Origin of the sequence: Pseudomonas gebzensis (assembly GCF_034427815.1) — a bacterium.
GTDB lineage: Bacteria > Pseudomonadota > Gammaproteobacteria > Pseudomonadales > Pseudomonadaceae > Aquipseudomonas.
The window spans coordinates 453,914-510,452 of record NZ_JAXQNS010000001.1; the positions used below are offsets into that span (position 1 = coordinate 453,914).

Consider the following 56,539-nt stretch of genomic DNA (forward strand, 5'->3'; position numbering starts at 1 on the left):
CATGGCCGATGCCGGCGAAATCATGCTGGGCGGCAAGGGTGGCGAGGAGATGATCTAAGCTGGCGGCGTAGCGCGATCAATGTCGCAGCGGCGTCAGCCACGCCGGACGGCAGCGCCGCCCCAACGCAGTCAATGCAGGAGCGGCTATTGCCACGCTGGACGGCAAGGCCGCCCCAACGCAAGCCCCACGGTAGCACTCACACCGCCCAACGAGGCCACAGCCGCTGCCATGGGGCCTGCGCTACGCGACAACGCGGTACCCTGCGGCGCGCAGCGCCCACGGAGATTGCCCTGGTCGACGCATTGCCGGTTGATCCGCCCCATACCGGTTGCGTCGCCTGAATACGGATTCGAGAGCCCCCACTGCATGTCCAGCAAAGAACAACACCCCAGCGATCTGATCCGCGCCCACGACCTGCAGGGCGTCGACGTCTGGACGCTGCCCAGTTTCGACCCCGCCCCACCGCCCGCGCCCGCGCAGGCGCCTGAAGCTGTCCCCGACACGGTCGAGGACGAGATCGCCGAAGTGCCGATCGAAGAGGTCCAGCCGATCACCCTCGAAGAGCTCGAAGCGATCCGCCAGGAGGCCTACAACGAGGGCTTTGCCACCGGCGAGCGCGAGGGCTTTCACAGCACCCAGCTCAAGGTGCGCCAGGAAGCCGACGCCGCGCTGGCCGCCAAGCTGAGCAGCCTTGAACAGGTGATGCAGCAGTTGCTCGAACCGATCGCCGAGCAGGACACGCAGATCGAGCGCAGCCTGGTGCACCTGGTCAGCCACATGGCCCGCCAGGTGATCGGGCGTGAACTGCGCGGCGATTCCAGCCAGATCACCCAGGTGCTGCGCGAGGCGCTCAAGTTGCTACCAATGGGCGCCGAGAACATCCGCATTCACCTCAATCCGCAGGATTTCGAGGTGGCGAAAACCTTGCGCGAGCGCCATGAAGAGCGCTGGAAACTGGTCGAGGACGAAGCGTTGCTGCCTGGCGGCTGCCGCATCGAAACCGCCCACAGCCGCATCGACGCGAGCATGGAAACGCGCCTGGAAAAGGCCGTGGCGCAACTGTTCGATCAACTCCATGAACAGGCGCTGCACCCGGCTCCGGCCGATATCACGCTCGACCTGCCCGGCACCAGCGAGGTCGACGATGCGCCGTGAACCCCGCCACGTCACCCGGCATGTCGGCGGTTTCGTCGACGTGCTGCAAGTGACGCCGCCCTGCGCGTGCGTCGCGCCGACCTCCATCCCACAGGTGCACAAACGCGTTGATCGCAGCCTTTTCGGTCAGCCTCTGCGCGGTCACGCCGAGGCGCTGCCACTGCCGGCATCCTCGTACCGCCCTCTGACCCACGCAGGTACAAGCGATGCGCATTGACCGCACCAGTTTCGGCAAGCGTCTGCACGGTTACGTCGAGGCGATTCAGCTGCCCGCGCAGCCGGTCGCGGAGGGACGCCTGCTGCGCATGGTCGGGCTGACGCTGGAGGCCGAGGGCCTGCGCGCGGCCGTGGGCAGCCGCTGCAAAGTGATCAACGATGACAGCTACCACGCAGTGGAAGTGGAAGCCGAGGTCATGGGCTTTTCCGGCAGTAAGGTGTTTCTCATGCCGGTCGGCAGCGTGGCGGGGATCGCGCCGGGCGCCCGCGTGGTGCCGCTCGATGACAGCGGCCGTCTGCCCATGGGCATGAGCATGCTCGGCCGGGTGCTCGATGGCGCCGGGCGTGCGCTGGACGGCAAGGGCGGGATGAAGGCCGAAGACTGGGTGCCGATGGAAGGTCCGACCATCAATCCCCTGAACCGCGAACCGATCAGCCAGCCGCTGGACGTGGGCATCCGCAGTATCAATGGCCTGTTGACGGTGGGCCGTGGTCAGCGCCTGGGCCTGTTCGCCGGTACCGGCGTCGGTAAGTCGGTGCTGCTGGGCATGATGACGCGCTTCACCGAGGCGGAAATCATCGTGGTCGGGCTGATCGGCGAGCGCGGCCGTGAGGTGAAGGAATTCATCGAGCACATCCTCGGCGAAGAGGGCATCAAGCGCTCGGTGGTGGTGGCATCGCCTGCGGACGATGCGCCGCTGATGCGCTTGCGTGCAGCCATGTACTGCACGCGCATCGCCGAGTACTTTCGCGACAAGGGCAAGAACGTGCTGCTGCTGATGGACTCGCTGACCCGTTTCGCCCAGGCCCAGCGCGAGATTGCCTTGGCCATCGGCGAGCCGCCAGCGACCCGCGGCTATCCGCCTTCGGTGTTCGCCAAGCTGCCCAAGCTGGTGGAGCGGGCCGGCAATGGCGAGAAGGGCGGCGGCTCGATCACGGCGTTCTACACCGTGCTGTCCGAAGGCGACGACCAGCAGGACCCGATCGCCGACTCCGCGCGCGGCGTGCTCGACGGCCACTTCGTGCTGTCGCGGCGCCTGGCCGAGGAAGGGCATTACCCTGCGATCGACATTGAGGCCTCGATCAGCCGGGTGATGCCACAAGTGGTCGACATCGAACACCTGCGCCAGGCGCAGAAATTCAAGCAGCTGTGGTCGCGCCTGTCGCAGAGCCGCGACCTGATCAGCGTCGGCGCTTACGTGCCGGGCGGTGACCCGGAGACCGACATGGCCATCGCCCTGCAAGGCAAGCTGGTGGCCTACCTGCGTCAGGGCCTTGACGAAAACGTCAGCCTGGCCCAGGGCCGCGCGGAGCTGGCGGCAGTGTTCGCCAGCCCGGTGAATGGGGGGTAAGCCGTTGAGCCTGCATGCCTGGATGAAAATGTCAGCCTGCTTGGGGCCGGCAAGACCGTGTGTGCCAGACCGGCCGAGGGTGGGTGAGCGATGAAGCCGCAGGCCTGCAAGGGTGTTTCAGCCGGGTCGAAGGTTGCGCGGCACTCGCCGGTCCAGCCAAAGGCAGCCAGGCCATGAGCATGCCAAGCCGCGCCGCGCGCCTGGCGCCGGTGGTGGAGATGGCCGAAGAGACCGAGCGCAAGGCGGCGCAGCGCCTGGGCCAGTTCCAGCAGCAGGTGAACGTCGCTCAGGCCAAGCTCAGTGAGCTGGAGCAGTTTCGTGCCGATTACCAGCAACAGTGGATCAACCGCGGAGGGCAGGGCGTCGATGGCGCCTGGCTGGTCAACTACCAGCGCTTTCTTGGCCAACTGGAAACCGCCATGGGCCAGCAGCGCCAGAGCCTGACCTGGCACCAGAACAACCTCAGCAACGCCCGGGGTGCCTGGCAGCAGGCCTACGCGCGGGTCGAGGGGCTGCGCAAACTGGTGCAGCGCTATATGGACGAAGCGCGACGGGCCGAAGACAAGCGCGAGCAGAAGCTGCTCGATGAACTGTCCCAGCGTTTGCCGCGACATGAGTTTCCGTAGGGCAGCAGATGGCAAGCCGGGCAGCGCCCCCGTCAGTCGCCAGGGCGGCGCAGCCGACCCAAGGCTGCCACCGCTATCCGCTGAGGGTGCGCTGCGCCTGAAGGGGGCCGGCTGCGCCGGCCATCGCGGCAATAGCCGCTTGTACTTTCGCACGGTCGGAGGTGACCGGCCGCGCGAGCATCCCGCCAAGGGGCCCAGCTGAACCCCATGCTTTTCCGACAAACGCCTCGCATTCAGCACACCCTGACAAGGTTGGGCGCTACACTTCGACCACCTTGCGGAACCTGCCCCGGTGGCAAGCGTCTGATCGTCGACCGATGACCGCCCAGGTTGGGCAAGCCGGGCAGTGAGCAGAGGGCGGGAATGCAAGGCAAAGGGGTTGGCAGGGCAGGGCTCGCCAGCCAGGTAATCGAGCTTGATCAAGGAGTGAGCAAGTGATGGACATGCATATCGATCACGAGGTGTTGAGTGACTTGCGTGAGGTCATGGAAGACGGCTACCCACAGTTGTTGCAGACCTTTCTGGACGACTCCGAGCGGCGCTTGAGCCAGTTGCACGACGCCAGGGACGCCAGCGAGTTGGGCCTGGCCGCGCACAGTTTCAAAGGCAGCAGCAGCGACATGGGCGCGGTGGGGCTGGCCGAGCTGTGTCGTCAGCTGGAAGAGCGAGTGCGCCAGCAACCGCTGTACGGCATCGAGGACCTGATCAACCGGATCGATCTGGAATACCGTGAAATCCAGCACTTCTACCGCGGCGAGCAAGACCGTCTCTCCACCGGCTGAGAAACTGGCGCGACTCTTGCTATAGCTTTTGCCATAGCAGCCAGATGCTGTTCAGCCCTTTGGCGCGGAGACCGATCGATGCCTGTCGCACCCAATCCCTTGTTGCAAGCCCCGCGCGCGGCGCAGTCTGTCAGCGCCAGCGCTGCCGTCGCGGAAAAACCGCAGCAGCCGGGGGCTGGCCGGTTCGACAACGTATTGGCAGGGCAGGCGCGCAACAAGCCGGCCCACGCCGACAAGCATTCGGCGCCCGCAGCTGACCCCGGCAATGCGCCAGGCCCAGGCGCCTCAGGCATTGCCGCTGGCGGCAAAACATTGCCAGACACCGCGCAGGGCGCGGCTGACGATGACATCGGCACCGTGCGCGATGCCAACCTGGTGGCCGGGCAGGTCACCGATGCCGCGCCTGGCGCGCAACTGCTCCAGGCCCAGGCGCAAGTGGTCGCGCCCCTGCTGCAAGCTGCCGTTACCGACCCGCAAAGCCAAGCAGAAACGTTCGACCCCGCTGCCGATGCGCTGGCGGGCATGCCGACCTTGCGTCTGGCCCTGGAGCAGAACGCCAAGGCTCAGGGCGTCACCTCGGCGCACGCCCAAGCGACTGACGCCGACACTGCCGATGGCCCGACGACCGTCAATCCCTTGGCGACCCAGCTTGCAGCGCTGGAAGGGGAAGCCGAGGGTGGCAAGCCTGGCGAGAAATCGTTCGGCGGGCTGATCGACGACGGTCTCAAGGACCTGAAATCGGCCAGCAGCGACACCCGCGTCGACGATTTCGCCAACCGGCTGGCTGAACTGACCCAGGCGGCCACGCCCAAGACCGCCAACGCTGTGCCGGTAACACCCCTGCAGCAACCGCTGCCGATGAACCAGGGCGCCTGGACCGAGGGTCTGGTCAATCGGGTGATGTACCTGTCGAGCCAGAACTTGAAATCCGCCGATATCCAGCTCGAACCCGCAGAGCTTGGGCGGCTCAATGTGCGCGTCAACGTGGCTGCCGATCAGGCCACGCAGATCACCTTCATCAGCGGCCATATCGGCGTGCGTGATGCCCTCGACAGCCAGATGCACCGCCTGCGCGAGCTGTTCACCCAGCAGGGCCTGCAGCAGCCGGAGGTCAACGTGGCGGACTTTTCACGCCAGCAGCAGCAACAGCAGCAGAGTCCACAGGACTCGTCAGCCAACGGCGGCAGCCTGTCGGGCGTCGCTGCACGGCGCGCCGAAGCAGCTTCGGCCGAGCCGATCGCTGACGCTGGCCGTGTCCAGCACCAGCAGGTGGTGATCGGCGACAGCGCAGTGGACTACTACGCCTGAGGTTAACGGTGGGTATCAAGGGTCGGACAGTGGTGCTGCAAGTGGGCCGGCTTCGCCGCCCATCGCGAGCAAGCTCGCTCCTACCCTGAGATTCACACGGTCCTGTAGGGGCTATTGCCGCGATGGGCGGCAGCGCCGCCCTCATACAAGCGCCGACCGCTAACTGAACACACACCCTTGCAGCCGCTAGAGCGGCTTCGCCGCCCTGGCTCAAGCGGCTCCTACCGTCTGACGCAACGCCGCCGCAGCCAGTGGCGCTATGCCAACGCTGTACCGACTTGACCGCAGCGCCCGACGAGACGTTGCACAGTGAAGCAACCCCCTGTGCCACAGCGCAGGGCGCTGTTACGAGCGAGCCTCCCTACGAGAATTGGCATGCCCTTTGCTCCACCCCGTTAATCCACCCTGCAACCCCTGACGGACGACGGATTATTGGCATGGCCAAGAGCGAAGCAGAAAAAGACCCCGCGAAAAAAGGCAAACTCAAGCTGATCATCCTGGCCGTGGTCGGGCTGCTCCTGGCCATCGGCCTGTCTGTGGGCGCCACCTGGTTCATCATGCACAAGAACGAGCCGGCAGCCCCCAGTGCGGAGGCCGCCGCCGGCGCCGGCAAACCCAAGGCCATCTATGAAACCCTGACCCCAGCCTTCGTGGTCAACTTCAACCAGAACGGTCGCCAGCGTTACATGCAGGTCAGCATCAGCCTGCAGGCGCGCAACCAGGCCGACCTCGACGCGCTCAAGGTGCACATGCCGGTGATCCGCAACAACCTGGTGATGATGTTCTCCGGTCAGGGTTTCGACACCCTGGCCGGCAGCCCGGTCGGCCAGGAAATGCTGCGCCAGAAAGCCACTGCGGTGGTTCAGGAAGTGGCGCAGAAAGAAGTCGGCAAGCCGGTCATCGACCAGCTGCTGTTCACCAACTTCGTATTGCAGTAGGAGCGCCCGATGGCTGTGCAGGACCTGCTGTCCCAGGATGAGATCGATGCCCTGTTGCACGGGGTGGACGATGGTCTGGTGCAGACCGAAAACGCCGCCGAGCCTGGCAGCGTCAAGAGCTACGACCTCACCAGCCAGGACCGGATCGTGCGTGGGCGCATGCCCACGCTGGAAATGATCAACGAGCGTTTTGCGCGCTACACCCGCATCAGCATGTTCAACCTGTTGCGCCGCTCGGCCGATGTCGCCGTCGGTGGCGTGCAGGTGATGAAGTTCGGTGAATACGTGCATTCGCTGTACGTGCCCACCAGCCTCAACCTGGTCAAGATCAAGCCGCTGCGCGGCACTGCGCTGTTCATCCTCGACGCCAAGCTGGTGTTCAAGCTGGTGGACAACTTCTTTGGCGGCGATGGCCGTCACGCCAAGATCGAAGGCCGCGAATTCACCCCCACCGAGCTGCGCGTGGTTCGCATTGTGCTGGACCAGGCCTTCACCGACCTCAAGGAAGCCTGGCAGGCGATCATGCCGGTGAACTTCGAGTACATGAACTCGGAGGTCAACCCGGCCATGGCCAACATCGTCGGGCCGAGCGAGGCTGTGGTGGTGTCGACCTTCCATATCGAACTGGACGGCGGCGGTGGCGACCTGCACGTGACCATGCCCTATTCGATGATCGAGCCGGTGCGCGAGATGCTCGACGCCGGTTTCCAGTCCGACCTGGACGACCAGGACGAACGCTGGGTCAAAGCCCTGCGCGAAGACGTGCTGGATGTGGCCGTTCCGCTCACGGCCACCGTCGCCCGCCGCCAGCTCAAACTGCGCGACATCCTGCACATGCAGCCCGGTGACGTGATCCCGGTCGAGCTGCCCGAGCATCTGGTGCTGCGCGCCAATGGCGTGCCGTCGTTCAAAGCGCGGCTGGGCTCGCACAAGGGCAACCTGGCGCTGCAGATCATCGACCCGATCGGCCGCCGCTGACCGCGCGCCGCTCGCACTCTCCCGAACTTCACGTCTGTCGAGGACACCATGGCAAACGAAAACGAAATCACCTCCGCCGAGGACCAGGCCCTGGCCGATGAATGGGCGGCGGCACTGGAAGAAACCGGCGACGCCGGCCAGGCCGACATCGACGCACTGCTCAATGGCGATTCCGGCCCCGGCCGCATGCCGATGGAAGAGTTCGCCAGCTCGCCGCGGCCGAACGAGAACGTCAGCCTGGAAGGCCCCAACCTGGATGTGATCCTCGACATTCCAGTGAACATCTCCATGGAGGTGGGCAGCACCGAGATCAACATTCGTAACCTGCTGCAGCTCAACCAGGGTTCGGTCATCGAGCTCGACCGCCTGGCCGGCGAGCCGCTCGATGTGCTGGTCAACGGCACGCTGATCGCCCACGGCGAAGTGGTGGTGGTCAACGAGAAGTTCGGCATCCGCCTGACCGACGTGATCAGCCCCAGCGAACGCATCAAGAAGCTGCGCTGAATGGGGCGCATGAGCCGGGCTGCCGGGAGCGTCGCACTTCAGGTTGGCGAGCAGACAGCGGTCTGTGCTGCCCCGGCCGCCGTCGAGGGTCCGCTGCTGAGGGGCGAACCACGGCCGCTCGGGCGTATGGCTGCGCTCATCGTGCAGGCGGCCCGGCGGCGTGCCCGCCACCGAGCGCTGGCCGCTGACCCGCTGAGCACCACCTCCACTGGCCTGGCGCCGGCTCGCCGCCAGCACGGGCTGCTGTCCAGACGCGTGTCATCCCTGCTCACTGGCGCTGCCATCGCCTACGCCAGCAGCGCCGCCATGGCTGCCGAGCCGGCCACCACTGCTGCGGTCGGCGCTACGCCCGCCGGCCTGGGCGGTCAGGTGGTGCAGCTGATCCTCGGCTTGCTGCTGGTGGTGGGGCTGATCTTCTTTCTCGCCTGGCTGCTGCGCCGGGTGCAAGGTGTCGCGCCAGGGCAGGGGCACTTGATCGAAGTGCTGAGCAGCCGCGCCATCGGCCCACGTGATCGCCTGCTGCTGGTGCAGGTGGGCAAGGAGCAGATCCTGCTCGGCCATAGCCCCGGCAACATCGAAGCGCTGCACGTGCTCGCCGAACCGGTCGAAGTGCCGGTCGGCAAGCGCACCACGCCCACGCCGGAATTCGCCCAGCGCTTGCTTGAGCTGATGGGCAAGGATCAGAAGGACACGCCGCGATGACTGGCGCTGCGCGCATGCTGTTGACCCTGGCGCTGCTGCTGGCCGCGCCCCTGGCCCTGGCCGCCGACCCGTTGTCGATTCCAGCCATTACCTTGACCAACACCGGTGATGGCCAACAGGAATATTCGGTCAGCTTGCAGATTTTGCTGATCATGACCGCGCTGAGCTTCATTCCGGCGTTCGTCATTCTGATGACCAGCTTCACCCGCATCATCATTGTCTTCTCGATCCTGCGCCAGGCACTCGGCCTGCAGCAGACACCGTCGAACCAGATCCTCACCGGCATGGCGATGTTTCTGACGCTGTTCATCATGGCGCCGGTGTTCGACCGGGTGAACGAGTCGGCCATCCAGCCGTACCTCAACGAGCAGCTCAACGCCCAGCAGGCGATCGACAAGGCCCAGGGCCCGATCAAGGACTTCATGCTGGCGCAGACCCGACAGAACGATCTGGACCTGTTCATGCGCCTGTCCAAGCGCACCGACATCGCCAGCCCCGACCAGGCGCCGCTGACCATTCTGGTACCGGCGTTCGTCACCTCGGAGCTGAAGACCGCGTTCCAGATCGGCTTCATGATCTTCATTCCGTTTCTGGTCATCGACCTGGTGGTGGCCAGCGTGCTGATGGCCATGGGCATGATGATGCTCTCGCCGCTGATCATTTCGTTGCCGTTCAAGATCATGCTGTTCGTGCTGGTCGATGGCTGGTCGCTGATCATGGGGACGTTGGCAGGCAGCTTTGGGGGCGTTTAGCGGTGGTAGGCAGGGCCTCTGTGCGCGGTCTGGCAGCGTCGAATCGAGCGCACGGGCCGGTCCCTGCCTCATCGCGCGCAACTCGCTGTTCGCACACCGTCATTCCACACTGCGCCTGGCGCCCGGGGAGATTTCGCAATGACACCTGAAGTGGCCGTCGACCTGTTCCGCGAAGCGTTGTGGCTGACCACCGTGATGGTGGCGGTGCTGGTGGTGCCCAGCCTGTTGGTGGGCCTGATCGTGGCGATGTTCCAGGCCGCCACGCAGATCAACGAACAGACCCTGAGCTTTCTGCCGCGCCTGCTGGTGATGCTGGTCACCCTGATCGTCGCCGGGCCCTGGCTGGTGCAGAAGTTCATGGAGTACATCAATACGCTGTACACCAGCATTCCGCAGCTGATCGGCTGACATGGCCGTGTTCGAACTGACCGACGCGCAGATCTCGACCTGGGTCGCCAGCTTCGTGTTGCCGCTGTTTCGCGTCACTGCACTGCTGATGACCATGCCGATCATCGGCACGCGCATGCTGCCCACCCGCGTGCGCCTGTACGTGGCAGTGGCGATTACCTTCGTCATCGTGCCGGGGCTGCCGCCGCTGCCCGAGGTCAATCCGTTGAGCCTGCAAGGCCTGATGCTGTGTGCCGAGCAGGTCATCGTCGGCGCGCTGTTCGGCCTGGCCTTGCAGATGCTGTTCCAGGCGTTCGTGATTGCCGGGCAGATCGTCGCCGTGCAGATGGGCATGGCCTTTTCCTCGATGGTCGACCCGGCCAACGGTGTCAACGTCACCGTGGTCAGCCAGTTCATGACCATGCTGGTGAGCATCCTGTTCCTGTTGATGAACGGCCACTTGGTGGTGTTCGAAGTGCTCACCGAGAGCTTCATCACCTTGCCCGTAGGCAGTGCGTTGTCGGTGGATCAGTTCTGGCAGCTCGCCGGGCGCATGAGCTGGGTGCTGGGCGCAGGGCTGCTGCTGATCCTGCCGGCCATCGCCGCGCTGCTGGTGGTCAACATCGCTTTTGGCGTGATGACCCGCGCCGCGCCGCAGTTGAACATTTTCTCCATCGGTTTCCCGCTGACACTGGTGATGGGCATGGTGATCTTCTGGGTCAGCCTGGCCGACATACTCTCGCACTATCAAGGCTTGGCCAGCGAGACCCTGCAATGGCTGCGTGAACTGGCGAGGGCGCGCTGATGGCCGAAAGCGAGAGTGGTCAGGACAAGACAGAAGAACCCACCGAGAAGAAGAAACGCGACGCCCGCGAGAAGGGCGAGACCGCCCGCTCCAAGGAGCTCAACACCGTCGCGGTGACGCTGGGCGGCGCCATTGCGCTGCTGATGTTCGGCGGCTATCTGGCGCAGACGCTCATGGAGCTGATGCGCATGAACTTCAGCTTGCCCCGCGAGGCGCTGGTCGATGAGCGGGCCATGGGCATCTACCTGCTGACCTCCGGCAAAATGGCCATCTGGGCCACCCAGCCGGTGCTGGTGCTGCTGTTCGTGGTGTCGTTCGCCGCGCCCATCGCACTCGGCGGTTTTCTGTTTTCCGGCAGCCTGCTGCAGCCCAAGTTCAGCCGTATGAACCCGCTCTCGGGGGTCAAGCGCATGTTCTCGCTCAACGCCCTCACCGAGCTGATCAAGGCCATCGCCAAGTTCATCGTGATCCTGTGCGTGGCGCTGATGGTGCTGTCCAGCGACCGTCAGGCGCTGCTGGCCATCGCCAACGAACCCTTGGAGCAGGCCATCATCCACAGCTTGCAGGTGGTGGGCTGGAGCGCGGTGTGGATGGCGGCGGGGTTGCTGCTGATCGCGGCGGTGGATGTGCCGTTCCAGCTGTTCCAGGCGCACAAGAAGCTGAAGATGACCAAGCAGGAAGTGCGCGACGAGTACAAGGACAGCGAGGGCAAGCCAGAGGTCAAACAGCGCATCCGCCAGTTGCAGCGCGAAATGTCCCAGCGACGGATGATGGCGGCGGTGCCGGATGCCGACGTGATCATCACCAACCCCACGCACTACGCCGTGGCCCTGAAGTACGACCCGGAGAAGGGCGGCGGCGCGCCGTTGCTGCTGGCCAAGGGCAGTGACTTCATCGCGCTGAAGATTCGCGAGATTGGCAACGAGCACAAGGTGCAGGTGCTTGAATCCCCGGCGTTGGCGCGGGCGATCTACTACTCCACCGAGATTGAGCAGGAGATTCCGGCGGGGTTGTATCTGGCGGTGGCGCAGGTACTGGCGTATGTGTTCCAGATTCGGCAGTACCGGAGTGGGCGGGGTAAGGCGCCGGATCCGTTGAAGGGGGATTTGCCGATTCCAGAGGACTTGCGGCGGGATTCGTAGGCTCAGTACAAACTCGTTGAGGGTTGCATATAAGTTCTGTGTAGATGTAGCGGTGTGAATTTTTGCGAGCTCACCAGCGAATTACGTTTCAAAGGTTATCATCTGATCAGCCATTCGATCATGGTGTGCTGGCGATCGTAAAGCTGCTCAAGTAATTTGAAAAGCCAGTTTTGAGTGCAGGGTCGATTGAATTCGGTGTGTATCTATAATACCTATAGTATTCAGCGGTCGCAGAATGTCATTGCCGAGATCCTGATTCACTAGTCCTGCGCTTGGTTTTAGAGAAAATCGAATCAACGTGAATTCCTAACAAAAAAAGAAACGATATCAGAGCTAATATTAAGGAGACGACGGGTAGCCTATAAAGATCGGTGGAGTATGCAATCAACAAACCTGACACAGTCAGCCCCCCAAAAGAAAATGCGTAAAAAATACTCATTACCGAAGCGACTCGGTGTTTGGGGCAGGCGACCAGTAAGCTATTCATTGAGACCATAAAGCCGATCTCAAAAAAAACCATATAGACGAAATAGAAAAATAGTGATGTGGCTGGATCCTTCGTAGCAAACGGTGCGCTTAGAAATGAGCAAGTAAAAAATATCGATAAAAAAATTAAGATGTTTTTATTTATTTTTAGTGCCGGCATGGAGTTTGCAATCAATAGTCCTACCAAAATTCCACCGCAACCAATTAATTCTCCTGTTATGCCTTTTTCCAATCCGAAGTCAAGCCATGCTAGAGGAATCCAAGTGCGTGCGATTTGATTATATGACTGGAAAATAATCACGACCCAAGAAAGGTAGATAAAGTACAAGCGGATCCTTGGATTATTCCTGATTTCTAGTAAACCCGCCCAGCTAGACTTGAAGTCGTTGGCTGCAGGCTTTGCATCGACACATGCATAAACTATCCCTGAGCAAAGTAGGGCGGAAACCAAAAAAGTGAGGCCGTCGATGAGTGCAATGTGCAAAATGGATATTTTAGAAACTAGAAAAAATCCTGCAAGTGCCCCTAGCGCTTGCCCTAAAAAGCTGCCGCCCATTACCAAATTGTTGGACTTTTCGAGTTTTGAAGGAATGGCGAAATTTTTAACGCTGACGCTTCTAAATGTTTTAGTTATAATTTCCAGAAAGCCGCGTATAGCTAAAATGCAATAACCCATAAAAAGCCATTCAAGCTGAATAAAAAATCCTAATAAAATAGTAGAGATAGCAGATGCGACCTCAGCCAATATTAGTCCTTTCCGTGGTTCATGGTTGTTACAAGTCCTTACCGCTAGCGGAAGCAGGAAAATCGCAGGCAAAAACTGAGCGATGTAAACGCCTGAGGCTTTGAGTGCAGATGCGTCTTGGTCGAATAAACTTAAAGCCAAAGCTGAAACGAGCAGCGTCGTACCAGCAGAACTGATCAGTGTAGATAAAGATAGCAAAACCATCGAAATATTCATGGCGGAAATTCCTATGCTCTCTCCTTGCGAAGGGGAGAGCAAAAAATGGCTAATCGATATATGACATCAGTTTTCCCTGCCTACGTACATCGCATGTTACACAATGAAAGGCCCCTCCAAATCTCATAACATTTCTAAAAGGTACTGCGACTATCTCGAATCCCCACTCGGTTAACATATCGATAAGCGGGGTCTCCTGTTCTTCAACGATAACAGTCTTGGGATCAAGCATCAGGACGTTCATATTTGTCCAAGTGCTGGACATGTACATTGTATGACTGATGGGAATCGTCGATTTGGGAGCGTACCTGACATCCCAGCCTTTGAGCAATTCTGGAGAGGCAGGCATGCGTTCCGGATTCAGGAGGATTTTTCCAGGGGCCAAGGGCATAAATGTAGCATCTATATGCATAGGCGCAGAGTCTATAGGGGTAATTATGTGAATATTATATTCTTGACTGATATGGCGTTTAACCCACTCGATACCTATTGAGTTTGTTACATGGCTGAGTTGAGCGAAAATATCGTTTCCGCATTTGATGAAATCTGCAGCGTCAAATACCGGTTCGAAATCATTAATAACAAATTTATTGCTTCCCAACGGGTCCGTTTTATCATAGTCAGGCTGATAAAGGTCGTCTAGGAGTTGAGGCTTTGGAGCACTAATCCATTTGGCACCATCTCGGAAATATTCCTTGAGTAGAGGGCGATAAGCATCAATTTCAAAGTACCTTGATCGCCACGACATCGGAGATTCGATTATCGTGTCTCCTATCACCAGGAAAATATCCCTAGGCATCGCTGCGTAAAGTCCACAGGGAGCAGCCCAGTTCTGGGTACTAAAGGGTTTCGCATGATCAGTGCGAGCTGGACGTGCAACTTTGATACCACGTTTTGCAATGAGGTCGGCAAGCCCGTCGAGTTCTATGCACGCAGCATCATAGTGCTCCGGAGGCATCCTATTGCCCGCTTCTCGAATAAAAAAGTTCTTACTTTCATCTGGCATCGTTGCCTCGAGCATGACGTCCCATTGAGGAACAGCTGCGCCTTGCATAACGCCGACGATCACTTCCTCTAAGGGATCCCACTCGTTATGCGAATTTACCCGAATTGTATGAATTTCATTCATGGCGAGTTCCTTTTACAGTGGTTTTTGACTTGACTGGATTGTTTTCTTTTGAAAAGTCGCCGCTCAGCAAATAGTTGAACATTCGCTCTCCTGTGGATTGCGGCGTAAAGAAAAAGTCTCTTTTGTATTTGCGTTTCAATAAGGAGTAGGCGATCATGTCTCTTGCAGTTCGAGCCAAGTACTTTGGACCTAAGCGAACTAGCATTTTGCAATATTCACTTCCAGGTATGGGTTGGCCAAACCAATGGTTCACCGAAATGGAGGGAGTTTTAGATTTGAGGTAATGCCACCAGCCCTTGGGGATGAACATGATGTCTCCCGGGCACAGTTGGTATTTGTATACCCTCGCTTTCTTGAATTTAGGGAAATCTTCAGGATGGAAATTCTCGCAGTCAATGCGGCTGTTTACAATGTTATCGAGATAGGGGTAGACATGCGGAGTATCTTCAAATGGGATTAAATACACGGTTTTGTATCCGTGCACTTGGAGAAATAAATTATCTTTCAAATCCGAGTGCAGTCCTGAGCACGTGCCTCGCGACCCTATCCAAAGTCTTGTGTCGGAACCGCCTGGGTAGCCATCGCTGATGTCAGTGAATGGGAAGTGCTTGTAAATCTCGTCAAAAAAAGCATCTGAACGTACATATCCTAAATAACAGGGTCTGGCCTGTTCGTCATGTGCTAAATGAACAAAATCATCAAAGCGCATGCGTCTCTCGTAAAACTCATAGCCTCCATCCAGGTGTCCTCCCGTCGTAGGCAGGTCTACTAATGCTTTTACTGGTTTATCGCCAATTATTTTTTTAAGACTTTCAAAGTTCCATTTGGATCCCGGCCAGTGTTTGGCAAACCCTTTTATGATGGCGGGGGAGCTAAGCTCTATAAAGTGTTTTAGAATAAATTTATCTGAGGTTTTTATCACCTTGAGGTCTGTGATATTCATGCGCTGGCCAGTCCCCCAACGGTCTCACCGCCGTCAATCACAAAATTATGGCCAGTAGCAAATTTTGCATGTTGTGAAGCAAGAAAAAAAGCTAGGTCAGCCACTTCTTGCGGTTCACCCAACCTTTTGAGCGGAATTTTTTCAGCACAGGCTGTAATCTCATGTGTGGTGTATTCTGATTGTTGCATTGGCGTGGATATGTAGCCTGGGCTGATCGAGTTAACTCTGATGCGTGGCGCAAGTTCCAAGGCAAGGCATTTGGTCATTTCAATAACGCCTGCCTTGCTTATGTTGTAACTGATGTAGTTTGGCATGGCAACCATTCCACTGACCGACGCTGTATTTATGATTACAGAGTCACTGTCTTGCTTCAGCATGATTAATGCGGACTCTTGAGCCATAAAAAACGCAGCCTTGATATTGGTGTCCATGACTGCATCCCAGCTATCGGAGGTCACGTGCAAAGCGGGCTCGCGAAGGCTGATTCCTGCATTGTTTAACAACACGTCAATGCCCTGGAATGCTTTGAAAACTGCCGCCATTGCTGATTTTCTTGCAGAATCCGAAGTAATGTCAGCCGATAGAAAAATCTCGACATTACTAAAATCTGTGCGTCTTGAGCGGTCTGATATCACAGTTTTATCAATAATTGCTACGCGATGACCAGCTTTCGCGAACGTTTTGGACATGGCAAGGCCGATCCCTGAAGCACCGCCTGTTACTACAACTCTTTTTCTGCATTCCAATTCTTTCATAAGAGTCCCTCTATTCTAGTTTTGGTTTTCCATGAAAAATTGCCAGGTTTTTTGAAAGTGTTTGACGCCAAGCTCATGTTCGCCTGCCGTGGCGTTGATGAAAAAGTGGCTTGAGTAGGTGCTGGCTTGTAAGTTTCTGCAGATCGCGAAATCTTCTTCCATGTCGTTGTAAATATCAGTTTTCAATATCGCTAGATCGATTGGAAAATCTTTCTGTTGCTGTGCTGTCTGGAAAACAGGAATCTCAATAATCGTCCGGGTGGCATTCATCGGCTTGAGGATGAAGAGTGACATATGATTCCTGGCGGGCTGCAAGGTCAAAAGCGGAAAAATGTAACCTTGTCTTGAAATTCCTGAAGGCTCCCATAAATATTTCGAGTGCTGGCTAGGAGGCGTATTCCGGTAAGGCATGGGGATTTGAATATGCGGACCGCATGGAATCGTCCTGACGCCATTGAAGTCAAATGCGGCTAGAGTCTTAGGGTGTACATAGGCAAAGTGATAATCCTCAACGTAGTTCTCTACCAGTATTTTCCAGTTAACAGGTTCATCAAATTTGAATCGAGCAATTTGCCTCATCTCTTCGTAAGGAAATTCATAGTCTCCTAAGTAATCGATATAGCCTTTGAGCCACTGTTTGAGAGGCTTAGCATTTTCGCTGGCATTTGCAAATACAAATCCTCTCCATACCTCCACTGAAACAGGTCTCAAATAAAGTTTGTCGGTATCAAGGTTTTCAAACCATTGTTGTTTGGGAATGTGATGAACAGCGCCGTTCTCAGTAAAGCTCCAAGAGTGATAGGGACACACGATCCGTCTACAGATACCGTTGCCTGCCAGTATTTGTGCACCCCGGTGCGGGCAGATGTTATGAAAGGAACGAAGCGTGCCGTCCGCAATTTTCAAAACGAAGATTGGCTCGTTGCCTAGCGTTGCTGTGACATAGCTTCCAGGTTCCGACAACTCACTCTCATGACAAATATACTGCCACGTTTGGCTGAAAATACATTTGCATTCCTTGTTGAACGTGTTCGGATCGCTATAGTCCGAGCCTATTATTTGAGTTTTTAAGTCGTTCATTGTATTGCCTTCTAGTGAAGAACGATTAAATGGCCGGCAGCTTCCCACTCTCGGATTTTTTTGTAGTCGCTATCAAGCTGAAGCATGCTGTCGTGCATCAAATAGACGTGCCCGACCTTGGTAGGCAGGTCTGTAGTTTTTTTGACGTAGTCACCCACATCAGGTGTTCTCGCGATCATGCAGAAGGAAGGTAGCGTGACCAAAAGCACGTTACTGTTGTTCTCTTTGACGACGCCCGCGCGCGCCATGATTAAGTTCACTACGCGAAGCGTTTTTGTCATTACATAGCGAGTGTTTATGTTTTCTAGGAAATTCAGTGGGTCTACATATCTCTTCAGCGTCATGGTCATGTGGCTATCACCAATCGCTTCGAGTATGGGAGCGGAAATTATTCCACCCTGCATGCGTGCGCCGCATTCAATCAGTACCGGTCCCTCCTTAGTGAGAATTATTTCAGTATGGCTGGCACCCTCTTCGATGCCCAGCGCTGTCAAAACCTTTTTTGTATATTCAATGATAAGTGCCTGACTGTTCCCCTCATAAGGGATCATCGTCTCGTAATCGTATAGGTTTCCAACGCCCCGAATGTTCAATCTTTGTTCGTGCCATAGTTCGGTAATTCGGTGTTTCCCTCCGATGCTCACGCCATTGACTACATACTGCTCACCTTCTATGAACTCTTGAACCAGTACCGAATCGTTCACAATGCCTACTACGTTTTTTTTTCCAAAAATGGTCCTGAATGCAGCTAGTGCCTCGTGCTCCTCAAAGCAGATCCTCACATCTTCGCTTCCCATCGCGTCAACCGGCTTAACGACCACGGCACGGGAATTGATTTTTGTAGTGGCATCCAGCAGTTCTTGCTCCGAGGAAACTAGGTATTGTCTTGCGCAACTCAAGCCTCGTTCGGAAATCGCTTGCGCCATCAGGTATTTGTTGCGGCGCTTTGCACTCGTTTGTGGGTCATTTCCGCTCAGGCCTAAAGAGGCTGACAGCAGGTCCGCCAGTTCTATCCCTGGTTCGCTCCCTGCTATTACAAATTCAGGGCGATATGCCTGCACTGTCATCACCAAGTCCTCACGCGTCAGATTGGAGGCGTGGAGTAGCACATCAAATAGTGTAGGGTTGAAACTTTTGATATAGCTGGGTGATATCTCTTTCCTGGCTTGTACGTGCACTATAAACCAGTCAAGTTCTTTCAGTGCCCCTGCCAGTTCAGCGCCTGTGCTGTGCCCGTCTACTATGCAAGCTACGCGTTTCTTAACCATTTCTAATACCTAAAATTCAATTGAGGTGGAAATCGGTCTGAAAGCGATCTGAGCTATGGTTTTATCTGATGACTACTAAGTGCGGGGTGTCCATGCGCAGCACTGTTTAGCCATTACGATAGCGTCAGATATGGTGCCAACTGATTTTTCTTTCGCCCTGTTTCTCACGCCGCTTTTTACTATGACGGGCGCGAGGGGAGGGAAGGATCTTGCGCTTGGTAATTTTGCTTGAAGCTTTAGGCTGCGGTACACCAAAAATATATTGAGATTGCACGCCGGCGGTGGTTGTGTTCATAGATTTCACCCGCATCGCAAAATTATTTTTCGAATTTTTTAGTATCCCTGCGTAGATAGTTGTCTCGTCTAGATGTTGCTGCGTGAATCATTTTTGCATGATTTTTGGTGTTATCCATAAACACTTTGTCTAACAAGCGTCGGTCATTCTAGGAAAGATACTACTTTTTTGGTTGAGCGCTAGATTCTGTGTTGGATGAAACGTGTTGGGGTCCGTATTAAGTCAGCCTGCGAGACTACTGGAGCATGTTCTTCAGGGGCCTATTCATATGTGTGGCGGGAGTAGGCATGTCATGAAAACTGTACAAATATTGAAGCTTGGCAGGGCTGGGGACGTACCAGGGGTCAAAGAGCAGGGCGCTTTCAATGACCAAATTCAACACCCGAGGTAAGGGGCTGCATGAATACTCACCACAACCACTTGACCACCGAAGAGCGCTTAGCGCTATGGTCATGCGTATGCAAGGTTCCCCGCTGCGAGCCATTGCCTAAGTTCTAGGGCGTCAGCTCAGCACACTGAGTAGGGAGCCTGAAGAGGTTGAAGGTCGACAAGTGCCAGGTCACTGGAAAAATCACCTGATCATGGGCGCGAACAATCGTTCAACAGTGGCGAGGATGGTCGAGCGCACGAGCCGTTTCGTGATCCTGGCCAAGTTGGAGGCGCCTACCACAGACGCCGCGCTGGAGGCGATGACGCGAGAGCTTTCGCGGATGGCATCGGCGCTGCTGAAAACCATAACCCATGCCAAGGCAGCGAGATAGCCAAGCATGGAGAGCTGACAGCGCGTACGGGAATGAAGATCTACTTTGCTGATCCGCACAGACCTTGGCAGAGAAGCAGCAACCAGACCACAAATGGCCTGCTCCGGCAGTACTTGTGCAAGGGCGCCGATTTGTCGCTGGCTAGCCAGAAGCGGCTGGACGAGATTGCCGACTTGCTCAATATCCGACCTCGTCAAATATTGGGCTGGAAATCCCCCACTGAAGTGTTGACAGATCTCTGCAATTGCTGGCGACCAATCGGCTCAACACGCTCAATTGACCGTTGCACCTGAAGCCTGAGGCCGCCCAGCCTACCTGTTTAGGATCTGAGCAAGCAGCTCGAGAACACGGCATTGCAGGGCAATAAGCACGACTGCTAATTTGCCCTGCACCCCACCAGTATCGAACCCCGCGCCGCCACTGCCACCGCCAGTCGCCAAGCGCAGGCAATCCGATCGCAGCACACCCCGTATCGACGCCCCCTCACCAAAGTTGGACAGCTTCTTGCAAAGCACCCGCCAGGCGCCACACCGGCGTCAAAGTTTTGCTGCAAGAGGACGCTCAGTGGATCGCTCGCACCTGATCAGCCACGCCCGCAACAACCTCGCCGGTCTCGGTCGGGGCAGCCTGGGTGTGCCCCTGTTGTTGCTGGTCATGTTGGCAATGATGATGTTGCCGATCCCGCCGTTCCTGCTCGACGTGTTCTTCACCTTCAACATCGCGCTGTCGATCGTGGTTCTGCTGGTCTGCGTGTACGCGCTGCGGCCACTGGACTTTGCCGCGTTCCCGACCATCCTGCTGGTCGCGACCTTGCTGCGCCTGGCGCTGAACGTGGCGTCCACGCGGGTGGTGATGCTCCACGGTCAGGAAGGCCATGGCGCCGCAGGCAAGGTGATCCAGGCCTTCGGTGAGGTGGTGATCGGCGGTAACTATGTGGTCGGTGCGGTGGTGTTCGCCATCCTCATGATCATCAACTTCGTGGTGGTGACCAAAGGTGCCGGGCGGATTTCCGAGGTGAGCGCACGTTTCACCCTCGACGCCATGCCCGGCAAGCAGATGGCCATCGACGCCGACCTCAACGCGGGTCTGATCGACCAGAACCAGGCCAAGCTGCGCCGTGCCGAAGTCGCCGGCGAAGCCGAGTTCTACGGCTCGATGGACGGTGCCAGCAAGTTCGTGCGCGGGGACGCCATCGCCGGCCTGCTGATCCTGTTCATCAACCTCATAGGCGGCATGCTCATCGGCATGCTGCAGCACGGCATGCCGTTCAGCGAAGCGGGCAAGGTCTATGCGCTGCTGACCATCGGTGACGGTTTGGTGGCGCAGCTGCCGTCGATCTTGCTGTCGACCGCTGCAGCGATCATGGTGACCCGCGCCTCCAGCTCCGAGGACATGGGCAAGCTGATCAACCGGCAGATGTTCGATTCGCCCAAGGCGCTGGGGGTGTCGGCGGCCTTGATGATCGTCATGGGCCTGGTGCCGGGCATGCCGCACGTGGCCTTCATTGGCCTGGGCCTGTTGGCCGCAGGCGGCGCCTACTTGGTGTGGCGCAAGAAGGAGCAGGGCAAGGTCCAGGCACTGGCCGACGTGCAGCGCCAGCAAGACCTGCTGCCCTCGCCGCAACGCGCTCAGGAAACCAAGGAGCTGGGCTGGGACGACGTGACCCCCATCGACATGATCGGTCTGGAAGTCGGCTATCGGCTGATCCCGCTGGTCGACCGCAACCAGGGGGGGCAACTGCTGGCGCGGATCAAGGGCGTGCGCAAGAAGCTCTCGCAAGACCTGGGTTTCCTGATGCCCACCGTGCATATCCGCGACAACCTCGACCTGCAGCCCAGTGCCTACCGCCTGACGTTGATGGGGGTGATCCTGGCCGAAGCCGAGATCTACCCGGACCGCGAGCTGGCGATCAACCCCGGCCAGGTGTTCGGCACCCTCAACGGGATTGCCGCGCGGGACCCGGCCTTTGGTCTGGAAGCGGTGTGGATCGATGTCGGGCAACGCTCGCAGGCGCAATCTTTGGGCTACACCGTGGTCGATGCCAGTACAGTAGTGGCCACTCACCTGAACCAGATTCTGCAGAAGCACTGTCACGAGTTGATTGGCCATGAGGAAGTGCAGCAATTGCTGCAGGTGCTGGCCAAGGCGTCGCCCAAGCTGGCCGAGGAACTGGTGCCGGGTGTCATTTCCTTGTCGGGGCTGCTGAAGGTGCTGCAGGCGTTGCTCAGCGAGCAGGTGCCGGTGCGTGATATTCGCAGCATTGCCGAGTCCATCGCGAACAATGCGGGCAGGAGTCAAGATACCGCCGCGCTGGTGGCGCAGGTGCGCGTCGGATTGTGTCGCGCCATCGTGCAAAGCATTGTCGGCGTTGAGCCGGAGCTGCCTGTGATTACCCTGGAACCCAGGTTGGAACAGATCTTGCTCAATAGTCTGCAACGGGCGGGTCAGGGTCAGGAAGACGGTGTGTTGCTTGAGCCAAGCATGGCGGAAAAGCTGCAGCGTTCCTTGATCGACGCCGCCCAGCGTCAGGAAATGCAAGGTCAGCCGGCGATTCTGCTGGTGGCCGGCCCGATCCGCGCGATGCTCTCGCGCTTTGGTCGCCTGGCCGTGCCGAACCTGCATGTGCTGGCGTACCAGGAAATACCGGACAACAAGCAGGTCACCATCGTTGCCACTGTGGGCCCTAACGGCTGAGGTAGTGGGTTATGCAAGTTAAGCGTTTTTTCGCCGCCGATATGCGACAGGCCATGAAGCTGGTCCGAGATGAGCTGGGCTCCGATGCCGCCATCATCGGTAACCGGCGCATTGCCGGCGGCGTGGAACTGACTGCCGCGCTCGACTACAAGCCTTCGGCGCTGGCGCCGCGCGTGCCCAATGCCGAATTGGAAGAAGAGCTGCGCAAGACGCAAACGCGCATCGTCACCGCCCAGGCCGAGCTGACCAGCCGCCACGACAGTGACGAGGGCAGCCAGTTGTTCGCCGGGCAGTCGCTGACCGCCGCCGAGCCGCTGATCAACCCGCAGGTCCACGCCGCTGCCAGCCCTGCGCCGGCAGCGCCGGCGCCGGTTGATCCTCGGCTGTTCGATGCCATGCGTGCCGAGCTCTCGGGCCTGCGCGAGCTGCTCGAAGTGCAGCTCGGCTCGCTGGCCTGGAACCAGTTGCAAGGCAGCAAGCCGCAGCAGGCCAACGCCTGGCGCCGCCTGCAACGCATCGGCCTGAGCGGCGCCCTGGCCAACGAGCTGCTGCAGCTCACCGCCGAGATCGACGACCCGCGCCATGCCTGGCGCATGGTGCTGGCGCACCTGGCGCGGCGCATCGAGGTGCCGGACGTCGAGCCGATCGAGCAGGGCGGGGTGATTGCCCTGGTCGGCCCGGCTGGCATGGGCAAGACCACCACCTTGGCCAAGCTGGCCGCGCGCTACGTGCTCAAGTACGGCGCCGGCAGCCTGGCGCTGGTGAGCATGGACAGTTTTCGCATCGGCGCGCAGGAGCAGCTCAAGACCTTGGGCCGCATCCTCAACGTGCCGGTGACCTACGTCGACCCGGGTGAGTCACTGGCCCAGGCGTTGGAACCGCTGCTGCGCAAGCGCGTGGTGCTGATCGATACCGCCGGCCTGCAGGCCAGCGATCCGGCCCTGCGCATGCAGCTCGATACCCTCGCCGGGCGTGGCATCGCTTCAAAGAATTATCTGGTCCTGGCCACCACCAGCCAGAAACAGGTGCTGTCGGCCGCTTACCACAGCTACAAGCGCTGTGGCCTGGCCGGCTGCATCCTGAGCAAGCTCGATGAAACGGCCTGTCTGGGCGAAGTGCTCAGCCTGGCCATCGGTCATCAACTGCCGATTGCCTATCTCACCGATGGGCCGCGCATTCCGGATGACCTGCACCTGCCGCGCAAACACCAGTTGGTGAGCCGTGCGGTGAGTGTGCAGATGCAGGATGAGCCCAGCGAAGAGGCCATGGCCGACATGTTCGCTGATCTGTACCACCACCCTGGCAAGCGGGTGGGTTGAGAGATGTGCTGCGAAAAGTACCTACAGAACGAGGCGGGCGGTTGGCTTCCACTGTGGCATGGGTCCAAGCGAGACAAGGTAAACAACAGACATGGGTAGCATGCATCCTGTACAGGTGATCGCCGTAACCGGCGGTAAAGGCGGCGTCGGCAAGACCAACGTTTCAGTCAACTTGTCCCTGGCCCTGGCCGAGCTGGGACGCAGGGTCATGCTGCTCGACGCCGACCTTGGCCTGGCCAACGTCGACGTGCTGCTGGGCCTGACCCCCAAGCGCACCCTGGCCGACGTCATCGAAGGCCGCTGCGAGCTGCGCGACGTGCTGTTGCAGGGCCCAGGCGGTGTGCGCATCGTGCCGGCGGCGTCGGGCACGCAGACCATGGTGCACTTGCAGCCTGCGCAGCACGCCGGGTTGATCCAGGCCTTCAGCGAGATTGGCGACAACCTCGACGTGCTGGTGATCGACACCGCCGCCGGCATTGGCGACTCGGTGGTGAGCTTCGTGCGCGCGGCCCAGGAAGTGCTGCTGGTGGTGTGCGACGAGCCGACCTCGATCACTGACGCGTACGCACTGATCAAACTGCTCAACCGCGATTACGGCATGAACCGCTTCCGCGTGCTGGCCAACATGGCGCAGAGCCCGCAGGAAGGGCGCAACCTGTTCGCCAAGCTGACCAAGGTCACCGACCGCTTCCTCGATGTGGCCCTGCAGTACGTCGGCGCCGTGCCCTACGACGAATGCGTGCGCAAGGCGGTGCAGAAGCAGCGCGCCGTGTACGAAGCGTTCCCCCGTTCCAAATGCGCCCTGGCGTTCAAGGCCATCGCGCAGAAGGTCGACAGCTGGCCGCTGCCAGCCAATCCTCGCGGCCACCTGGAGTTCTTCGTCGAGCGCCTGGTGCAGCCGACCAGCGCAGGGCCGGTGCTATGAGTGCGAGCGGTTACAAGATGTACAGCCGGGCAGCCAAAGATTCCCAGTACGAGCTGATCGAGCGCTACGCGCCGCTGGTCAAGCGCATTGCCTACCACTTGCTGGCCCGGCTGCCGGCCAACGTGCAGGTCGAGGACCTGATCCAGGCCGGCATGATCGGTCTGCTCGAAGTGGCCAACAAATACGACGCCAGCAAGGGCGCCAGTTTCGAGACCTACGCCGGCATTCGCATCCGCGGCGCCATGCTCGATGAGGTGCGCAAGGGTGACTGGGCACCGCGCTCGGTGCACCGCAACACGCGCATGGTCAGCGAGGCGATGCGCGCCGTTGAAGCCAGAACCGGACGTGACGCTAAAGATCACGAGGTTGCTGCCGAACTCAAGATGGGGCTGGATGATTATTACGGCATCCTCAACGATACCTTGGGTAGCCGCCTGTTCAGTTTCGACGACCTGCTGCAGGACGGCGAACACGAAGGGCTGCACGAGGACGGTGCCAGCGGCCAGATCGAACCGGGCCGTGGCCTTGAAGACGAACGGTTCCAGGCGGCCTTGACCGATGCCATCGCCAACCTGCCGGAGCGTGAACGTCTGGTCCTGGCGCTGTATTACGACGAAGAGCTGAACCTCAAGGAAATCGGCGAGGTGCTGGGGGTCAGCGAATCGCGGGTCAGCCAGTTGCACAGCCAGTGCGCGGCGCGTCTGCGCAGTCGCCTGGGTGAGTGGCGCGCGCGCTGACGCGCCGGCGCGGCAGGTGACCGGCAAACGTGGATCGCGGTGGTTTTGCAAGGCATGTAACGGTCAGACAACGCCGCACAGGTTGCAGCGCAAGGCTTGCAATGTGCCGCTTAAAGAACGAATGACGCACACGCTCGGCGCCGAGCGCGTGATGAGACTGTTTGGAGATCTCTAATTGAACAAAGACATGAAAATCCTCATCGTTGACGATTTCTCGACGATGCGGCGGATCATCAAGAACCTGCTGCGCGATCTGGGTTTCACCAACACCGAAGAGGCCGACGATGGCCTCACCGCCCTGCCGATGCTGGAGCGGGGCAATTACGACTTCCTGGTGACCGACTGGAACATGCCCGGCATGTCCGGCATCGACCTGCTGCGCAAGGTGCGTGCCCACGACACGCTCAAGAGCATGCCGGTGCTGATGGTCACTGCCGAAGCCAAGCGCGACCAGATCATCGAGGCCGCACAGGCTGGTGTGAACGGGTACGTGGTCAAGCCTTTCACCGCCCAGGTGCTCAAAGAAAAGATCGAGAAGATCTTCGAGCGCGTGAACGGCTAAGTCGCCAGGGGGCGCAATGGAATCTATCGATACCTCTCTGGGTGAGTTTGAAGGCACCCTGAAAAAACACGCGCGCGAGCTGGTCGAGAGCCTCGAACGAGGCCGTTTCGGCGACGCCGTGCAGCTGATCCATCAGCTCAACCAGACCCGCGACCTGGGCTTGTACAACGAGGTCGGCAAGCTGACCCGCGAGCTGCACAGCGCCATCGTCAGCTTCCAGATCGACCCGCGCATGCCGCAGGCCGAGGAGGTCTCGCAGATCACCGACGCCACCGAGCGGCTGGGCTATGTGGTCAAACTGACCGAGAACGCCGCCAACCGCACCATGGACCTGGTCGAAGAGAGCACCCCGGTGCTCAACAGCCTGGCCGACGAGGCCCAGGCCCTGAGCGGCGATTGGCAGCGCTTCATGCGTCGCGAAGTGTCGGCCACCGAGTTCCGTGACCTGGCGCGCCGCGTCGACGGTTTCCTGGCGCACAGCGCCGAGGGCAATCGCAAGGTTTCGGGCCATCTCAACGACATTCTGCTCGCCCAGGACTTCCAGGATCTTACCGGTCAGGTGATCAAACGCGTCACGGCGCTGGTGACAGACGTTGAAAGCAACCTGCTCAAACTGATGCTGATGGCCAGCCAGGTCGACCGTTTTGCCGGTATCGAACATGACCATCAGCAGCTGCGCGATGAAAAAGACCAAGAAAAACATCCGCCTCGAGGTGAAGGTCCGCAGATTCATGCCGATAAGCGTGAAGACGTCGTGTCCGGTCAGGACGATGTAGACGATTTGCTATCCAGCCTTGGTTTTTAAGGAGCACGTTCAATGAGCTTCGGCGCCGATGAAGAAATCCTCCAGGATTTCCTGGTAGAGGCCGGCGAAATTCTCGAGCTGTTGTCCGAACAGCTGGTCGAGCTGGAAAGCCGACCCGATGATGCGGACCTGCTCAATGCGATTTTCCGCGGGTTTCATACCGTAAAAGGGGGCGCCGGCTTCCTCCAGCTCAATGAGCTGGTTGAGTGCTGCCACATTGCCGAGAACGTCTTCGACATCCTGCGCAAAGGTGAGCGCCGCGTGGATTCGGAGTTGATGGACGTAGTGCTCGAAGCGCTGGACGCCGTCAATGGCATGTTCGGCCAGGTGCGTGAGCGCACCCCGGTCACGGCGGCCACGCCGCAGCTGCTGGACGCCTTGGCGCGCCTGGCAGAGCCCGCGAGCGCCGCGCCACCGCCGGCACCCGTGCAGGCCCCGCAAGCCCCAGCGCCTGCTGCGGCGCCGGTAGCGGCGGACAACGGCGACATCACCGACGATGAATTCGAGCAACTGCTCGACTCGCTGGATGCGGTCAAGGCCGAGGCCGCGGCGGCGGCGCGAGCACCTGCCGCTGCCAGCCCTGGCGCGGCCGCGCCTGTTTCAACGGCGGCGAGCAGCGACAGCGACAGCGACGAGATCACCGATGCCGAGTTCGAGTCCTTGCTCGACCAGTTGCACGGCAAGGGTCAGTTCTCTGCACCGTCCACCACGGTAGAGGCCCAGGCGCCGGCTACGGCGCCTGCCAGCGACGAGATCACCGACGACGAATTCGAAGCCCTGCTCGATCAGTTGCACGGCAAGGGCGCCTTCACCGCCGATGCCTTGCCCGGCGTTGCGGCCGAGGCGCCAGCGGCGCCTGCGCCTGCCGGTGGCGGCGAGCACATTTCCGAAAACGAATTCGAGGCCTTGCTCGACGAGCTGCACGGTAAAGGCAAGTTTGCCGCCGAGCGTGTGGCACCTGCAGCCGATGCCGTCAGCGCCGCCGTGGCCGCCCCCGCGGCGCCAACGCCGGCGCCGCTGCCCAGGCCTGCGGCCTCTGCAGCCGCGCCAGCCAAGCCCGCCGCGCCGGCGCCGGCCCGCGCAGCGGTGGCCGTCCCCGCCGAAAAGCACGCCAGCGAAGCCGAGACCACTGTGCGCGTCGATACCGCACGGCTCGATGAGATCATGAACATGGTCGGCGAGCTGGTGCTGGTGCGTAACCGTCTGGTGCGCCTGGGCCTCAACAGCGGTGACGAGGCCATGTCCAAGGCGGTCTCGAACCTCGATGTGGTGACTGCCGACCTGCAGACGGCGGTGATGAAGACCCGCATGCAGCCGATCAAGAAGGTCTTCGGGCGCTTCCCGCGCCTGGTGCGTGACCTGGCTCGGCAACTGAAGAAAGACATCAACCTGGAACTGGTCGGCGAAGAGACCGACCTCGACAAGAACCTGGTCGAAGCCCTGGCCGACCCGTTGGTGCACTTGGTGCGCAACGCCGTCGACCACGGCATCGAAATGCCCGAAGAGCGCGAAGCCTCCGGCAAGGTGCGCACCGGGCGTGTGGTGCTGTCGGCCGAGCAGGAGGGCGATCACATCCTGTTGTCGATCTCCGATGACGGCAAGGGCATGGACCCCAGCGTGCTGCGCGCCAAGGCCGTGGAAAAGGGCCTGATGGACAAGGACGCCGCCGACCGCCTGAGCGAATCGGACTGCTACAACCTGATCTTCGCCCCGGGCTTCTCGACCAAGACGGAAATCTCCGACGTGTCCGGCCGTGGTGTGGGCATGGACGTGGTCAAGACCAAGATTTCCCAGCTCAACGGCTCGATCAACATTTTCTCGGCCAAGGGGCAGGGCTCGAAGATCGTCATCAAGGTGCCGCTGACCCTGGCGATCATGCCGACCCTGATGGTGATGCTGGCCAACCAGGCGTTCGCCTTCCCGCTGGTCAACGTCAACGAGATCTTCCACCTCGACCTGTCGCGCACCAACGTGGTCGACGGTCAGGAAGTGGTGATCGTGCGCGACAAGGCCCTGCCGCTGTTCTACCTCAAGCGCTGGCTGGTCCAGGGCCAGGCCCACGAGGAGCAGCCCGAGGGGCATGTGGTGATTCTCTCCGTGGGCACCCAGCGCATCGGCTTTGTCGTCGATCAACTGGTGGGCCAGGAAGAAGTGGTAATCAAGCCGCTGGGCAAGATGCTGCAAGGCACGCCAGGCATGTCAGGGGCGACCATCACCGGCGATGGGCGCATTGCGCTGATCCTCGATGTGCCCAGCATGCTCAAGCGTTACGCCGCACGGCGTATTTGATTGCGACGGCGCGCCTGCAAGGGTGCGCGGTCTAATGGAGTGTTTATGGTAGTCAAGGTCCTGGTGGTGGATGATTCGGGTTTCTTCCGCCGCCGCGTCTCGGAAATTCTCGCAGGCGACCCGACGATCACGGTCGTCGGCACCGCGACCAATGGCAAGGAAGCGATCGACCAAGCCCTCGCGCTCAAGCCAGATGTCATCACCATGGACTACGAGATGCCGATGATGGATGGCATCACGGCAGTGCGGCACATCATGCAGCGCTGCCCGACCCCGGTGTTGATGTTCTCCTCGCTGACCCACGAAGGCGCCCGGGTCACGCTCGATGCGCTGGATGCCGGGGCGGTCGACTACCTGCCGAAGAACTTCGAAGACATCTCGCGCAACCCTGAAAAGGTGCGGCAGATGCTCTGTGAAAAGGTCCATACGCTGTCGCGCAGTAACCGCCGGTTTGGCAGCTACAGCAGCCCGGCGGCCACGCCGCCAGCGCCTGCGCCAAGCGCAACCCCCTCCTCGGGCGCAAGTGCTCAGCCGAGCGCCGCGACCAGCACGTTTTCCTCACCCGCGCGCAGCCCTGCGCCGGCTCGCAGCCCTGTGCCCTCGCGCAGCGCCGCTGCACCTGCCGCGCCCAGCGCACCCACACCCGCGCCGCGGCGCAAGCCATACAAGCTGGTCGCCATCGGCACCTCGACGGGCGGCCCGGTGGCGCTGCAACGGGTACTGACGCAACTGCCGGCCGGCTTCCCGGCGCCCATCGTGCTGATCCAGCACATGCCGGCGGCGTTCACCAAGGCGTTCGCCGAACGCCTCGACAAGCTCTGCCGGATCAACGTCAAGGAAGCCGAAGACGGCGACATCCTGCGCCCAGGCCTGGCCCTGCTGGCCCCTGGCGGCAAGCAGATGATGGTCGATGCGCGCGGCACGGTGAAGATCCTGCCGGGTGACGAACGCCTCAATTACAAACCGTGCGTGGACATCACCTTCGGCTCGGCCGCCAAGTCCTATGGCGACAAAGTGCTCTCGGTGGTACTCACCGGCATGGGCGCCGATGGCCGCGAGGGCGCGCGGTTGCTCAAGCAGAGCGGCAGCACGGTGTGGGCGCAGGATGAAGCCAGCTGCGTGATCTATGGCATGCCCATGGCCATCGTCAAAGCCAACCTGGCCGATGCGGTGTACAGCCTCGATGACATCGGTCGGCACCTGGTCGAGGCCTGCGTCTGATGGATGTGCTGAGCCTGATCGGCCTGATCCTGGCGTTCGTGGCCATCGTCGGCGGCAACTTCCTGGAAGGCGGTCATGCCGGTGCGCTGATCAACGGTCCGGCAGCGTTGATCGTGCTGGGCGGCACCTTGGCGGCGGCGTTGCTGCAGTCGCCGCTGCCGGCCTTCAAGCGGGCCCTGCAGATCCTGCGCTGGATTCTCTTTCCACCGCGCATCGATCTGGCCGGCGGCATCGACCGGGTGGTCAACTGGAGCCTGACGGCGCGCAAGGAAGGCCTGCTGGGCCTGGAAAGCGTGGCCGACATCGAACCTGATCCGTATGCGCGCAAGGGTTTGCAGTTGCTGGTCGATGGGGCAGAGCCGGAGGCGGTGCGCAGCATTCTTGAAGTGGACTTTCTCACCCAGGAAAGCCGCGACCTGCAAGCGGCCAAGGTCTTTGAATGCATGGGCGGCTATGCGCCGACCATCGGCATCATCGGCGCGGTGATGGGCCTGATCCATGTGATGGGCAACCTGGCAGACCCGGCGCAGCTGGGCAGCGGCATCGCTGTGGCCTTCGTGGCGACCATCTACGGGGTGGCCAGCGCCAACCTGATCCTGTTGCCGGTGGCGAACAAGCTCAAGGCGCTGGTGATGCGCCAGTCGCGCTATCGCGAAATGTTGCTGGAAGGCTTGCTGTCGATTGCCGAAGGGGAAAATCCACGCTCGATCGAGCTGAAGCTGCAAGGCTTCATGGAGTAGGGCATGCGTCGTCGTCGCCACGTTGAAGAACCGGAAAACCATGAACGCTGGCTGGTGTCCTACGCGGACTTCATCACCTTGCTGTTCGCTTTTTTCGTGGTGATGTACTCGATTTCCTCGGTCAACGAAGGCAAGTACAAGGTGGTGTCCGAAGCCCTGCTGGGGGTGTTCAACCACCCGGAACGCAGTGTGCGCGCCATCCCCATCGGCGAGGAACGGCCGCTCAGCGTTCGCCCCGCGCAGCCGCTGATCAATGACAGCGAACAGACGGACGCAGGGTTGGGGCAGGCCAGCAACGACCCGCTCAAGACCATCACCGACGAGGTCACGGCGGCTTTTGGCGATCTGATCTCGGGTAACCAGATGACCGTGCGCGGTAACGAGCTGTGGGTAGAGATCGAGCTCAACTCCTCGCTGCTGTTCGGCAGTGGCGATGCGATGCCAAGCGATGCGGCGTTCTCGATCATCGACCGCGTGGCGGGCATTCTCAAACCCTTTGCCAACCCGGTGCACGTTGAAGGTTTCACCGACAACCAGCCGATTCGCACGGCGCAGTATCCGACCAACTGGGAGCTGTCCTCGGCGCGCGCGGCGAGCATTGTGCGCTTGCTAGCGCTCGATGGCGTCAACCCTGGGCGCATGGCCTCGGTGGGCTATGGCGAGTACCAGCCGGTGGCCGGTAACGATACGCCGGCGGGCCGGGCGAAGAACCGTCGGGTGGTGCTGGTGATTTCGCGCAACCTTGAGGTGCGTCGCAGCCTGACCGCGACCGGTGCGGCCAACGCGACGCCAGATGCGGCCTTGCGCCGGGCTGGCACACAAAGTGCACCTGCGACCCGAGCGACGGCGAATGATAGCTGACCCCGTCAATTCTCCGTCACCGAATCAAGACACCGTTCCCGGCATGGCTGTCGGCCACCCGGGAGGAAGCAAGGCACCATGAGAGTCTGGGCAGTCGCCAATCAAAAAGGTGGAGTCGGCAAGACCACCACCACCATCGCTCTGGCCGGCTTGCTGGCCGAGGCGGGCAAGCGCGTGATCGTCGTCGACCTCGATCCGCACGGCTCGATGACCAGCTATTTCGGGCACAACCCCGATGCGCTGGAGCACAGCTGCTACGACTTGTTCCAGCACAAGGGCGCAGTGCCCGAGGGTTTGCCGGGCCAGTTGCTGCTGCCGACCAGCGACGAGCGCATCTCGCTGTTGCCCTCGAGCACCGCGCTGGCGGTGCTGGAGCGTCAGTCCCCCGGGCAGAATGGCCTGGGCCTGGTGATCGCCAAGAGTCTGGCGCAGCTGTGGCAGGATTTTGATTTCGCCCTGATCGACAGCCCGCCGCTGTTGGGCGTGCTGATGGTCAACGCACTGGCGGCCAGCCAGCAGTTGGTGATTCCGGTGCAGACCGAATTCCTGGCCGTGAAGGGCCTGGAGCGGATGGTCAGCACGCTGGCCATGATCAACCGCTCGCGCAAGCAAGCGCTGCCGTTCCAGATCGTGCCGACCCTGTTCGACCGCCGTACCCAGGCCTCGATGAGCACCCTCAAGCTGCTGCGCGACAGTTATCCCGAACACGTCTGGCAGGGCTACATTCCGGTCGACACGCGCCTGCGCGACGCCAGCCGCTCCGGGGTCACGCCCAGTCAGCATGATGCCAAGAGCCGTGGCCTGGTGGCGTACCGCGCGCTGCTCAAGCACCTGTTGACCTACCGTAACGCATTGCAGGTGGCCTGATGAACGCACCCCGACCGCTTGCCAGCAAGCCGCAACTGGCGCTGCAGTCCTACCTCGATGGGCTGCTGCAGGACGCCACGCAGCTGCTCGATGAGGAACTGGCCACCGCGCCAGGCAGCGATGCCGATGACTTTGCCCAGGCCGTGCGCGAGGAACAGCAGCGCGACGCCAGCCGACAGCCCGCCGTGCCGAGCCGCGTGCCGAGTCGGCCGTTCGCCGAGCCGCCCGTTTCGCCGGCATTGCCTGCGTTGCCTAGCGTGCTGAGCGTGGCCGAGCCTGTGTTGAAAGTGCTGGACGAACAGATACTGGTCGAAGCCGCGATCCCGCTGCTCGAGCCCGCGGCGCTGGTCGAGCCGGAGCCCGTCGCGCCGCTGGCCGAGATCCACCGCCCGGCGCTGCTGCCACCGATTCCGCCCGCCAACGACAGCGGCCGCCCAGCCTGGGCCGCCGAGCCGTTCGAGTGCCTGTTGTTCGACGTCGCCGGGCTGACCCTGGCCGTGCCGCTGGTGTGCCTGGGCTCGATCTACCCGCTGGCCGGCCAGGAGCTGACGCCGCTGTTCGGTCAGCCCGACTGGTTCCTCGGCATCCTGACCTGCCAGGCCGGCAACCTGAAGGTGCTCGACACCGCGCGCTGGGTGATGCCCGACCGCTACCGCGACGATTTCCGTCAGGGCCTGCAATACGTGATCTCGGTGCAGGGCTACGAGTGGGGGTTGGCGGTGCATCAGGTCAGCCGCTCGTTGCGCCTGGACCCGGACGAAATCAAATGGCGCAGCCAACGGGGCCAACGCCCGTGGCTGGCCGGAACCGTGATCGAACACATGTGTGCGTTGCTCGACGTCGCCGAGCTGGCAGAGCTGATCGCCAGTGGCGCCGTCAAGCAGATGCACACCCAACACCAATGACACAGCCGTATACACCGCCACCGGCGGATTTGAGGGTAGGGGAATGAAAAAATCGTCTGCGCAGGGCTCCGAAGACCCGATTCTGCAATGGGTTACCTTCCGCCTGGACAATGAGTCCTATGGCATCAACGTCATGCAGGTACAGGAAGTCTTGCGGTACACCGAGATCGCGCCGGTTCCGGGGGCGCCCAGCTATGTGCTGGGCATCATCAACCTGCGCGGCAACGTGGTCACGGTCATCGACACCCGTCAACGCTTCGGCCTGATGCCGACCGAAGTCACCGACAACACCCGTGTGGTGATCATCGAGGCCGACAAGCAAGTGGTCGGCATCCTGGTCGACAGCGTTGCCGAGGTGGTCTATCTGCGCCAGTCCGAAATCGAAACGGCGCCGAACGTCGGTAACGACGAGTCGGCCAAGTTCATCCAGGGCGTGTGCAACAAGAATGGCGAGCTGCTGATTCTGGTCGAGCTGGACAAGATGATGACCGAGGAAGAGTGGTCGGAACTGGAGAACATCTAAGGTGATCTTCGAGGTGGCGGTGCTGTTGCTGGCGGTGCTGTGGGCGCTGAGCGTGTGGTTCTTCCTCAACTACAGCAAGCGTCAGCGCCAGCTGATGGCCGAGCAGGCGATCGGCGATGCGCTGCGTGATCAGCGCATCAAGGACATGGCCAAGCGCCTGGACGACTACCAGAACGGCACCGTGCGCATGGGTGAGGCCATCCATGATCTGCGTGTGGCGTTGGCGCCGTTGCCCGATAAGCTGCAACAGCTCGAACAGCGCGATCCGAGCAACGTCACGTTCAGCCAGGCGGCCAAACTGGTGGGCATGGGGGCAACGGTCGAGGAGCTGACGCAGAGCTGTGGACTGACCCAGGCCGAAGCGCAACTGATGAGCAAGCTGCACCGCGCTGATTGAGCGGTGCTGCTCGCGCCGCCACACCGCCCCGCCAGGGGCAGTGCAGGGCGGTAGGGTCAGGCGGTGAGGGCTGCGCAACCCTGCTCGGTCGGTCGTGTGGCCGGTCGTTCGGGCAGCGCCTGGGCCGCAGGCCGTGTCATCCCGCCAGTCACTGCGTGGTTGCCAGCATGCGTTGGCTGCCCGGCATCACGGGCGCGCCCACGAATGCAGATTGCCGATCCGGGCCACCCGCTTCAATGGCAGGCGCACTTCGCGCAGTGCGTTCAGGGTGTCAAGGTCGATGAAGGCCGCGCTGTTGGTGCACGGCATCATGAACAGGTGCGACAGCTGTCGCAGCCGCTGCAGGTCGGGCAGCAGACGATCGACCGTGTCCGTCAGCAACGCCGGGCCTGTCAGCCAGCTCACATGCCGGGCGAAGCGGCGAAAGCCTGAAGGGTCTTCGGCGCGGCCGGGGCAAGCAGGGTAAGGCTCCGGCGTGCTCAGATAGCGTGCCTGCATTTCTTCGCAAATGCGCAACAGCGTCGGGTTGCCGGCATGGCTGCCTATCATGCTGTTGTTGTACATCGAGTTCAGGCCCATGAGCTCGTTTTGCAGGGGCGGCTGCAGCAGCAGGCCGTCTGGGGTCGTCGCCAGTTCCACGGTGTCGAGTGCAGCCATGGCCGGCGCGGCCGCATCGGAGCCCGCCAAGGGCAGCAGGGCGTCGTCGATGTCCATGTACAACCCCCCTTCGCTGTGCAGCATCGGATAGCGCAGGACGTCGGCGGCAGAGGCCAGGTTGCTCGCCGGTCCCGAGGTTGCCGTCAGGTACTGCGCGTAGTTGGGGTGCTGCTTGAATGCCTCGAAAAACGCCTGTTCTTCCAATGGCAGCACTTCCAGGCCCGGCGCTCTGGCAGTGAGCTGCGCCAGGTTGTGGGCGAACGCGTCAGGGTCGTTGCTCGATAGCAGCAAGCGGTACCGGTACGGGCTGTCCTTGAGCAGCTGGGCGTTGTAGCCGAGGTTGTTCAACACGCTGTCCTCGATGTGCCGGTTGCCGACCCAGAGGCTGGTGATCTGCTTGGGAATGGGCTCGGCGCCTTCGACCTCGAACGACGGCAGTTCCACAGGCAGCGGCAGGTCGATACCCAGCCCGCGCAAGGTGGCCGTGCGCATGGCATCGGTGGTGGGGCGCGCGCCCGGCGCGACACGACGGACGTTACCCGTGCCTGGATCGGGTTCGTACCAGGAGGGTTGGATCTCGTTGAGGCCCTCTTCGGTGAGGAACAGGCCGCTTTCCAGGTCATAGACCAGTTCCAGCTCCTGCACATACCCCTCGAATGGCTCGTAATAGCCGCGCAGCAGGTCGTGGCCACCGTTGTAGCGCGGGTAACGGTGTACGGCGTCAGCCACCTCGGCATCCCCTCCGGGCAAGGGCTCGATGCGCAGTGGACGGTGGAAATACGCGGCGATGTCTGTCTCAGGCAAGCGCGGCGGGTCGATGGGGCTTAGCGGATAGCCGATCTGATCATGCAGGCGCGTTGGCACCACGAAGCCGTCTTGCCAGGTCTGGAACAGCGAGTCGGCGACCTTGCTCGCGGCCTGGGCGACGAATGGCACCGCGTTGAACACGCCATAGACCACGTGGTCGACACCGTCGAGCCGGTCTTGGAGCGTCTTGCCGTTGATCGCCTGGTCCAGCCCCAGGCCCAGCTGCACGATGCCGCCTACGGCCAGCAGGGGCGCCAGACCGGGCACCACGAAGCTCAATGGCAACAGCAGGTTGAGCGTGCTGTCCAGATAGCCGCGCCAGCGTCGCTTGCTGATCTCGCTGTTGCTGGTGATGAGGAAATCGGCATCGTCGTAGCTGCGTTGCCGCTGGCGGTCGGTCAAGGCCTGGAACAGGTCGCCTTCGATGGCCGGGCTGTAGTGATCAGGCCGGTAGTTGACATAGGTGCGCGGTGGCCAGGTGCCGTCGTCGTTGAAGTAACCATGTTCTGGCGGCAAGCGGTGGCTGGCAGGGTAGGCAGCCAAGCCTTCCAGGGCGGTGTCCAGCCCACTGAAGTCCACCCCTTGTGGGCCGTCGGCCAGGCGGAAATGGCGTTTCAGCTCACGGCGCCCAAGCGCGCCCTTGCATTGCTGACCGATCCAGTCCTTGAGCAGGTCATGGCTGGCGAACTCCAGCAGCGGCGAGCTGTTGCCCGGCGCATAGAGCACGATCAGATCACTGTGCGTGTCGTGAAGGCAGAGCAGGTCAGTGGCGCTATAGCCATAGATGTTCAGGGCCTGCAGGCGCAGCCCCGGGCGGCGCGGGAGCAGCTCGGCGGCTTGCCAGATCAGCTGCCTGGCGCCCTCGCTCAGGCTACCCTCGCTGACCTGCTTGTTGCAGGCGGCCACCAGGTTCAGCTTGCAGCACAGGCGATGCTCGTCTGCATGAACGCGCCAATAGTCATCGAGCAGGGCGTGGTAGCGGGTGTGGAAATCCAGTGTCTCGATGTGCTGCTGCAGCGCTTGTGCATTCACCGCCACAAGCGTCGAGGCATCGAACCGCGCGGCTTCCCCGCGCTTGAACACGCCATTGTAGACCTGGTAGGGCGCACCGTTTTCGAACCACGGCCGAGGGCCCAGGGCGGCGACCACTTCAATGACGCCGTCGGTGGGCAAACGCCCGGCCCAGGGCGCCGCAATGAGTGCGCCGAAGACGTCGTTGTCCGATTCCCCCTGCCAGTTGGTCAGCACGGCCTCGGTCAGGCTGACCCGTTGCATGACCTGCGCCTGGTAGCGACCTGGCTCGTGCGATCTCAGGTGCAGGGTCACGACGTCGAGCTGGTCGGGGTCCAGGCCCAGGCCTTGGGCTTGCAGCCAGTCGCCGATCAGGCGCTTTGCTTCAAGGTCGGGACGGGGCAGGTGGGCCAGATGGTCGCGCACGCGCTGTACGCCTTGGATGTTGATGCCGCTTGTAGCCATGGACATTCTCCGGGTTGCTGGAACCCGGCAGCCTCGGTCCTGTTCGCCTGTGGCAAGCGGTACATAGTGCTGGCCTTGCGTGCGTCTGTGCCGCATGCGTCGGGCTCGACCGTGCGCCTTGAGGCGCACGTGCGCGGTGACGGATGCCAGACGCTTGCGCGTCAGGGCTGCGCCCAGCTGTGAGCGCTACCGATCGCGGCGACCTGATTGAGTGGGACGTGCTGGCGCATCACCCGCAGAAACGCTGCGAGATCGAGCCGCTGGTGAAGGTCGTGGATCGGCGAGACCAGCAGGTTGCAGAGTTCGCGCAGTTGCCGCAGCCAGGGCAACTGGCGGTCGATCACCGCGTTGAGCACCCCCGGGCCGGTCATCTGGCTGAGCTGGTGCGCGTAGTCTGCGAACCGCACAGGTTCGAGTTTGGCGTCGGGGCGGCTGTGATAGAAGCTGGGGCTGCGTTGGTAGCGTTGGAGGATCTCCTCGGAAATGGCGTCCAGCGTGGGGTTGCCGGGGTGACTGCCGATCAGGCTGCTGTTGAACTGGATGTACATGCCCATCTGATCGTTGGAAACCGGAGGCGAGAGCAGCAGCCCGTCGGCGGTGGTCGCCAGGGGAATGCGCTCCAGAGGCAGCGTCTGCTCGTGACTGCGTGAGGGCAACAGCAGCAGGTCGTCGGCATCCATGTAGAGCCCGCCCACCTCCGCCAGCAGGCGGTAGCGCAAGATATCGCAGGCCGAGCTGAAATTGCTCTGGGTGCCGGGCAGGTTGCCGAGGGCTGCCTGGTACTGCGGGTAGTAGGCCGAGTCGGCGAAGGCGTGGAAGAACGGCTGGTCTTCCAGCGGCAGGACCTCCAGGGTCGGAGCCCGGGCTTGCAGCAGCTTGAGGTTGTCCTGGTACGCCGTCAGATCCAGGCGCGAGATCAGCAGCTGGTAGTGGTACGCACTGTCGCGCAAGGCCTGGGCATTGTGCGCCAGCGCGTCGATGAACGCGCTGCCCAGCGGGTGGTTGCCCGTCCAGATGCTGGTGATCCGCCGTGCAATGGGCGAGGTTGGCAGCGCGTCGTAGGCTGCAAGGTCGATCGGCAGGTCGACGTCGATGCCCAAGCTGCGCAGGCGGGCCATACGCATCGCGTCGGTCACCCCCGCCGCAGGCGCCTGCTGCCGGGTGAGGTGCTGAGGGTCCCCCTCGATGGCAACCCAGCGCTCAGGGTCTGGCTGACGCGCGTCGCGGGTGCGAATGAACGCATCGCTCTGCAGTTCATATTCCACCCAATCATGGCTGACCCCTTCAGGCAGCATCAACTGCGCGGAAAAGCGATGCATCAAGCCTGAGTCGATGCGCTTGATCACCGCCGGGGTCATGGGCTGAGCGTGGCGATCGATTTCCCGGAACGCCAGTTCGGCGCGTTGCAGTTCCATCGAATCGAGCAGAGGGGCGGCGCCCATCGGTGCACCCAGGCGCTGAGCCAAGCGCGTGCTGGAGAAAAAACCGGGCCGCCAGTAGCGAAATACCGCCTCTGAGCGCTGCACCAGGGCACTGGCCAGGGGGGCTGCGTTGAGCAAGCCGAATACCTGCAGGTCGACGCCTTCGGCCTTGGCCTCGGCGTCGGCACCGTTGAGTACCTTGTCCAGCCCGAGTGTGAACTGCGCCAGCCCGCCTATGGCCAGCAGCGGGGCCAGGGCAGGCAGCACCATGGCCACCGGTAGCAGCATGCCCATGGCAATCTTCAGGTAGTTGGTCCAGTTGGCCTTGTCGATCTGGTGGTTACTGACGATCTGGCTATCGGCGTCGGCGTAGGACCGCTTCTGATGCCAGCGCGCCAGGTGGCGGAACACGTCCTGCTGGATAGGCGGGCTGTAGCGCGCGGGGCGGTAGTTGACCATCACCGTGGGCCGCCAGATGCCGCTGGTGGTGAAACCTGGGCGCGCGCTCGACAGCCGGTAGGGCTTGGGATACCTCGCCAGCCCCTTGAGGGCGGTTCTCACGCCGCTGAAATCCAGGCCGTCGGGCCAGTCGCCCGGGCTGAAGTGCTGCAGCAGGGCGTTGCGCGTGGCGGCGTCCTGGCACTGCGTGGCGAACCAGTGCTGCAGGCTGGCGGTGTCGTCGAATTCGTGAAACGGGTAGCGATTGCCCGGGATGTACAGCAGCGTACGGTCGGTACTGGAATCTTGCAGACAGAGGATCGAGGTACTCACGTAGCCATAGACGTTGAGCATGGCGATGCGCAGCTGCGGCGGCCTGGGTACCAGCCCGGCCACCTGCCAGATGATGCGCCGCCCAGCGTCGGTAAGGCTGCCCTGGCTGACCTGACGATTGCAGGCGGCGATGAAGTTGATCTTGATGGCTCGCTGATACAGGTCGAATCGCGCTTTCCAGTAGGTGTCGAGCTGGCCGATGTAGCGCTGGTGGAAATGCAGCCCCCAGATGAACGACTGCAGATCCTCGGCACGAACCGCCACCCGGTTGGCTGGACCGTAGGCCGCAGGCTGGGTGCGCTGGTACAGGCCGTTGAATACTTCGTAATCGGAGTAGTTGGACAGCAGCTCATGGGTGCCCAGGCGCTCGACCAGGTGCAGCGCGCCCGTTGGTGCAGAGCCGGCCCAGTTGCCATAGTGAAACCCGCCATAGCCTGCGGCGGTTTCTCCCTGCCAATTGCACAGCAGGGCTTCGACCAGGTTCATCTTCTGCGTGATCAGCGCGTTTTCGCGAAAGTGCGTCCGACCTTCGCCCAAGGGCTCGCGTTGGTAATGGACGGTGACGACGTCGATCTCGAGCGGGGAGGCGTCGATGCCCTGTTGGCGCAACCAGGTCTGCAACGCTTCGAGCGCCAGCAGATCGGGGCGTGGAAAGTCGCGCAGTGCGTCACTGACCATGGACAGGTGTTCAAGCGGTAGGTCATGCATGGGTCGGCCTCTGTTCTGGACAAAGGCGCTACCTTCGCGATGGCCGGCCCAGGCAGGGGCTATTTATAGCTTGAGGGCAAGCGGGGCAGGTTGGGCGTGATGTCGCGCTCCTGCGGGGTTGGCTCGAAACCGGCCGGCACCTTGCCGCGCAGTTGCCAGGCGAAGGCGATGATTTCGGCGATGGTCAGGTACAGTGCTTCGGGAATCTGCTCGCCCAGCTCCAGGCGCGCCAGCAGCCGTACCAGCTCGGCGTTCTCGTAGATGGGGACTTCGTGCTCGCGGGCCAGGGCCAGGATGGCCTCGGCCAGCTCGTCGTCGCCCTTGGCGCTCAGGGTTGGTGCTTGTTCGCCGTCATAGCTCAGGGCGATGGCCTGGCGGGGAGCCTTGTTCATGCGTTTTCATCCACCCAGCGTTGTTCGAGTCGGGTTCGAGGGCCTTGTGGCGGCGTGCCGGCCTGGCACTGTAAGTCGCCCACGTCCAGGCCGCGGCTGACCAGGCGCTCGCGCAGTGCGCCCAACTGGCTGTCGAGCAGGCGTGCAGTGGCGGGGTGTTCGGCCCACAGTTGTCCGGACAGGCGGCCCTGGCTCAACTGCGCCAGCACTTGCAGCGGGCCCAGGGGGTGCAGGTCGAAGGCCAGCTCGATGCGCCATACCGATTCGGGCGTTTCCTTGGCGCTGGCGCGCTCTTCACCCTTGGGCTCGGCGGGCTCTTCATGCTGCACCTTGACCTGCAAGGGGACGAATTCCTGGCCGTGTCGCAGCGGGATTTCCGTCTGCCAGGTGCTCTGCAACGTACCGTTCTCGGTCAAGCCGGTCTGCTGCAGACTGCTCAGCTGATGGCTCTGCAGGCGCGATATCGCCGCGGCGGCCAGGCGCAGCAGGTGCTCCAGGTCGCCTTCGCCCTCCAGGCTCTGCAGCAGGCGCGAGGGCAGCGGGAAACCTCCGGGCTGCTGGCGCGGTGCGGCATTGCCGAGCATGCCCAGCGCCGCGCGCGCCAAGCCTGGGAGCAACGGGGCCAGGGTGGTGGCGTGGGCAGGATTGAAGCTCGGTGCGCCGGGCGCCTGGCTGGCGTGGGCCACCAGGCGCAGCAGGTTGGCTTTCAGGTCGGTGGCCAGCGCGGCGGTCTGCCCGCCGGTCAGCTTGGCTTCGAGAAATCCGCCGCTGTTGGCCAGGGCCTGGGCCACGCCCTTGGCGTCGCTGAGCTGGCGCACCTCTGGCAGGCTGGCGAGCAGGCATTCGGCGCTGCTGCGCAGCTGGGCGCTGGTGTCCGAGTCGCTAGCCAGGCGTTGCAGGCTGTTGAGCAGGCCGTTGAGGTCGGCCTGGCGACCTTGCTGCGTGAGTAGTTGCTGGGCGATGGCCAGCTCGTCCTGTCGGCCACTCAGGGGCACGAAACGCAGTGACTGGTCGCCCGTCACCTGGGCGCTGAGCAAGCTGCCCAGCGCCAGCGGACGCGGGCTGTCGATGCTCAAGGTGGCGCCGGCCTGGGCGCTGTTGATCAGGCTGACCAGAGAGCGGTACACCGCCGCCTGGCCGGCCACGCTCGGCAGCGCCTGGGTGGTCAACACCTTGCCCTGAAGCAGGGTGCCGACCGGGGTGGCGCGGGTATCGAGTTGGGTCAGCACCGACCGCGCCTCACTGCCGAACGCTGGCATCAGCACCGCCAACTGGGCGCTCTGGGTCTGGCTCACGAGCATCTGGCTGCCCTGTGCCAAGGGCTGGCTGGCGTTGGCTTGGACCTGGGTCTGCTGACCATCGGCCAGGGTCAGGCGCAGCAGCATCTGGAACGACTGGCCAACCTGGCGCAGGCTGAGCACGTCGGCCTGGGCGGTGGTGCCAGGCGGCAGCAGGTCAGCCTGGGGTGCAGAGAGCCGTAGCACCTCACCACTGGTCGCAGGGCGCGGGCCGGCAGCAGCCGTGGTCGCTTGCGGCGGGAGACTATTGATCTCAGTCATGATTGTATACAACCTGTTGAGCCAAACCCTCTTGGGCTGACGCGGTACATGTATAATGCCGGCCGCGCTGCGGCCCACCCGGTGTGGGTCGTTGCCAGTGTAACGGCAGCCGTCCCGTCGACTTGAGGCCTTCTGGCCCTGCGCGTCGCGCGCTTTCTGGCGAGCGGCCCGGTCGGGTGCGATGTCCATCCCAGCATAAGGCGAAACCGTGACCTTCCACCTCCAGGCCATTGGCCTTGCCTGCGAACGCGACTGGCGGATGCTCTTCGAGCATCTGGACCTCGACCTGCGCGCCGGTGACCTGCTGCAGGTCAGCGGCCCCAACGGCAGTGGCAAGACCAGCCTGCTGCGCTTGCTCGCCGGGCTCATGCAGCCTAGCGCCGGGCAACTGTTGTGGGGTGGCGTGCCGTTGGTCGAATGCCGTCAGGCATTGGCTGCGCAGCTGGTGTGGATCGGCCACAGCGCCGGCATCAAGGACGTGCTCACCGCGCAGGAGAACCTCGCCTGGCTGTGCGCGCTGCATCAGCCGGCCGACGCTCACGGCATCGACCAAGCGCTGGCCGCCATCGGCCTGCACGGTTTCGAAGAGGTGCCGTGCCATACCTTGTCTGCCGGCCAACAGCGCCGGGTGGCCCTGGCTCGGCTGTACCTGCCGGGTCCACCCTTGTGGATTCTCGACGAGCCGTTCACCGCCCTGGACAAACAGGGCGTGGCCCAGCTCGAACAACACCTGGTCCAGCACTGCGAAGCCGGCGGCACGGTGGTGTTGACCACCCACCATGAACTGCGCCAGCGCCCGCGCGGCTACCGCGAACTGAACCTGGGGCAGTGGGCTGCATGAGCGTATTCATCCTGTTGCTGCGCCGTGAAGCGCGGCTGCTGTGGCGCCGGCCGGCCGAACTGGCCAACCCGCTGGTGTTCTTCGCCATCGTGGTGGCGATGTTTCCCCTGGCAGTCGGGCCCGAAACCCAATTGCTGCAAACCCTCTCGCCAGGTTTGGTCTGGGTCGCGGCATTACTGGCCGTGCTGCTGTCGCTCGATGGCCTGTTTCGCAGCGATTTCGAGGACGGCTCGCTGGAGCAGTGGGTGCTGTCGCCGCACCCGTTGCCATTGCTGGTGCTGGCCAAGGTGCTGGCGCACTGGACCTTTTCCGGCCTGGCACTGGTATTGTTGGCGCCGCTGCTGGCGCTGATGCTCGGCCTGCCCGGTGAATGCCTGCCCGTGCTGCTGGCCTCCCTGCTACTGGGCACGCCGGTGCTCAGCCTGCTGGGCGCGGTCGGTGCAGCGCTGACGGTCGGGCTCAAACGCGGCGGTTTGCTGTTAGCGCTGCTGATTCTGCCGCTATACATACCGGTATTGATCCTGGGCAGTGGTGCGTTGCAAGCGGCGCTGCACACTATGCCCGCGACCGGCCACCTGTTGTGGCTGGCCAGCCTGACGGCACTGGCCATTACCCTGGCCCCCTTTGCGATTGCCGCCGGCCTGAAGATCAGCGTCGGTGAATAACGAGGACCGGGCATGCAAGCCCGGCAAACGCCTGGATACACCGTGATGAAAATGAGCTGGACGTGGTTTCACAAACTCGGTTCGCCCAAATGGTTCTATGCCATCAGTGGCCGCCTGCTGCCCTGGCTGGCGGTCTCGGCGGCGCTGTTGCTCGGCATCGGCATCGTCTGGGGCCTGGCGTTTGCCCCTGAGGATTACCAGCAGGGCAACAGCTTCCGCATCATCTACATCCACGTGCCGGCGGCCATGCTCGCGCAGTCGTGCTACGTGATGCTGGCGGTGGCGGGCGTGGTGGGGCTGGTGTGGAAGATGAAACTGGCCGATGTCGCGTTGCAGTGCGCCGCCCCCATCGGCGCCTGGATGACCGCGCTGGCGCTGGTCACCGGTGCGGTGTGGGGCAAGCCGACCTGGGGCAGCTGGTGGGTCTGGGATGCACGACTGACGTCGATGCTGATCCTGCTGTTCCTGTACTTCGGGATCATTGCCTTGGGCCAGGCGATCAGCAATCGTGACAGCTCGGCCAAAGCCTGCGCGGTGCTGGCGATCGTGGGTGTCATCAACATCCCGATCATCAAGTACTCGGTGGAGTGGTGGAACACGCTGCACCAGGGCGCCACGTTCACCCTGACGCAAAAACCGGCCATGCCGGTCGAGATGTGGCTGCCGTTGCTGCTGACCACGCTCGGTTTCTACTGCTTTTTCGGCGCGGCATTGCTGCTGCGCATGCGCCTGGAGGTGCTGCGGCGCGAAGCACGCGCCAGTTGGGTCAAGGACGAGGTCTTGAAATCGCTGGGTAAAGAGGCGCCGCGATGAGTTTCGCGTCCATCCCTGAGTTCCTCGCCATGGGCCACCATGGCCTGTACGTGTGGTCAGCCTATGGCATCTGCCTGCTGGTGCTGGCCGTGAACGTTACCGTGCCCCTGCGCGCCCGGCGGCGTTACCTGCAAGAAGAGGCGCGTCGTCTGCGCCGGGAGAGCAAGCCGTGAATCCGCAGCGCAAGAAACGCCTGTTCATCATCCTCGGCCTGGTGGTCGGCGTTGCCCTGGCCGTGGGTTTTGCCCTCAGCGCCCTGCAACAGAACATCAATCTGTTCTACACCCCAACGCAAATCGCCAACGGCGAAGCGCCGCAGGACACCCGCATCCGCGCCGGCGGCATGGTCGAGCAAGGCTCGCTGCAGCGCTCGGGTGATTCCCTGGACATACGCTTCGTGGTCACCGACTTCAACAAATCAGTGCCGATCACCTACCGCGGCATCCTGCCTGACCTGTTCCGCGAAGGGCAGGGCATCGTTGCGCTGGGCAAGCTCAACGCCGAGGGCGTGGTGGTGGCCGACGAAGTGCTGGCCAAGCACGACGAAAAATACATGCCGCCGGAGGTCAGCAAGGCCTTGAAGGAAAACGGCCAGGCTGCCACTGACGCGCAGGCCACACCATGAATGCCGCTTTGTTGATCCCTGAACTCGGCCAGTTGGCGATGATCCTGGCGATCTGCTTCGCCGCCGTGCAGGCCACCGTGCCGCTGATCGGCGCCTGGCGCGGCGACCGGGTATGGATGGGCCTGGCGCGTCCGGCCGCCTGGGGCCAGTTCGCTTTCCTGGCGCTGGCCTTCGGCTGCCTGACCCACGCGTTCATGACCGACAATTTCTCGGTCGCCTATGTGGCCAGCAATTCCAACACTGCCTTGCCCTGGTACTACAAGTTCAGCGCGGTCTGGGGCGCTCACGAAGGCTCGCTGCTGCTCTGGGCACTGATCCTCGGCGGCTGGACCTTCGCCGTGTCGGTGTTCTCCCGGCAACTGCCGCAGGAGATGCTGGCGCGTGTGCTGGCGGTGATGGGCATGATCAGCGTGGGCTTTCTGAGCTTTTTGATCGTCACCTCCAACCCGTTCCAGCGCCTGCTGCCGCAGATGCCGACCAATGGCCGCGACCTCAACCCGCTGCTGCAGGACATCGGCCTGATCGTTCACCCGCCGATGTTGTACATGGGCTATGTCGGCTTTTCGGTCGCCTTTGCCTTTGCCATCGCCGCCTTGCTCGGCGGGCGCCTGGATGCCGCCTGGGCACGCTGGTCGCGGCCTTGGACACTGGTGGCCTGGGCTTTTCTGGGGGTCGGTATCACCCTGGGCTCGTGGTGGGCCTACTACGAACTCGGCTGGGGCGGCTGGTGGTTCTGGGACCCGGTCGAGAACGCCTCCTTCATGCCATGGCTGGTCGGCACCGCGTTGATTCATTCGCTGGCGGTGACGGAAAAACGCGGTGTGTTCAAGAGCTGGACGGTACTGCTGGCCATCGCCGCATTTTCGCTGAGCCTGCTGGGCACCTTCCTGGTCCGGTCCGGGGTGCTGACCTCGGTACATGCCTTCGCCGCAGACCCTGAGCGCGGGGTGTTCATCCTGATTTTCCTGCTGATGGTGGTAGGTAGCTCGCTGGCGTTGTTCGCCTGGCGCGCGCCGGTGGTCAAGAGCCAGGTGGGCTTCGCCCTGTGGTCGCGGGAAACCCTGCTGCTGGCCAACAATCTCGTGCTGGTGGTGGCGGCCTCGATGATTCTTCTGGGCACACTCTATCCGCTGATTCTCGATGCCCTGACCGGCGCCAAGCTGTCGGTCGGCCCGCCGTATTTCGATGCCTTGTTCCTGCCGCTGATGGCGCTGCTGATGCTGGTGCTCGGCGTTGGCGTGCTGGTGCGCTGGAAAGATACCCCTGGCAAATGGCTGGTCAGCATGCTCAAACCCGTGCTGATCGGCACCGCGCTGGCTGCGCCACTGGCCGGCTGGCTGGTCGAGGACTTCGACTGGCAGGTGCTGACCACCTTTGCCCTGGGCGCGTGGGTGCTGCTGGCCGGTGTCCGCGACCTGTTCGACAAAACCCGCCACAAGGGCCTGCTCAAGGGCATGGCCGGTCTGACCCGCAGCTACTGGGGCATGCAGCTCGCCCACCTGGGCCTGGTGGTGTGCGCCCTGGGCGTGGTGCTGTCGAGCAACAACAGTGCCGAGCGCGACCTGCGCCTGGCGCCGGGCGAGACTGTCGAGCTGGGCGGTTATCACTTCCTCTTCGAAGGCGCCAGGCACTTCGAGGGGCCGAACTTCATTTCCGACAAAGGCACGGTGCGCGTGTCCCGCGAGGGTCGCGAGGTGTCGGTGCTGCACCCGGAGAAACGTCTGTACACCGTGCAGCAATCGATGATGACCGAAGCCGGTATCGATGCAGGCTTCACCCGTGACCTCTACGTGGCCCTCGGTGAGCCTCTGGGCGATGGCGCCTGGGCCGTGCGCGTACACATCAAACCCTATGTGCGCTGGATCTGGCTGGGTGGGTTGCTGACCGGGCTGGGCGGCGTCTTGGCGGCGCTCGATGGGCGTTACCGCGTCAAAGTCAGAACGCGCGTGCGAGAGGTGTTGGGCGTGGCGGGAGCAAGTGCATGAAACGCTGGATGATGCTGATTCCGCTGGCGGCGTTCCTGCTGCTGGCGGTGTTTCTTTACAAGGGCTTGTTCCTCAAACCTGATGAACTGCCCTCGGCGATGATCGGCAAGCCGTTCCCGGCGTTCTCCCTGCGTGCAGTGCAAGGCAGCCAGACCCTCACCGAACGCGACCTGCACGGGCGTGCGGCGCTGGTCAATGTCTGGGGCACCTGGTGCCCGTCCTGCAAGGTCGAACACCCGTACCTCAACCAGCTCGCCGAGCAGGGTGTGGTCATCCATGGCATCAACTACAAGGATGACAATGCGGCGGCTCTGAAATGGCTGGCCGACTTCCACAACCCCTACCAGCTCGACATCAGTGATGAGCAGGGCACCTTGGGGCTGGACCTCGGCGTGTATGGCGCGCCCGAGACCTTCCTGATCGACGCCCAAGGCATCATTCGCTACAAGCACGTGGGCGTGGTTGACTCGACCGTGTGGCGCGAGCAGCTTGCACCGCGTTACCAGCAACTGGTCGATGAGGCCAGGCCATGAAGCGTTGGCTCAGCGCCGCTGTGCTCGGCATGTTCCTCAGTGGCGGTGTGCAGGCCGCGATCGACACGTATCAGTTTCGCGACCAGGCCGAACGTGATCGCTACCAGCAGCTGACCAAGGAGCTGCGCTGCCCGAAGTGCCAGAACCAGGACATCGCCGACTCCAATGCGCCGATTGCCGCCGACCTGCGCCGGGAAATCTTCCGCATGCTGGGCGAGGGCAGGAGCAACCAGCAGATCGTCGATTTCATGGTCGATCGCTATGGCGACTTCGTGCGTTACAAGCCGGCATTGAACGCCCGTACCTGGCTGCTGTGGTTCGGGCCCGGGCTGTTGCTGGTGGGCGGTTTCGCAGTGCTTGCGGTGATCGTTCGCCGTCGCCGCGTCTCGGCGCCTGCCGCCGGCGCCGACCTTTCACCTGCCGAGCGCGCCCGGCTGGCCACGCTGTTGGAAAAAGACCTTCCCCATGACTGAATTCTGGCTCGGTGCCGGGCTGCTGCTGGTAGCCGCGCTCGGTTTCCTGTTGATCCCGACCCTGCGTGGCCACCGCCAGCAGCAGGAAGAAGACCGCACAGCGCTAAACGTGGCGCTGTATCAAGAGCGCGTCGCCGAGCTTAGCGGCCAGGCTCAGGCCGGTGTGCTCGACGCCGAGCAGTTGCAGCAGGGCCGCGCCGAAGCTGCGCGCGAGCTGCTTGCCGACACAGCGTCAGCCGAGCCAGGCGCCCAGCGCAAGCTCGGCATCGCCGTGCCGGTGGCCCTGGCCGTGGTCCTGCCGTTGGCGGCGTTGGCGCTGTACCTGCATTTCGGTGCGGCCGACCAGGTGCGCCTGACCCAGGAATTTGCCCAGCCGCCGGCAACCATGGCGCAGATGACCGAGCGCCTGGAGCGTGCCGTTCAGGCCCAGCCCGATTCGGCTGAAAGCCTGTATTTCCTCGGCCGCGCCTACATGGCCGATCAACGTCCGGCAGACGCCGCCAAGGTCTACGCGCGTGCCGTGGCGTTGGCAGGGCGCCAACCCGAGCTGCTCGGGCAGTGGGCGCAGGCGCTGTATTTCGCCCACGACAAACAGTGGAGCCCACAACTGCAGGCCCTGACCGATGAGGCCCTGCAAAGCGACCCGAACGAGGTGACCAGCCTGGGTCTGTTAGGCATCGCCGCCTTTGAGGGGCAGCGCTATCAGGAGGCAATCGACTTCTGGCAGCGTCTGCTGGCCCAGCTGCCAGCCCAAGACAGCTCTCGTGCTGCGCTGCAAGGCGGGATCGACCGCGCCGCCGACAAGCTGCGCGCCGGCGGCGCGACACCTGAGGTGAAGGTGGGTTTGAAGGTACGGGTGGAACTGGCGGCTGCACTCAAAGGCAAGGTCCGCGCCGAGGACACCGTGTTCATCTTCGCCCGCGCCAGCCAGGGGCCAGGCATGCCATTGGCAGCCAAGCGAGTGACGGTGGCGCAACTGCCCATCGACGTGGTGTTGTCCGATGCCGACGCCATGGTGGCGCAGATGAAACTGTCCGATGCGGGTCAAGTCCAACTGGTAGCTCGCGTTTCTCGAAGCGGGCAGCCCACTCAGGGCGAGTGGATCGGGCAGAGCGCGCCAGTGGCGAGCGACACCCAGGCCACCCAGCACCTGATCATCGACAGCCCCGATTCGTGAGACACCGCGCCATGAACAGCATTGCCCGTCTGACCGTACTCGCCCTGGCCCTTGGATTGGGTGCCTGTACGGTCCATCGCCCGGTCGAGCAGCCCACGCCGCCGCTTGAGACTCCACCGCCGGCCAAGGGCCCGGTGGTCAAGCCGCTGCCAGGCCCGCAACCCGGTGCGCCCAAGCCCGGCCAGCCGGCGCAGACGCCCAAACCCATGCCGCGCACCTCGGCCAGCTTCGCGCCGCCGCCCGGTGGCGCCAGCCATTGGGACCCGAAAATGGGCGTGTACGTGCTGGAGAAACAATCCAATACCTTCTACCGCCAGCGCACCTACTACCGCTGGAACAACGGCTGGAGCTGGTCGGTGAACCCGCAAGGGCCGTGGCAGGAAACCGACAGCAGCGGTGTGCCAGGTGGGTTGGGCAGGGCGTTCGCGCAGTAGGCCGAGCGCGTTCGGGCCTGCGAGGTGGGCGCTGCGATGAGGCACAGGGGCCGCGCAGCGGCCACCCCGGTGTACGTCGGTCCGCGCGCAGGTGCTTGCGCCTGTGACGGTCCGCGCAGTGGCGCTCGGCTTGACGGCAGTGCGCACGGAGCCGCTGGGTCTGCAAGGGTGCGCGCAGCGGCTTATCGACCTGCGCAGACCCCAGCGAACAGCGACGCCACTCTGGCAGGCCCCTGACGTTTCACTGCCTGTCCATCACTGCGCAAGATTCACGCCGGTGTTGACGAGTTTGGGCTGCTGGTACACATCAAGCAGTATCTGGTCGAGGATCGACGCCGCACCCCAGGGTTTCGGGTCGTTGAGAATCGCTGAAACCGCCCAGGTCTTGCCGTTGCTGTCGCGGGTAAAGCCGGCGATGGCGCGCACGGTGTTCAGGGTGCCAGTCTTGATGTGCCCTTCACCGCGCAGCGCGGTGGTTTTCAGGCGCTTGCGCATGGTCCCGTCCATGCCCACCAGTGGCATCGAACTCATGAATTCCGCAGCAAATGGGCTTTTCCAGGCCGCCTGTAGCAGCATGGCCATTTCCCGTGTGCTGACCCGCTCGGCGCGAGACAGGCCAGAGCCGTTCTCCATCACCAGGTGCGGCGAGGTAATGCCTTTCTTGGCCATCCATTGCCGAATCACGCGCTGTGCAGCGCGGGCATCGTCGCCATCGGCATCGGTGCGAAAACGCGCGCCGATGCTCAGGAACACCTGTTGGGCCATGGTGTTGTTGCTGTACTTGTTGATGTCGCGGATGACCTCGACCAGGTCTGGCGAGAAAGCCCGCGCCAGCAGGCGGGCGTTCTTGGGTACGTTTTCGATCCGGTCACGGCCTTGCACGGTCCCGCCCAGTTCGTTCCAGATGGCTCGAACCGCGCCCGCGGCGTAGGTCGGGTGGTCGAGCAGCGACAGGTAGGTCTGCGAATTGCAGCCATCGCCCAGTTGTCCGCTGACCACCACACTCATGCCGTCGGCTTGCGGCACCGGGTTGTAGCGCACCTCGCCGCTGCACTGCTTGGACGCCACGGCTTTGACCTGGTTGTCGATGCGGATGCTGGCGATCGGCGGTTCTACCGACACACTCACTTTGCCGCCGTCGTTGCGCGCCACGAAGCGCAGGGCCTTGAGGTTGACCAGCAGCGCGTCGGGCTTGACCAGGAACGGCTTGTTCACGTCGCCGCCGTCGTCATTGAATTCAGGCAGGTTGGGCTGTACGAAATGGCTGCGATCAAGCACCAGGTCACCGGTGATGGTGCGCACGCCGTTGGCGCGCAGGTCGCGCATCAACAGCCACAGCTTTTCCATGTTCAGCTTTGGATCACCGCCCCCCTTGAGGTAGAGATTACCGTTGAGCACACCGTTGCTCAGGGTGCCGTCGGTATAGAACTCGGTCTTCCACTGATAGGTCGGGCCGAGCAGTTCCAGGGCAGCGAAGGTGGTGACCAGCTTCATGGTGGAGGCAGGGTTCACCGACACGTCGGCATTGAACACCGTCGCTGTACCGGGGCCGTCCAAGGGCACCAGGACGAGCGACAGCGCGGAGTCCTGCAGTTTGTTGGTCTTTAGGGCCTGCTGCACCTTGGGCGACAGCGTGGAGTTGACAGCGGCCGCGTGGCTGGAGAAGGCCACCGGGAGCAGCAGGCCGGCGAGCAGCAGAGGGCGTAGCGTTTTGATCATGAGAACGGCAATCCTGCGCATGAAAGGCGTGAAGCAGGAGGGGCTTTACAAGGTGATGGCCCCGTGAAAACAGCGTGGGCATTATGCCCCAAGCGTAGGTGACTTGGACCAGATTTGAGACAAAAGCGTTCTTGCGTGATGCAACGTTTGCAATGCACCTGGCCAGTCCACGGGCTGTCTGCGTTCTGCGCCGTGCCATTGGGTGAACCGAGCAGAACAGCATGTGGCCGAAAATCCCGGCGCGAGTCACGGTGACTGCACGATTGGCAGGCGAAAAAAAACCACCTCATGAGGTGGTTTCTGGGGTCTCGCCGTCAGCCAGGGTGGCCGAGCGCAATCACTGTGCAGTGTTGATCGGCGTTTCCGGGTACCAGGCGTCAAGCAGAGGGCTGACATCAACCTTGGTCAGTTCGCTGCGGCCTTTGAGCCAGGCTTCAACGGCTGCGCGCTGCTCTTCGGTGACCGAGCCACGCTCTGCTTTGCAGACCAGACCGAAATCGTCGCCGCCGACGTAATCCAGGCCATTGGCATCCATCGCTTCAGTCAGGAACGCGTCGAGGAATGCATCGATTGCGTCGTCAGCCAAGTCTTCCTTGAAACCCAGGTTCAGCTCAAAGCCCAATTCCTGGAACTCGTCTACACACAGTTTTTTGCGCAGGCGACGGGAGCGGTTAGTGGCCATCAATAAATCCTCAAAGTAATTACGGCGCGCAGTCTACCAGCTAACAGGTTTCAATGCCTGTGCGCTGTCGGTGCCGATGATCGGCAGTGTGGGTGGTTGCTGTCGGTTGCACAGGGCAGTCGCTGCGCGACGGCCCCGCGGCCAGCGGTGTGAAGCTCGCTTTCCATTCACCGAAGCTCGCGCTCCAGCGCCTTCTCGACCCGGCGCATATGCCGCGCCAGACGCTGGCGTTGCTGGCGCAAGTGCGCGGGGTGGGCGGGCGTATGCAAGGCCTCGCAGGCTGCCATCAGCGGATGTGCTTCGAGCATGCGCGCCGCGCTGAGAATTTTGTGGGCCTGGTCTGCGAGGGCTTGCGGAGCCTGGTCAGGATCGATTTGCATGAGGATGTGCAGGTCTTGTTGCAGGCTGGTTTTCAGGGTTTGCAGCAAGCGCTCTCGGTCGCTGAGGCTGTCCCCCACCACGGCGCACAGGCCGCTCAGGTCGAACAGGCGCGGGCGTGGCGACGGCTGAGCGCCTGCGCGGCGGATGCTCGACAGGCGCTGACGCAGGGTCGATAGCGAAATCGGTTTGAGCAGGCAGTCGTCCATGCCGGCATCCAGGCATTGCTGGCGCGCTTCGGGCTGGGCGTTGGCGGTGTAGCCAATGATGGTGCATGGGCTTCGGTTGTACAGTTGCTCTTCGGCGCGCACGATGCGGGCCAGCTGATAGCCGTTCATGTGCGGCATGTTGCAATCGAGGATGAGCACGTCGAAGTGCCCATCGCGCCAGCTGCACAGGGCTTCACGGCCGTCGCAGGCACGCTGGTGGCGCAAGCCCAGCACGCTCAGTTGCTGGGCCATGAGCATCAGGTTGGCCGGGTGGTCGTCGATGACCATCACCTGCAGCTGCTGGTCAAGCGGTGGGCAGCGGTCTTCGTGCACCGCAGGCGCCGGCGGCGGCGCGGTCAATTGCAGAGGCATCTGCAGGCGTACCCGGGTGCCCACGCCTTGCAGGCTTTCGAGACCGAGACTGCCGCCCATCATTTCACACAGGTTGCGGCTGATGACCAGCCCCAGGCCGGTGCCGTTGCGTGCCTGCTGGCTGTCCGGGTTGACCTGGCCGAACGGGCAGAAGAGGCGCTTGAGGTCGTCTTCGCTGATGCCGATACCGGTGTCGTGCACGTCCAGGTCGAGCGTTGCCGTGCCGGCCGAGGTGCGTTCACGCACCGCCACACAGATCCGCACCTGGCCCTGCTCGGTGAACTTGATGGCATTGCTGACCAGGTTCGACAGGATCTGTTTGAAGCGCAGTGGATCGAGCCGCGCATGGCACCCTGCGTCGGGTGCGATGACCACTCTGAGCGCCAGACCCTTCTCGCGCGCCAGACCGTCGAACACCCGGCCGACCGATTCGACCAGCTCGATGGGGTTGACGGCCTCCGGAGTGAGCGACAGATGCCCGGATTCGATGCGCACGACGTCGAGAATGTCGCCGATCAAGCCCAGCAGGTCCTTGGCCGACTGGTGCGCTACCTCGATGGCCGGGCGGTCGAGTTCACCCTCGTCTGCCCGCCGCAGCGCCAGTTCGAGCATGCCGATCACCGCGTTCATGGGGGTGCGGATCTCGTGACTGATGGTGGCCAGGAAGGTGCTCTTGGCACGGTTGGCATCATCGGCCTGCTGCTTGGCCAGGCGCAGGTCCTGAACCAGCTTGCGGCGGTCGCTGATGTCGATCCAGCCGCCGATGATGCCTTGCATTTCCCCAAGCGAATCGCGGTAGGGCAGCACCCAGTGATACAGGGTGCGTTCTTCTTCGTTCAAGCGCATGGGGCGGTCCAGGATCAGCGGCTTGCCCTGCTTCATCACGGTCCGGTAGTCAGCCTGGATCTGCCGGGTATAGGCGCAGTCTTTCATGGCGCTGTCTTCCAGACGCTTGCCCAGCACCGCCTCGGCCGTGGTATTGAGCGCCACCAGGTAGCTTTCGTTGCAGCTTTGCAGGCGCCCCTCGCGATCGCGCACGTACATCGGGTGGGGGGTGCCGTTGAGCAGTGCGCGCATGAATTCCAGCTGATCGTTGAGCGCACGCTCGGCCACCTGCCGCTGCTTGATCTGCCGCCGCAGGCGCGCATTCCACAGCAAGGCCAGCACCAGCAGAACGGCGGTGGCCAGCACCACTTGCAGGATGATGCGGCGGTACAGCGGCCATTGCGCATCGTCGAACAGGCTGTAGCTGCGCCAGCGGCTGTGGATGACGCCCAGTTCTTCCGGCGTGATGCTCAGCAGCGCCTTGTCGAGGATCGAGGCCAGCTCTCTGGCATGGGGGGCAGTTGCCATGGCGAAGCTGGCAGGCTCGCTGCTGACCGTTGTGCGGATGGCCAGGTTGTCGTTGACCGTCAGTGCATGGTTGGCGTCGATCAGGGTCGTGACGATGGCATCGACCGCGCCGCTGTTGAGCAGCGCCACGGAATAGAACGGGCTCTTGGTGGGCACCAGGACGATTTCGGGGTAAGTCGTTGCCAGGATGCTGGCAATCCTGCCGTGGCTGGACACTGCGACGCGTTTGCCGCGCAGTTGATCCAGGGTGGCCGGTTGGTCGGTAGCGCTGCGGGTGACCAGGACATGCGAGGTTTCAAGGTAGGGGCGGGAGATGGTCAGGCCCGTGCCATTGCCCTCGTCTGCGGCAAAGGTGGCGATGATGTCGGTGGTGCCATTCTGCAGATCGGCGATCATGCCGGTGATGTCACCGGCGCGCTGAACCCTGAAACGCAGCCCGGTGCGCAGGCGAATCAATTCCAGCAGGTCGGCAGTGATGCCACGCAGGTGGCCGTTGTTGTCGAGAAACGAGAGCGGCGCCGCGTTCTCGTTGACCGATACGCGCATTTCGGGGTGGTCGCGCAGCCAGCGGTTCTCGCGTTGCGACAGCTGCAGCTTGCGGTCGGTGAGCAGGGTGTCGCTGCCAGCGCCCCAGCGCCGTGAGATCTCGCCGCGGGTGGACGCCGGCACGCTGTCGAGGGTGGCATTGACCAGTTCCAGCAACTGCGTTTCGTTCTGCCGGACGGCAAAGCTGAAACCGACCATTTCATGCTTGCCGAAGTTGGCCATGCGCAAGCGCGGCAGGTGCCCCTGATTGATCTGGTAGTGGGTGGAAATGATGTCGCCGATGAACACGTCGGCCTGGTCGAAGGCCACGGCGTTCAACGCCTGTGTAGTGGATTCGTACGTCTGGATCTGCGCCCCTGGATACGCAGCGCGCATTTCCGAAGCCGGAAGGTAGTGGTAGAGGGTACTCAGGCGCATGCCGTCGAGGTCCATGTCCAGTGGACGGGTTTCGTCTTCGCGGGTGACCAGCACGGTCTGGTCGAAGGCATAAGGCTGGGACAGCACCAGCCCGGCCGCCGCGGCTTCATAGCCGTTGGCGCTGCCGAGCAGGTCGATCTGACCGCGCTTGAGCGCATCGATGGCCGCCTGGCGGGTGGGCAGTCGAAGAATTTCCACCGGCAGGCCAAGGGCGCTGCCGATCAGGCCCACGTAGTCGGCAGTGAGCCCCTGATACTCGCGCCCGCCGAGGGTGATGTCGAAGGGCGGGTTGTCGGGGGCAGTGGTGCCCACGACCAGCCGTTGACGGTTGCTGATCCAGCGACGCTGCTGTGGGGTGAGTGGCAGGTCGGCCGCCTGCGCACTGGCACGGCTCAGCAACAGGTAGCTGTGGGCGTCGGGCGGTGCCTCTCGGGCGTGGCTGGCCAAAGAGGTGAAGACAAGTGCGAGAAAGAGCCCGGCAAGGTACTTGCTCATGCGGGTCCTTCAGACGAGCGCGTTGCGTTTGGCAATGTCGATCAGCTCGACCAGCGTTTCAACCTGTAGCTTTTGCATCAGGCGTTTCTTGTAGGTGCTGACAGTTTTGTTGCTCAAGAACATACCTCGAGCAATATCCTTGTTACTGCGGCCCTGGGCAAATAATTGCAGCACCATCAATTCCCGATCATTGATCAGACGGAAACGTTCGAGGTCACTGTTTTCTTCGTGCGCGGTTTGCGTAAGTGCCTGATTGGGGAAGTAGTTGTAACCAGACAGTACAGCCTTGATGGCGCTGAGCAACTCGCCCAACTCTTCCTGTTTACAGACATAACCCGAGGCGCCCGACTGCATGCAACGCAACGCGAACAATGCGGGTGATTGAGCGGTGAGTACCAGCACCTTCAACGGCAAGCCCATGCTTTGCAGGCGTGACAGGACCTCCAGGCCGTCAAGCTTGGGGATGCTGATGTCGAGAATGACCAGATCGGGTTTGGCTTCGCGGACCAGTTGCATGGCGTCCACGCCATTATCTGATTCGCCCACGATCTTGTAGTTCTGGTTCTCCAGCAACATACGAACGGCTAAGCGAATGACAGGGTGATCGTCCACGATAAATACAGAGTGCATATTCGGCTTTCCATGCAGCAAGAAGATAGGCAGCCGGCACCTTAGCCTAGTTGGCGTAAGTCGCACATGGTGGTTGGAGCATTCCTGCGGATATAGGAAATTACCTACAATGAATAAGAAGTGTAGCTACACGCCGGTTATGAAATCGGGCATGTCAACGCATGCAACGTTGCTAGTCATGTTCGATTTGGGCGTTTGTTTAATTATTCCGTTTAACTTGTAGGACCGTT

54 protein-coding genes and 1 pseudogene (1 of these 55 only partly in view) are annotated in these 56,539 nt (G+C 61.9%); 40 read left to right on the forward strand and 15 right to left on the reverse strand.

The window, feature by feature from the left end; genetic code table 11:
• The 15 genes from fliG to flhB form a co-directional block, all read left to right on the forward strand.
• Positions 1–58, forward strand: the 3' end of a protein-coding gene (fliG, locus tag SJI00_RS02095; RefSeq protein ID WP_322460095.1) for a flagellar motor switch protein FliG. The gene continues 962 nt to the left of window position 1, outside the view; 58 of the gene's 1,020 nt are visible here — the last part of the coding sequence; its start codon lies off the left edge, out of view; it ends in the stop codon at positions 56–58.
• Positions 59–367: 309 nt separating this feature from the next.
• On the forward strand, positions 368–1,156 hold the full coding sequence (gene fliH / locus SJI00_RS02100; RefSeq protein WP_322460096.1) for a flagellar assembly protein FliH: 789 nt from the start codon (positions 368–370) through the stop codon (positions 1,154–1,156).
• Complete coding sequence (locus tag SJI00_RS02105; RefSeq protein WP_322460097.1) at positions 1,146–1,373, forward strand: hypothetical protein; 228 nt, start codon at positions 1,146–1,148, stop codon at positions 1,371–1,373. The genes fliH and SJI00_RS02105 overlap by 11 nt, the downstream gene beginning before the upstream one ends.
• Positions 1,363–2,724, forward strand: a complete 1,362-nt coding sequence (gene fliI, locus SJI00_RS02110; protein WP_322460098.1) for a flagellar protein export ATPase FliI — start codon at positions 1,363–1,365, stop codon at positions 2,722–2,724. The genes SJI00_RS02105 and fliI overlap by 11 nt, the downstream gene beginning before the upstream one ends.
• Before the next feature lie 173 nt (positions 2,725–2,897).
• A complete protein-coding gene (gene fliJ, locus SJI00_RS02115) occupies positions 2,898–3,350 on the forward strand; it encodes a flagellar export protein FliJ (RefSeq protein WP_322460453.1) in 453 nt (150 codons plus the stop codon).
• Positions 3,351–3,784: 434 nt separating this feature from the next.
• On the forward strand, positions 3,785–4,132 hold the full coding sequence (locus tag SJI00_RS02120; RefSeq protein WP_322460099.1) for an Hpt domain-containing protein: 348 nt from the start codon (positions 3,785–3,787) through the stop codon (positions 4,130–4,132).
• A gap of 78 nt (positions 4,133–4,210) precedes the next feature.
• Positions 4,211–5,440, forward strand: a complete 1,230-nt coding sequence (locus tag SJI00_RS02125; protein WP_322460100.1) for a flagellar hook-length control protein FliK — start codon at positions 4,211–4,213, stop codon at positions 5,438–5,440.
• Positions 5,441–5,877: 437 nt separating this feature from the next.
• Positions 5,878–6,378 (forward strand): flagellar basal body-associated protein FliL, encoded by a 501-nt coding sequence (gene fliL, locus SJI00_RS02130; protein ID WP_322460101.1) that lies wholly within the window; start codon positions 5,878–5,880, stop codon positions 6,376–6,378.
• A gap of 9 nt (positions 6,379–6,387) precedes the next feature.
• On the forward strand, positions 6,388–7,356 hold the full coding sequence (fliM, locus tag SJI00_RS02135) for a flagellar motor switch protein FliM (protein ID WP_322460102.1): 969 nt from the start codon (positions 6,388–6,390) through the stop codon (positions 7,354–7,356).
• Between the two features lie 48 nt (positions 7,357–7,404).
• Positions 7,405–7,860, forward strand: coding sequence for a flagellar motor switch protein FliN (gene fliN, locus SJI00_RS02140; protein ID WP_322460103.1), 456 nt, complete (start codon positions 7,405–7,407; stop codon positions 7,858–7,860).
• 306 nt (positions 7,861–8,166) lie between these two features.
• Positions 8,167–8,562, forward strand: coding sequence for a flagellar biosynthetic protein FliO (fliO, locus tag SJI00_RS02145; protein ID WP_322460454.1), 396 nt, complete (start codon positions 8,167–8,169; stop codon positions 8,560–8,562).
• A complete protein-coding gene (gene fliP, locus SJI00_RS02150; protein ID WP_322460104.1) occupies positions 8,559–9,314 on the forward strand; it encodes a flagellar type III secretion system pore protein FliP in 756 nt (251 codons plus the stop codon). The genes fliO and fliP overlap by 4 nt, the downstream gene beginning before the upstream one ends.
• Before the next feature lie 138 nt (positions 9,315–9,452).
• Complete coding sequence (gene fliQ / locus SJI00_RS02155; RefSeq protein WP_322460105.1) at positions 9,453–9,722, forward strand: flagellar biosynthesis protein FliQ; 270 nt, start codon at positions 9,453–9,455, stop codon at positions 9,720–9,722.
• 7 nt (positions 9,723–9,729) lie between these two features.
• Positions 9,730–10,506: a flagellar biosynthetic protein FliR gene (gene fliR / locus SJI00_RS02160; protein ID WP_322460455.1), complete on the forward strand. Its 777-nt coding sequence runs from the start codon at positions 9,730–9,732 to the stop codon at positions 10,504–10,506.
• Complete coding sequence (gene flhB, locus SJI00_RS02165; protein ID WP_322460106.1) at positions 10,506–11,648, forward strand: flagellar biosynthesis protein FlhB; 1,143 nt, start codon at positions 10,506–10,508, stop codon at positions 11,646–11,648. The genes fliR and flhB overlap by 1 nt, the downstream gene beginning before the upstream one ends.
• A gap of 238 nt (positions 11,649–11,886) precedes the next feature.
• On the opposite strand, the gene SJI00_RS02170 is transcribed toward flhB, so the two are convergent.
• The 7 genes from SJI00_RS02170 to SJI00_RS02200 form a co-directional block, all read right to left on the reverse strand.
• The gene (locus SJI00_RS02170; RefSeq protein ID WP_322460107.1) at positions 11,887–13,095 is read right to left on the reverse strand and encodes an MFS transporter; all 1,209 of its coding nucleotides are present in this window, start codon (positions 13,093–13,095) and stop codon (positions 11,887–11,889) included.
• Positions 13,096–13,144: 49 nt separating this feature from the next.
• Entirely contained in the window at positions 13,145–14,224 is a 1,080-nt protein-coding gene (locus SJI00_RS02175) for an amidinotransferase (RefSeq protein WP_322460108.1), read from the reverse strand.
• Complete coding sequence (locus SJI00_RS02180; RefSeq protein ID WP_322460109.1) at positions 14,217–15,167, reverse strand: cupin-like domain-containing protein; 951 nt, start codon at positions 15,165–15,167, stop codon at positions 14,217–14,219. Before SJI00_RS02180 ends, SJI00_RS02175 begins: the two co-directional genes overlap by 8 nt.
• Complete coding sequence (locus SJI00_RS02185) at positions 15,164–15,922, reverse strand: SDR family NAD(P)-dependent oxidoreductase (protein ID WP_322460110.1); 759 nt, start codon at positions 15,920–15,922, stop codon at positions 15,164–15,166. The genes SJI00_RS02180 and SJI00_RS02185 overlap by 4 nt, the downstream gene beginning before the upstream one ends.
• Positions 15,923–15,937: 15 nt before the next feature.
• On the reverse strand, positions 15,938–17,002 hold the full coding sequence (locus tag SJI00_RS02190) for an aromatic ring-hydroxylating oxygenase subunit alpha (protein WP_322460111.1): 1,065 nt from the start codon (positions 17,000–17,002) through the stop codon (positions 15,938–15,940).
• A gap of 11 nt (positions 17,003–17,013) precedes the next feature.
• Positions 17,014–18,270, reverse strand: coding sequence for an ATP-grasp domain-containing protein (locus tag SJI00_RS02195; RefSeq protein WP_322460112.1), 1,257 nt, complete (start codon positions 18,268–18,270; stop codon positions 17,014–17,016).
• Between the two features lie 124 nt (positions 18,271–18,394).
• Positions 18,395–18,565: a hypothetical protein gene (locus tag SJI00_RS02200; RefSeq protein WP_322460113.1), complete on the reverse strand. Its 171-nt coding sequence runs from the start codon at positions 18,563–18,565 to the stop codon at positions 18,395–18,397.
• A gap of 527 nt (positions 18,566–19,092) precedes the next feature.
• On the opposite strand from SJI00_RS02200, the pseudogene SJI00_RS02205 reads away from it, so the two are divergent.
• The 15 genes and pseudogenes from SJI00_RS02205 to SJI00_RS02275 all read left to right on the forward strand — a co-directional run.
• Positions 19,093–19,606 (forward strand): annotated as a pseudogene (locus SJI00_RS02205) (IS30 family transposase); the annotation flags it as partial.
• 284 nt (positions 19,607–19,890) lie between these two features.
• Complete coding sequence (gene flhA / locus SJI00_RS02210) at positions 19,891–22,020, forward strand: flagellar biosynthesis protein FlhA (protein WP_322460114.1); 2,130 nt, start codon at positions 19,891–19,893, stop codon at positions 22,018–22,020.
• 11 nt (positions 22,021–22,031) lie between these two features.
• Positions 22,032–23,339, forward strand: coding sequence for a flagellar biosynthesis GTPase FlhF (flhF, locus tag SJI00_RS02215; RefSeq protein ID WP_322460115.1), 1,308 nt, complete (start codon positions 22,032–22,034; stop codon positions 23,337–23,339).
• A 91-nt stretch (positions 23,340–23,430) separates the two neighbouring features.
• Positions 23,431–24,264, forward strand: a complete 834-nt coding sequence (fleN, locus tag SJI00_RS02220) for a flagellar synthesis regulator FleN (protein ID WP_119143319.1) — start codon at positions 23,431–23,433, stop codon at positions 24,262–24,264.
• A complete protein-coding gene (gene fliA, locus SJI00_RS02225; protein ID WP_322460116.1) occupies positions 24,261–25,001 on the forward strand; it encodes an RNA polymerase sigma factor FliA in 741 nt (246 codons plus the stop codon). Before fleN ends, fliA begins: the two co-directional genes overlap by 4 nt.
• Positions 25,002–25,188: 187 nt before the next feature.
• Positions 25,189–25,563, forward strand: coding sequence for a chemotaxis response regulator CheY (locus SJI00_RS02230; protein WP_322460117.1), 375 nt, complete (start codon positions 25,189–25,191; stop codon positions 25,561–25,563).
• 16 nt (positions 25,564–25,579) lie between these two features.
• On the forward strand, positions 25,580–26,368 hold the full coding sequence (locus tag SJI00_RS02235; RefSeq protein WP_322460118.1) for a protein phosphatase CheZ: 789 nt from the start codon (positions 25,580–25,582) through the stop codon (positions 26,366–26,368).
• Positions 26,369–26,380: 12 nt separating this feature from the next.
• Complete coding sequence (locus SJI00_RS02240; protein WP_322460119.1) at positions 26,381–28,657, forward strand: chemotaxis protein CheA; 2,277 nt, start codon at positions 26,381–26,383, stop codon at positions 28,655–28,657.
• 45 nt (positions 28,658–28,702) lie between these two features.
• On the forward strand, positions 28,703–29,878 hold the full coding sequence (locus SJI00_RS02245; RefSeq protein WP_322460120.1) for a protein-glutamate methylesterase/protein-glutamine glutaminase: 1,176 nt from the start codon (positions 28,703–28,705) through the stop codon (positions 29,876–29,878).
• A complete protein-coding gene (locus SJI00_RS02250; RefSeq protein WP_322460121.1) occupies positions 29,878–30,618 on the forward strand; it encodes a flagellar motor protein in 741 nt (246 codons plus the stop codon). The genes SJI00_RS02245 and SJI00_RS02250 overlap by 1 nt, the downstream gene beginning before the upstream one ends.
• A 3-nt stretch (positions 30,619–30,621) precedes the next feature.
• Positions 30,622–31,479: a flagellar motor protein MotD gene (gene motD / locus SJI00_RS02255; protein ID WP_322460122.1), complete on the forward strand. Its 858-nt coding sequence runs from the start codon at positions 30,622–30,624 to the stop codon at positions 31,477–31,479.
• Positions 31,480–31,557: 78 nt separating this feature from the next.
• Positions 31,558–32,346, forward strand: a complete 789-nt coding sequence (locus tag SJI00_RS02260; RefSeq protein ID WP_322460123.1) for a ParA family protein — start codon at positions 31,558–31,560, stop codon at positions 32,344–32,346.
• Positions 32,346–33,251, forward strand: a complete 906-nt coding sequence (locus SJI00_RS02265; RefSeq protein ID WP_322460124.1) for a CheW domain-containing protein — start codon at positions 32,346–32,348, stop codon at positions 33,249–33,251. The genes SJI00_RS02260 and SJI00_RS02265 overlap by 1 nt, the downstream gene beginning before the upstream one ends.
• Positions 33,252–33,294: 43 nt before the next feature.
• Positions 33,295–33,774: a chemotaxis protein CheW gene (locus SJI00_RS02270; protein WP_296264255.1), complete on the forward strand. Its 480-nt coding sequence runs from the start codon at positions 33,295–33,297 to the stop codon at positions 33,772–33,774.
• A 1-nt stretch (position 33,775) separates the two neighbouring features.
• Positions 33,776–34,171, forward strand: coding sequence for a DUF2802 domain-containing protein (locus tag SJI00_RS02275; RefSeq protein WP_322460125.1), 396 nt, complete (start codon positions 33,776–33,778; stop codon positions 34,169–34,171).
• Between the two features lie 186 nt (positions 34,172–34,357).
• Here the strand turns inward: SJI00_RS02275 and SJI00_RS02280 are convergent, their stop codons facing one another.
• The 4 genes from SJI00_RS02280 to fliK form a co-directional block, all read right to left on the reverse strand.
• The gene (locus tag SJI00_RS02280; RefSeq protein ID WP_322460126.1) at positions 34,358–37,111 is read right to left on the reverse strand and encodes a dermonecrotic toxin domain-containing protein; all 2,754 of its coding nucleotides are present in this window, start codon (positions 37,109–37,111) and stop codon (positions 34,358–34,360) included.
• A 161-nt stretch (positions 37,112–37,272) separates the two neighbouring features.
• Positions 37,273–40,011: a dermonecrotic toxin domain-containing protein gene (locus SJI00_RS02285; RefSeq protein ID WP_322460127.1), complete on the reverse strand. Its 2,739-nt coding sequence runs from the start codon at positions 40,009–40,011 to the stop codon at positions 37,273–37,275.
• A 59-nt stretch (positions 40,012–40,070) separates the two neighbouring features.
• The gene (locus SJI00_RS02290) at positions 40,071–40,403 is read right to left on the reverse strand and encodes an EscU/YscU/HrcU family type III secretion system export apparatus switch protein (RefSeq protein WP_322460128.1); all 333 of its coding nucleotides are present in this window, start codon (positions 40,401–40,403) and stop codon (positions 40,071–40,073) included.
• Positions 40,400–41,962 carry a flagellar hook-length control protein FliK gene (gene fliK, locus SJI00_RS02295; protein WP_322460129.1) on the reverse strand — a complete coding sequence of 521 codons (1,563 nt, stop codon included), beginning with the start codon at positions 41,960–41,962 and terminating at the stop codon, positions 40,400–40,402. The genes SJI00_RS02290 and fliK overlap by 4 nt, the downstream gene beginning before the upstream one ends.
• A 208-nt stretch (positions 41,963–42,170) precedes the next feature.
• On the opposite strand from fliK, the gene ccmA reads away from it, so the two are divergent.
• Genes ccmA through SJI00_RS02345 form a run of 10 tightly spaced genes read left to right on the forward strand, consistent with a single transcriptional unit; the run spans position 42,171 to position 49,508 of the window.
• A complete protein-coding gene (gene ccmA, locus SJI00_RS02300; protein ID WP_322460130.1) occupies positions 42,171–42,803 on the forward strand; it encodes a cytochrome c biogenesis heme-transporting ATPase CcmA in 633 nt (210 codons plus the stop codon).
• The gene (gene ccmB / locus SJI00_RS02305; protein ID WP_322460131.1) at positions 42,800–43,468 is read left to right on the forward strand and encodes a heme exporter protein CcmB; all 669 of its coding nucleotides are present in this window, start codon (positions 42,800–42,802) and stop codon (positions 43,466–43,468) included. Before ccmA ends, ccmB begins: the two co-directional genes overlap by 4 nt.
• Positions 43,469–43,513: 45 nt before the next feature.
• Entirely contained in the window at positions 43,514–44,281 is a 768-nt protein-coding gene (locus tag SJI00_RS02310; protein ID WP_322460456.1) for a heme ABC transporter permease, read from the forward strand.
• Positions 44,278–44,454 carry a heme exporter protein CcmD gene (gene ccmD / locus SJI00_RS02315; RefSeq protein ID WP_322460132.1) on the forward strand — a complete coding sequence of 59 codons (177 nt, stop codon included), beginning with the start codon at positions 44,278–44,280 and terminating at the stop codon, positions 44,452–44,454. The genes SJI00_RS02310 and ccmD overlap by 4 nt, the downstream gene beginning before the upstream one ends.
• The gene (gene ccmE, locus SJI00_RS02320) at positions 44,451–44,906 is read left to right on the forward strand and encodes a cytochrome c maturation protein CcmE (protein WP_322460133.1); all 456 of its coding nucleotides are present in this window, start codon (positions 44,451–44,453) and stop codon (positions 44,904–44,906) included. Before ccmD ends, ccmE begins: the two co-directional genes overlap by 4 nt.
• A gap of 11 nt (positions 44,907–44,917) precedes the next feature.
• Positions 44,918–46,891, forward strand: coding sequence for a heme lyase CcmF/NrfE family subunit (locus SJI00_RS02325; protein ID WP_322460457.1), 1,974 nt, complete (start codon positions 44,918–44,920; stop codon positions 46,889–46,891).
• Positions 46,888–47,424: a DsbE family thiol:disulfide interchange protein gene (locus SJI00_RS02330; RefSeq protein WP_322460134.1), complete on the forward strand. Its 537-nt coding sequence runs from the start codon at positions 46,888–46,890 to the stop codon at positions 47,422–47,424. The genes SJI00_RS02325 and SJI00_RS02330 overlap by 4 nt, the downstream gene beginning before the upstream one ends.
• Positions 47,421–47,897, forward strand: a complete 477-nt coding sequence (locus tag SJI00_RS02335) for a cytochrome c-type biogenesis protein (protein ID WP_322460135.1) — start codon at positions 47,421–47,423, stop codon at positions 47,895–47,897. The genes SJI00_RS02330 and SJI00_RS02335 overlap by 4 nt, the downstream gene beginning before the upstream one ends.
• Entirely contained in the window at positions 47,890–49,074 is a 1,185-nt protein-coding gene (gene ccmI, locus SJI00_RS02340) for a c-type cytochrome biogenesis protein CcmI (protein WP_322460136.1), read from the forward strand. Before SJI00_RS02335 ends, ccmI begins: the two co-directional genes overlap by 8 nt.
• Before the next feature lie 11 nt (positions 49,075–49,085).
• A complete protein-coding gene (locus tag SJI00_RS02345) occupies positions 49,086–49,508 on the forward strand; it encodes a hypothetical protein (protein WP_322460137.1) in 423 nt (140 codons plus the stop codon).
• Positions 49,509–49,763: 255 nt separating this feature from the next.
• On the opposite strand, the gene dacB is transcribed toward SJI00_RS02345, so the two are convergent.
• The 4 genes from dacB to SJI00_RS02365 all read right to left on the reverse strand — a co-directional run bounded on the left by dacB (position 49,764) and on the right by SJI00_RS02365 (position 56,309).
• On the reverse strand, positions 49,764–51,227 hold the full coding sequence (gene dacB, locus SJI00_RS02350; RefSeq protein WP_322460138.1) for a D-alanyl-D-alanine carboxypeptidase/D-alanyl-D-alanine endopeptidase: 1,464 nt from the start codon (positions 51,225–51,227) through the stop codon (positions 49,764–49,766).
• Positions 51,228–51,564: 337 nt separating this feature from the next.
• On the reverse strand, positions 51,565–51,909 hold the full coding sequence (locus tag SJI00_RS02355; RefSeq protein ID WP_322460139.1) for a YggL family protein: 345 nt from the start codon (positions 51,907–51,909) through the stop codon (positions 51,565–51,567).
• Between the two features lie 167 nt (positions 51,910–52,076).
• On the reverse strand, positions 52,077–55,679 hold the full coding sequence (locus tag SJI00_RS02360; protein ID WP_322460140.1) for a transporter substrate-binding domain-containing protein: 3,603 nt from the start codon (positions 55,677–55,679) through the stop codon (positions 52,077–52,079).
• 9 nt (positions 55,680–55,688) lie between these two features.
• Positions 55,689–56,309 (reverse strand): response regulator transcription factor, encoded by a 621-nt coding sequence (locus SJI00_RS02365; RefSeq protein WP_322460141.1) that lies wholly within the window; start codon positions 56,307–56,309, stop codon positions 55,689–55,691.
• Between the last annotated feature and the right edge of the window lie 230 nt (positions 56,310–56,539).

Bases quoted from the DNA above. Each gene is read 5' to 3' on its own strand.
- fliH (WP_322460096.1), top strand. From the start codon at position 368: ATGTCCAGCAAAGAACAACACCCCAGCGATCTGATCCGCGCCCACGAC.
- SJI00_RS02105 (WP_322460097.1), top strand. From the start codon at position 1,146: ATGCGCCGTGAACCCCGCCACGTCACCCGGCATGTCGGCGGTTTCGTC.
- fliI (WP_322460098.1), top strand. From the start codon at position 1,363: ATGCGCATTGACCGCACCAGTTTCGGCAAGCGTCTGCACGGTTACGTC.
- fliJ (WP_322460453.1), top strand. From the start codon at position 2,898: ATGAGCATGCCAAGCCGCGCCGCGCGCCTGGCGCCGGTGGTGGAGATG.
- SJI00_RS02125 (WP_322460100.1), top strand. From the start codon at position 4,211: ATGCCTGTCGCACCCAATCCCTTGTTGCAAGCCCCGCGCGCGGCGCAG.
- fliL (WP_322460101.1), top strand. From the start codon at position 5,878: ATGGCCAAGAGCGAAGCAGAAAAAGACCCCGCGAAAAAAGGCAAACTC.
- fliM (WP_322460102.1), top strand. From the start codon at position 6,388: ATGGCTGTGCAGGACCTGCTGTCCCAGGATGAGATCGATGCCCTGTTG.
- fliN (WP_322460103.1), top strand. From the start codon at position 7,405: ATGGCAAACGAAAACGAAATCACCTCCGCCGAGGACCAGGCCCTGGCC.
- fliO (WP_322460454.1), top strand. From the start codon at position 8,167: ATGGCTGCCGAGCCGGCCACCACTGCTGCGGTCGGCGCTACGCCCGCC.
- fliP (WP_322460104.1), top strand. From the start codon at position 8,559: ATGACTGGCGCTGCGCGCATGCTGTTGACCCTGGCGCTGCTGCTGGCC.
- fliQ (WP_322460105.1), top strand. From the start codon at position 9,453: ATGACACCTGAAGTGGCCGTCGACCTGTTCCGCGAAGCGTTGTGGCTG.
- flhB (WP_322460106.1), top strand. From the start codon at position 10,506: ATGGCCGAAAGCGAGAGTGGTCAGGACAAGACAGAAGAACCCACCGAG.
- SJI00_RS02170 (WP_322460107.1), bottom strand. From the start codon at position 13,095: ATGAATATTTCGATGGTTTTGCTATCTTTATCTACACTGATCAGTTCT.
- SJI00_RS02175 (WP_322460108.1), bottom strand. From the start codon at position 14,224: ATGAATGAAATTCATACAATTCGGGTAAATTCGCATAACGAGTGGGAT.
- SJI00_RS02180 (WP_322460109.1), bottom strand. From the start codon at position 15,167: ATGAATATCACAGACCTCAAGGTGATAAAAACCTCAGATAAATTTATT.
- SJI00_RS02185 (WP_322460110.1), bottom strand. From the start codon at position 15,922: ATGAAAGAATTGGAATGCAGAAAAAGAGTTGTAGTAACAGGCGGTGCT.
- SJI00_RS02190 (WP_322460111.1), bottom strand. From the start codon at position 17,002: ATGAACGACTTAAAAACTCAAATAATAGGCTCGGACTATAGCGATCCG.
- SJI00_RS02195 (WP_322460112.1), bottom strand. From the start codon at position 18,270: ATGGTTAAGAAACGCGTAGCTTGCATAGTAGACGGGCACAGCACAGGC.
- SJI00_RS02200 (WP_322460113.1), bottom strand. From the start codon at position 18,565: ATGAACACAACCACCGCCGGCGTGCAATCTCAATATATTTTTGGTGTA.
- flhF (WP_322460115.1), top strand. From the start codon at position 22,032: ATGCAAGTTAAGCGTTTTTTCGCCGCCGATATGCGACAGGCCATGAAG.
- fleN (WP_119143319.1), top strand. From the start codon at position 23,431: ATGGGTAGCATGCATCCTGTACAGGTGATCGCCGTAACCGGCGGTAAA.
- fliA (WP_322460116.1), top strand. From the start codon at position 24,261: ATGAGTGCGAGCGGTTACAAGATGTACAGCCGGGCAGCCAAAGATTCC.
- SJI00_RS02230 (WP_322460117.1), top strand. From the start codon at position 25,189: ATGAAAATCCTCATCGTTGACGATTTCTCGACGATGCGGCGGATCATC.
- SJI00_RS02235 (WP_322460118.1), top strand. From the start codon at position 25,580: ATGGAATCTATCGATACCTCTCTGGGTGAGTTTGAAGGCACCCTGAAA.
- SJI00_RS02240 (WP_322460119.1), top strand. From the start codon at position 26,381: ATGAGCTTCGGCGCCGATGAAGAAATCCTCCAGGATTTCCTGGTAGAG.
- SJI00_RS02245 (WP_322460120.1), top strand. From the start codon at position 28,703: ATGGTAGTCAAGGTCCTGGTGGTGGATGATTCGGGTTTCTTCCGCCGC.
- SJI00_RS02250 (WP_322460121.1), top strand. From the start codon at position 29,878: ATGGATGTGCTGAGCCTGATCGGCCTGATCCTGGCGTTCGTGGCCATC.
- motD (WP_322460122.1), top strand. From the start codon at position 30,622: ATGCGTCGTCGTCGCCACGTTGAAGAACCGGAAAACCATGAACGCTGG.
- SJI00_RS02260 (WP_322460123.1), top strand. From the start codon at position 31,558: ATGAGAGTCTGGGCAGTCGCCAATCAAAAAGGTGGAGTCGGCAAGACC.
- SJI00_RS02265 (WP_322460124.1), top strand. From the start codon at position 32,346: ATGAACGCACCCCGACCGCTTGCCAGCAAGCCGCAACTGGCGCTGCAG.
- SJI00_RS02270 (WP_296264255.1), top strand. From the start codon at position 33,295: ATGAAAAAATCGTCTGCGCAGGGCTCCGAAGACCCGATTCTGCAATGG.
- SJI00_RS02280 (WP_322460126.1), bottom strand. From the start codon at position 37,111: ATGGCTACAAGCGGCATCAACATCCAAGGCGTACAGCGCGTGCGCGAC.
- SJI00_RS02285 (WP_322460127.1), bottom strand. From the start codon at position 40,011: ATGCATGACCTACCGCTTGAACACCTGTCCATGGTCAGTGACGCACTG.
- SJI00_RS02290 (WP_322460128.1), bottom strand. From the start codon at position 40,403: ATGAACAAGGCTCCCCGCCAGGCCATCGCCCTGAGCTATGACGGCGAA.
- fliK (WP_322460129.1), bottom strand. From the start codon at position 41,962: ATGACTGAGATCAATAGTCTCCCGCCGCAAGCGACCACGGCTGCTGCC.
- ccmB (WP_322460131.1), top strand. From the start codon at position 42,800: ATGAGCGTATTCATCCTGTTGCTGCGCCGTGAAGCGCGGCTGCTGTGG.
- SJI00_RS02310 (WP_322460456.1), top strand. From the start codon at position 43,514: ATGAAAATGAGCTGGACGTGGTTTCACAAACTCGGTTCGCCCAAATGG.
- ccmD (WP_322460132.1), top strand. From the start codon at position 44,278: ATGAGTTTCGCGTCCATCCCTGAGTTCCTCGCCATGGGCCACCATGGC.
- SJI00_RS02330 (WP_322460134.1), top strand. From the start codon at position 46,888: ATGAAACGCTGGATGATGCTGATTCCGCTGGCGGCGTTCCTGCTGCTG.
- SJI00_RS02335 (WP_322460135.1), top strand. From the start codon at position 47,421: ATGAAGCGTTGGCTCAGCGCCGCTGTGCTCGGCATGTTCCTCAGTGGC.
- ccmI (WP_322460136.1), top strand. From the start codon at position 47,890: ATGACTGAATTCTGGCTCGGTGCCGGGCTGCTGCTGGTAGCCGCGCTC.
- SJI00_RS02345 (WP_322460137.1), top strand. From the start codon at position 49,086: ATGAACAGCATTGCCCGTCTGACCGTACTCGCCCTGGCCCTTGGATTG.
- dacB (WP_322460138.1), bottom strand. From the start codon at position 51,227: ATGATCAAAACGCTACGCCCTCTGCTGCTCGCCGGCCTGCTGCTCCCG.
- SJI00_RS02355 (WP_322460139.1), bottom strand. From the start codon at position 51,909: ATGGCCACTAACCGCTCCCGTCGCCTGCGCAAAAAACTGTGTGTAGAC.
- SJI00_RS02360 (WP_322460140.1), bottom strand. From the start codon at position 55,679: ATGAGCAAGTACCTTGCCGGGCTCTTTCTCGCACTTGTCTTCACCTCT.
- SJI00_RS02365 (WP_322460141.1), bottom strand. From the start codon at position 56,309: ATGCACTCTGTATTTATCGTGGACGATCACCCTGTCATTCGCTTAGCC.